Annotated in this window: 54 protein-coding genes (2 of these 54 cut by a window edge); 6 read left to right on the top strand and 48 right to left on the bottom strand. The window is 33.8% G+C overall.

The window, feature by feature from the left end:
* The 26 genes from NLJ00_RS23065 to NLJ00_RS22940 form a co-directional block, all read right to left on the bottom strand.
* Positions 1 to 698: the 5' portion of an MBL fold metallo-hydrolase gene (locus NLJ00_RS23065; protein ID WP_256635568.1), read on the bottom strand. It extends 406 nt beyond the left edge of the window; only the first 698 of its 1,104 coding nucleotides appear in the window; its start codon is at positions 696 to 698; the stop codon falls past the left edge of the window.
* A gap of 2 nt (positions 699 to 700) precedes the next feature.
* Positions 701 to 1,123, bottom strand: a complete 423-nt coding sequence (locus NLJ00_RS23060) for a DUF1801 domain-containing protein (protein ID WP_256635567.1) — start codon at positions 1,121 to 1,123, stop codon at positions 701 to 703.
* 6 nt (positions 1,124 to 1,129) lie between these two features.
* Positions 1,130 to 2,179 carry a serine hydrolase domain-containing protein gene (locus NLJ00_RS23055; protein ID WP_256635566.1) on the bottom strand — a complete coding sequence of 350 codons (1,050 nt, stop codon included), beginning with the start codon at positions 2,177 to 2,179 and terminating at the stop codon, positions 1,130 to 1,132.
* 99 nt (positions 2,180 to 2,278) lie between these two features.
* Complete coding sequence (locus NLJ00_RS23050) at positions 2,279 to 2,647, bottom strand: nuclear transport factor 2 family protein (RefSeq protein ID WP_256635565.1); 369 nt, start codon at positions 2,645 to 2,647, stop codon at positions 2,279 to 2,281.
* 75 nt (positions 2,648 to 2,722) lie between these two features.
* Positions 2,723 to 2,938, bottom strand: coding sequence for an ArsR family transcriptional regulator (locus NLJ00_RS23045; protein WP_256635564.1), 216 nt, complete (start codon positions 2,936 to 2,938; stop codon positions 2,723 to 2,725).
* Positions 2,939 to 2,948: 10 nt separating this feature from the next.
* On the bottom strand, positions 2,949 to 3,377 hold the full coding sequence (locus NLJ00_RS23040; protein ID WP_256635563.1) for a hypothetical protein: 429 nt from the start codon (positions 3,375 to 3,377) through the stop codon (positions 2,949 to 2,951).
* A 59-nt stretch (positions 3,378 to 3,436) separates the two neighbouring features.
* Positions 3,437 to 4,351: a helix-turn-helix domain-containing protein gene (locus tag NLJ00_RS23035; protein ID WP_256635562.1), complete on the bottom strand. Its 915-nt coding sequence runs from the start codon at positions 4,349 to 4,351 to the stop codon at positions 3,437 to 3,439.
* A 12-nt stretch (positions 4,352 to 4,363) separates the two neighbouring features.
* Complete coding sequence (locus tag NLJ00_RS23030) at positions 4,364 to 5,260, bottom strand: NmrA family NAD(P)-binding protein (protein WP_256635561.1); 897 nt, start codon at positions 5,258 to 5,260, stop codon at positions 4,364 to 4,366.
* Positions 5,261 to 5,572: 312 nt separating this feature from the next.
* Complete coding sequence (locus tag NLJ00_RS23025) at positions 5,573 to 6,058, bottom strand: SRPBCC family protein (RefSeq protein WP_053471732.1); 486 nt, start codon at positions 6,056 to 6,058, stop codon at positions 5,573 to 5,575.
* 169 nt (positions 6,059 to 6,227) lie between these two features.
* Positions 6,228 to 6,560, bottom strand: a complete 333-nt coding sequence (locus NLJ00_RS23020) for a nuclear transport factor 2 family protein (protein WP_256635560.1) — start codon at positions 6,558 to 6,560, stop codon at positions 6,228 to 6,230.
* Between the two features lie 36 nt (positions 6,561 to 6,596).
* The gene (locus tag NLJ00_RS23015; protein WP_256635559.1) at positions 6,597 to 7,193 is read right to left on the bottom strand and encodes an NAD(P)H-dependent oxidoreductase; all 597 of its coding nucleotides are present in this window, start codon (positions 7,191 to 7,193) and stop codon (positions 6,597 to 6,599) included.
* 85 nt (positions 7,194 to 7,278) lie between these two features.
* Positions 7,279 to 7,485: a helix-turn-helix domain-containing protein gene (locus tag NLJ00_RS23010; protein WP_053471727.1), complete on the bottom strand. Its 207-nt coding sequence runs from the start codon at positions 7,483 to 7,485 to the stop codon at positions 7,279 to 7,281.
* A 3-nt stretch (positions 7,486 to 7,488) separates the two neighbouring features.
* Entirely contained in the window at positions 7,489 to 8,028 is a 540-nt protein-coding gene (locus NLJ00_RS23005; protein WP_180858355.1) for a hypothetical protein, read from the bottom strand.
* A 142-nt stretch (positions 8,029 to 8,170) separates the two neighbouring features.
* The gene (locus tag NLJ00_RS23000) at positions 8,171 to 8,584 is read right to left on the bottom strand and encodes a hypothetical protein (protein ID WP_180858357.1); all 414 of its coding nucleotides are present in this window, start codon (positions 8,582 to 8,584) and stop codon (positions 8,171 to 8,173) included.
* A gap of 78 nt (positions 8,585 to 8,662) precedes the next feature.
* On the bottom strand, positions 8,663 to 9,052 hold the full coding sequence (locus NLJ00_RS22995; RefSeq protein ID WP_256635558.1) for a DUF1801 domain-containing protein: 390 nt from the start codon (positions 9,050 to 9,052) through the stop codon (positions 8,663 to 8,665).
* Between the two features lie 11 nt (positions 9,053 to 9,063).
* Positions 9,064 to 9,495, bottom strand: a complete 432-nt coding sequence (locus tag NLJ00_RS22990) for a GNAT family N-acetyltransferase (protein ID WP_180858361.1) — start codon at positions 9,493 to 9,495, stop codon at positions 9,064 to 9,066.
* Positions 9,496 to 9,555: 60 nt separating this feature from the next.
* Entirely contained in the window at positions 9,556 to 9,930 is a 375-nt protein-coding gene (locus NLJ00_RS22985; protein WP_256635557.1) for a YdeI/OmpD-associated family protein, read from the bottom strand.
* A gap of 102 nt (positions 9,931 to 10,032) precedes the next feature.
* Positions 10,033 to 10,935 (bottom strand): arginase family protein, encoded by a 903-nt coding sequence (locus tag NLJ00_RS22980; RefSeq protein WP_256635556.1) that lies wholly within the window; start codon positions 10,933 to 10,935, stop codon positions 10,033 to 10,035.
* 111 nt (positions 10,936 to 11,046) lie between these two features.
* The gene (locus NLJ00_RS22975) at positions 11,047 to 11,694 is read right to left on the bottom strand and encodes a suppressor of fused domain protein (RefSeq protein ID WP_256635555.1); all 648 of its coding nucleotides are present in this window, start codon (positions 11,692 to 11,694) and stop codon (positions 11,047 to 11,049) included.
* A 57-nt stretch (positions 11,695 to 11,751) separates the two neighbouring features.
* Positions 11,752 to 12,261 carry a TPM domain-containing protein gene (locus NLJ00_RS22970; RefSeq protein WP_256635554.1) on the bottom strand — a complete coding sequence of 170 codons (510 nt, stop codon included), beginning with the start codon at positions 12,259 to 12,261 and terminating at the stop codon, positions 11,752 to 11,754.
* Between the two features lie 125 nt (positions 12,262 to 12,386).
* Positions 12,387 to 13,133: a DUF2314 domain-containing protein gene (locus NLJ00_RS22965; RefSeq protein ID WP_256635553.1), complete on the bottom strand. Its 747-nt coding sequence runs from the start codon at positions 13,131 to 13,133 to the stop codon at positions 12,387 to 12,389.
* A gap of 104 nt (positions 13,134 to 13,237) precedes the next feature.
* Positions 13,238 to 14,209 carry a DUF6620 family protein gene (locus tag NLJ00_RS22960; protein ID WP_256635552.1) on the bottom strand — a complete coding sequence of 324 codons (972 nt, stop codon included), beginning with the start codon at positions 14,207 to 14,209 and terminating at the stop codon, positions 13,238 to 13,240.
* 27 nt (positions 14,210 to 14,236) lie between these two features.
* Positions 14,237 to 15,190, bottom strand: coding sequence for a hypothetical protein (locus tag NLJ00_RS22955; RefSeq protein WP_256635551.1), 954 nt, complete (start codon positions 15,188 to 15,190; stop codon positions 14,237 to 14,239).
* Positions 15,191 to 15,201: 11 nt separating this feature from the next.
* Complete coding sequence (locus tag NLJ00_RS22950; RefSeq protein ID WP_053471715.1) at positions 15,202 to 15,444, bottom strand: hypothetical protein; 243 nt, start codon at positions 15,442 to 15,444, stop codon at positions 15,202 to 15,204.
* Positions 15,444 to 16,397 carry an SPFH domain-containing protein gene (locus NLJ00_RS22945; protein WP_256635550.1) on the bottom strand — a complete coding sequence of 318 codons (954 nt, stop codon included), beginning with the start codon at positions 16,395 to 16,397 and terminating at the stop codon, positions 15,444 to 15,446. The genes NLJ00_RS22950 and NLJ00_RS22945 overlap by 1 nt, the downstream gene beginning before the upstream one ends.
* A gap of 260 nt (positions 16,398 to 16,657) precedes the next feature.
* On the bottom strand, positions 16,658 to 16,846 hold the full coding sequence (locus NLJ00_RS22940) for a SymE family type I addiction module toxin (RefSeq protein ID WP_256635549.1): 189 nt from the start codon (positions 16,844 to 16,846) through the stop codon (positions 16,658 to 16,660).
* Positions 16,847 to 17,311: 465 nt separating this feature from the next.
* On the opposite strand from NLJ00_RS22940, the gene NLJ00_RS22935 reads away from it, so the two are divergent.
* Positions 17,312 to 18,286, top strand: coding sequence for an IS110 family RNA-guided transposase (locus NLJ00_RS22935; protein ID WP_256635548.1), 975 nt, complete (start codon positions 17,312 to 17,314; stop codon positions 18,284 to 18,286).
* 383 nt (positions 18,287 to 18,669) lie between these two features.
* Here the strand turns inward: NLJ00_RS22935 and lpdA are convergent, their stop codons facing one another.
* From lpdA to truA, 9 genes are all read right to left on the bottom strand, one after another.
* Positions 18,670 to 20,058, bottom strand: a complete 1,389-nt coding sequence (gene lpdA, locus NLJ00_RS22930) for a dihydrolipoyl dehydrogenase (protein WP_053471710.1) — start codon at positions 20,056 to 20,058, stop codon at positions 18,670 to 18,672.
* Positions 20,059 to 20,527: 469 nt separating this feature from the next.
* The gene (locus NLJ00_RS22925) at positions 20,528 to 21,112 is read right to left on the bottom strand and encodes an HNH endonuclease (protein ID WP_053471817.1); all 585 of its coding nucleotides are present in this window, start codon (positions 21,110 to 21,112) and stop codon (positions 20,528 to 20,530) included.
* Between the two features lie 235 nt (positions 21,113 to 21,347).
* Positions 21,348 to 22,112, bottom strand: a complete 765-nt coding sequence (locus tag NLJ00_RS22920; protein ID WP_256635547.1) for a LytR/AlgR family response regulator transcription factor — start codon at positions 22,110 to 22,112, stop codon at positions 21,348 to 21,350.
* Between the two features lie 530 nt (positions 22,113 to 22,642).
* Positions 22,643 to 23,962 carry a RagB/SusD family nutrient uptake outer membrane protein gene (locus NLJ00_RS22915; protein WP_256635546.1) on the bottom strand — a complete coding sequence of 440 codons (1,320 nt, stop codon included), beginning with the start codon at positions 23,960 to 23,962 and terminating at the stop codon, positions 22,643 to 22,645.
* A gap of 11 nt (positions 23,963 to 23,973) precedes the next feature.
* On the bottom strand, positions 23,974 to 27,312 hold the full coding sequence (locus NLJ00_RS22910) for a SusC/RagA family TonB-linked outer membrane protein (protein WP_256635545.1): 3,339 nt from the start codon (positions 27,310 to 27,312) through the stop codon (positions 23,974 to 23,976).
* A 21-nt stretch (positions 27,313 to 27,333) separates the two neighbouring features.
* Positions 27,334 to 29,922, bottom strand: a complete 2,589-nt coding sequence (locus NLJ00_RS22905; RefSeq protein WP_256635544.1) for a zinc-dependent metalloprotease — start codon at positions 29,920 to 29,922, stop codon at positions 27,334 to 27,336.
* Positions 29,923 to 30,007: 85 nt separating this feature from the next.
* A complete protein-coding gene (locus tag NLJ00_RS22900; protein WP_256635543.1) occupies positions 30,008 to 31,486 on the bottom strand; it encodes a sensor histidine kinase in 1,479 nt (492 codons plus the stop codon).
* Positions 31,487 to 31,592: 106 nt separating this feature from the next.
* Positions 31,593 to 33,347, bottom strand: a complete 1,755-nt coding sequence (locus NLJ00_RS22895) for an ABC transporter ATP-binding protein (RefSeq protein ID WP_256635542.1) — start codon at positions 33,345 to 33,347, stop codon at positions 31,593 to 31,595.
* Between the two features lie 89 nt (positions 33,348 to 33,436).
* Positions 33,437 to 34,171: a tRNA pseudouridine(38-40) synthase TruA gene (gene truA, locus NLJ00_RS22890; RefSeq protein WP_256635541.1), complete on the bottom strand. Its 735-nt coding sequence runs from the start codon at positions 34,169 to 34,171 to the stop codon at positions 33,437 to 33,439.
* Between the two features lie 462 nt (positions 34,172 to 34,633).
* Here truA and NLJ00_RS22885 point away from each other — a divergent pair, with 462 nt between their 5' ends.
* Both NLJ00_RS22885 and NLJ00_RS22880 read left to right on the top strand, forming a co-directional pair.
* Entirely contained in the window at positions 34,634 to 36,562 is a 1,929-nt protein-coding gene (locus tag NLJ00_RS22885; protein WP_256635540.1) for an SPFH domain-containing protein, read from the top strand.
* Between the two features lie 198 nt (positions 36,563 to 36,760).
* Entirely contained in the window at positions 36,761 to 37,255 is a 495-nt protein-coding gene (locus NLJ00_RS22880; protein ID WP_053471701.1) for a metallophosphoesterase family protein, read from the top strand.
* A 4-nt stretch (positions 37,256 to 37,259) separates the two neighbouring features.
* On the opposite strand, the gene NLJ00_RS22875 is transcribed toward NLJ00_RS22880, so the two are convergent.
* The 3 genes from NLJ00_RS22875 to NLJ00_RS22865 form a co-directional block, all read right to left on the bottom strand.
* Complete coding sequence (locus tag NLJ00_RS22875; protein WP_256635539.1) at positions 37,260 to 38,144, bottom strand: sensor histidine kinase; 885 nt, start codon at positions 38,142 to 38,144, stop codon at positions 37,260 to 37,262.
* 64 nt (positions 38,145 to 38,208) lie between these two features.
* Positions 38,209 to 38,871, bottom strand: a complete 663-nt coding sequence (locus NLJ00_RS22870) for a response regulator (protein WP_053471699.1) — start codon at positions 38,869 to 38,871, stop codon at positions 38,209 to 38,211.
* Between the two features lie 159 nt (positions 38,872 to 39,030).
* Positions 39,031 to 39,447 (bottom strand): DUF4293 domain-containing protein, encoded by a 417-nt coding sequence (locus NLJ00_RS22865; protein ID WP_053471698.1) that lies wholly within the window; start codon positions 39,445 to 39,447, stop codon positions 39,031 to 39,033.
* A 184-nt stretch (positions 39,448 to 39,631) separates the two neighbouring features.
* Here NLJ00_RS22865 and rho point away from each other — a divergent pair, with 184 nt between their 5' ends.
* Entirely contained in the window at positions 39,632 to 41,422 is a 1,791-nt protein-coding gene (gene rho / locus NLJ00_RS22860) for a transcription termination factor Rho (RefSeq protein WP_256635538.1), read from the top strand.
* Positions 41,423 to 41,597: 175 nt separating this feature from the next.
* On the opposite strand, the gene NLJ00_RS22855 is transcribed toward rho, so the two are convergent.
* From NLJ00_RS22855 to NLJ00_RS22825, 7 genes are all read right to left on the bottom strand, one after another.
* Complete coding sequence (locus NLJ00_RS22855; protein ID WP_256635537.1) at positions 41,598 to 42,620, bottom strand: M28 family peptidase; 1,023 nt, start codon at positions 42,618 to 42,620, stop codon at positions 41,598 to 41,600.
* A 9-nt stretch (positions 42,621 to 42,629) separates the two neighbouring features.
* Positions 42,630 to 43,598, bottom strand: coding sequence for a DUF3667 domain-containing protein (locus NLJ00_RS22850; RefSeq protein ID WP_256635536.1), 969 nt, complete (start codon positions 43,596 to 43,598; stop codon positions 42,630 to 42,632).
* Positions 43,599 to 43,770: 172 nt separating this feature from the next.
* Positions 43,771 to 44,544, bottom strand: coding sequence for a dienelactone hydrolase family protein (locus tag NLJ00_RS22845; RefSeq protein ID WP_256635535.1), 774 nt, complete (start codon positions 44,542 to 44,544; stop codon positions 43,771 to 43,773).
* A gap of 98 nt (positions 44,545 to 44,642) precedes the next feature.
* Complete coding sequence (locus NLJ00_RS22840; protein WP_256635534.1) at positions 44,643 to 46,841, bottom strand: penicillin acylase family protein; 2,199 nt, start codon at positions 46,839 to 46,841, stop codon at positions 44,643 to 44,645.
* A 2-nt stretch (positions 46,842 to 46,843) separates the two neighbouring features.
* Positions 46,844 to 47,695, bottom strand: a complete 852-nt coding sequence (locus tag NLJ00_RS22835) for a cyanophycinase (protein WP_180858412.1) — start codon at positions 47,693 to 47,695, stop codon at positions 46,844 to 46,846.
* A 13-nt stretch (positions 47,696 to 47,708) separates the two neighbouring features.
* Positions 47,709 to 49,196, bottom strand: a complete 1,488-nt coding sequence (locus NLJ00_RS22830) for a M20/M25/M40 family metallo-hydrolase (RefSeq protein WP_256635533.1) — start codon at positions 49,194 to 49,196, stop codon at positions 47,709 to 47,711.
* A 19-nt stretch (positions 49,197 to 49,215) separates the two neighbouring features.
* Positions 49,216 to 49,668 (bottom strand): Lrp/AsnC family transcriptional regulator, encoded by a 453-nt coding sequence (locus NLJ00_RS22825; protein WP_053471690.1) that lies wholly within the window; start codon positions 49,666 to 49,668, stop codon positions 49,216 to 49,218.
* A 736-nt stretch (positions 49,669 to 50,404) separates the two neighbouring features.
* Between NLJ00_RS22825 and rocD the strand changes: the two genes are divergently transcribed.
* Together rocD and NLJ00_RS22815 are read left to right on the top strand one after the other, a co-directional pair.
* On the top strand, positions 50,405 to 51,658 hold the full coding sequence (rocD, locus tag NLJ00_RS22820) for an ornithine--oxo-acid transaminase (protein WP_256635532.1): 1,254 nt from the start codon (positions 50,405 to 50,407) through the stop codon (positions 51,656 to 51,658).
* Positions 51,659 to 51,833: 175 nt separating this feature from the next.
* Entirely contained in the window at positions 51,834 to 52,286 is a 453-nt protein-coding gene (locus NLJ00_RS22815) for a DUF1810 domain-containing protein (RefSeq protein ID WP_053471688.1), read from the top strand.
* A gap of 204 nt (positions 52,287 to 52,490) precedes the next feature.
* Here NLJ00_RS22815 and NLJ00_RS22810 read toward each other — a convergent pair whose 3' ends face one another.
* From NLJ00_RS22810 to NLJ00_RS22800, 3 genes are all read right to left on the bottom strand, one after another.
* Entirely contained in the window at positions 52,491 to 53,885 is a 1,395-nt protein-coding gene (locus NLJ00_RS22810) for a RagB/SusD family nutrient uptake outer membrane protein (RefSeq protein WP_256635531.1), read from the bottom strand.
* A gap of 10 nt (positions 53,886 to 53,895) precedes the next feature.
* A complete protein-coding gene (locus NLJ00_RS22805) occupies positions 53,896 to 56,874 on the bottom strand; it encodes a SusC/RagA family TonB-linked outer membrane protein (protein WP_256635530.1) in 2,979 nt (992 codons plus the stop codon).
* A 343-nt stretch (positions 56,875 to 57,217) separates the two neighbouring features.
* Positions 57,218 to 57,671 carry the end of a family 2A encapsulin nanocompartment cargo protein cysteine desulfurase gene (locus NLJ00_RS22800; RefSeq protein WP_256635529.1) on the bottom strand. It continues 1,478 nt past the right edge of the window, so 454 of the gene's 1,932 nt are visible here — the last part of the coding sequence; the start codon falls outside the window, past its right edge; its stop codon occupies positions 57,218 to 57,220.

Below are 57,671 nucleotides of genomic sequence, written 5' to 3'. Positions count from 1 at the left end.
TTGCAGCGTTTAAAACTTCTGCCAGAAAAATGTCTTGACGGAGTTGTATAAAGCGTTAGATTTTCGTCTAATTCTATTTTTTCATGCCAGTCTTTTTCGATAATATTTTCTTTTGGAAATCCCCAAAACTCAAAATGAGAACCAACGCCAAGTGCTGTGATTACTTTTTTAGTTTTCGGCTTTAGCTGAAGAATGGTTTTATAATCTAAATGATCATAATGATCGTGTGTAAGCAGTAAATAATCAATTTCAGGAATGTCATCAACGGCGTAAATATCTGTTCCTTTAAACGATTTTGTAGTTCCCGCAATAGGAGAGGCGTTACCGCTAAAAACAGGATCGATTAAAAATCGTTTTCCTTCAAGTTGAATATAATAAGACGAATGTCCAAACCAAACTAAAACATCCTGATCGAGAGGAATTTCGTGTAAATTGGTTTTGACTGACGGAATTAAATCGGTTGGGATTTTCCTGTCGAGTTTTTTGAAGAAAAATTCACTTAAAACGCTAAAATAAGTTGCGCCTTCGGCAAGATCTGGTGTGAAATGTTGGTTTTCGAATTTTCCGTTTTTATACTGAGGCGATTTTTCAATTAAAGCTAATCTTTCGCCGGAAGGCTTTTTTCCGAATTTTGGATGTTGTAAAAAATTGTAAACGAGAAGCACTATTATTAATAGTACGATTAAGAATGTGATCATTTTTATTTTTGGGGATATAAATTTTTAACTTCTTCAATCGAAAGCGAAATGATCTTTTTTAAGATTTCGATGTCAATATCAGCTAATTTCTTGATGTAAATGCATGCTTTTGATACTTTATATTTTCCTAAGTTTGAAAAAAGTTCTTCTCTCTTTTCTTCGGGTAAATAAAAATAAACTGTAGTTGCGGCTTTTCTGGGAGAAAATGCGGACAAAGGTGCGTCGCCTTCGTGTCCCGTGGCATATTTATAATGATAAGTTCCAAAGCCAATAATACTTGGTCCCCACATTTTAGGCTCAAAACCTGTAATTGCTTTCATTATTTTTACCAGTTCAAAAGCATCATTTCTTTTTGCTTCGCTGTCTACAGTATTTATAAAATCAATAACACTGCTTTGGGTTTCTGCTGTTTTATTCTTTGCCATTGTCTTTTATTTTTGATGTACTAAATCGCTTTTCAGTAAAATATTTTTGATTTTAAATTCAGAAATATAAAACAAATCGCGGCTTTCGTTCATTTGGTTTTCTAAAACAATTAAGCTGACATCACTTTCAGGGAAATATAAATTTACCGAAGAAAATCCATCGCCTAAACCTGTATGACCCACATATTTTACTGCTTCTTTCTCAATAATTTTAATGCCGTAACCATAGCCTTCATCTGCTTTTCCGAAGAAATTATGCTGTGCCAATATATTATATTTCAGCATTAATTGATACGTTTCTGGTTTTAGGATTTTTCCTTTATGAAGATTATTATTCCAAATCGATAAATCATTTACGGTCGAAACAATTCCGTCTGCGCCTAAACTTTGTGGTGTAATTTGCGTAGTTTTTACAGCTTCAAACTTTCCATTTGAGTTAATATTTCCTGTAACTATATTTTGTGTTTTATCTTTAGCATAACAAAATGTATTGTTCATTTTTAATTTCTTAAAAAGAGCATTCGCCACTTCGGCATAACTTTTTTTGGTGCTTAATTCAACAATTTTTCCAGCAAGACTAAAACTTAGATTTCCGTAGCTAAATTGGGTTCCGGGTTTAAAAGCCAAAGGTTTTTGCAAATCGACAATTCCGTGTGTATGATTTAAAAGTTGATGAACCGTAACCGAATCTGCCCACGGCTGCGTTAATTCAGGAAGATATTTTTTAATTGGTGATTGTAAATCGACTTTGCCTTTTTCAACTTCCAATAAAAGTAAAACCGCAGCAACTTGCTTACTGTTAGACATGATCTCGAATTGAGAATTTACGGTTAAAGGTTTTTTGGTTTCAAAATTGGCGAAACCCTTTGCTTTTGAATACACTGTTTTTCCATTTTTAGAAATCAAAACAACACCATTAAAAATCGGAGAAGTGGTATGTTCAACAATACTGTCAATTTTAGCGATATAATCATCTTTCTTTTGTGCAGAAGAATTGCAGTATGACAAAAGAAAAGCCAAAAGCAGTAAAGCAGGAATTTTGTATTTAAGGTTCATTTTTTAGTCTCGATTTTTTTAGTTTTCAGTCGCAGTCTCGGTTTTCAGTTTTCGACTCAGTTAATAATTAACAATTCACAATTCACCATTCACAATTAATTAAAACATTCCATTTTCATTAATCATATCACCCGGAATTGGCTGTCCCAAATCCCAGAGTTCAATTATTTTATCTGACTCGAATTTAAAAATATGAACTACAACAAATCCTAAATCGCTTGAATTTTGTTTTAAATGTGAATGTACTGCGACCAAATCATGGTCAGCAATGATATGATGAATTTTAAAAATTTTATTTGGATTTTTTCTTGACGATTCTTCCATTGCCAGCATTAAAGTCTGGGCATCTCCTTTAAAATGAATATTATGATGCTTAAAGTTTTCGCCCACATAAAGCCTAAAAGCTTCATGCGGATGTCCGCTTGCAGCAAGTTTTAAGAAGTTTTCTACGATTTCTTTCTTAGTCATAATCAACAGGATTAAACAGCAAACTAAGTTATGAAATTTAGAAGTACTTTTTGAATTAAAAAAACCTGAAAATTTTTATAAATCTTCAGGTTTTATCTGTGTTATATCGATGCCTAATTTTGTGAATTCTTTTTCGCCTAAATCGGTAATATAAAAGTGTTTGTCGGCGGGATTTTTCTTGGCAATCCATCCTTTTTCTGCAAAAGTTACAGCGAGCAATTGACCCAGTTTTCCGCCAATATGTTCGTAGCACATTTTTGCCGGTTTTTGTTTGGATGGTTTCTCGCTCATTTTTTGAATTTTAATAGGCTGCTTTCTGTGTTTTTTTGCAAACTAATCTCAAAGCCAAATAAGCAGTTGGAATATAAGCAAAAACCAAATCTACAAAGGTAAACCACATTGGCGCCGGCAGAGAGCAGACACTTACAATTCCGCCTAGTAAAAAGAAAGCTCCAATTACCAAGGCTAATTTCTTTTTATGATTAATCGCGATTAAAGCGGTTGTAACTGCTCCTGCAAATGTTCCGATTGCGTGAGCCAGAAATGGAAAAATAAAATGTTGTACTTCAAACAAATGCATTGTTTTTTGCAAACCTTCCATGGTTGTGTTGTCGACTCCATCTGGCGGTGGAATAATTGAACCGCTGATTAAAATGATACTCATATTAACAATACTTCCAAAAATAATTCCGGCAATAACAGCCAAAGTATTCCTTAAAACGGGATTCATAATTTTGATTTTATTGTTACGAATATAGGAAAATTATGCGTGTTTTGCCCGGATTTTTTTTAATTGAAAGACTGTCTGAATTCTAAAGGAGAAATGCTTGTTTTTGTTTTGAATAATTTACTGAATGACTGCTGATGTTCAAAGCCTAATTCATAAGCAATTTCGCTTACGGATAAGTTTGTAGTCGAAAGTTTTTCTTTTGCTTTTTCGATCAGTTTGTCGTGAATGTGCTGCTGTGTGCTTTGTCCGGTAAGATGTTTTAGTAATCCGCTTAAATAATTGGGAGAAACGTTTAGATTATCGGCAATAAACTGAACTGTTGGCAAACCTTTTTTAGATAAAGAATCGTTTGTAAAATATTCTTCCAGCAATTTTTCTAAACGGGCCAAAATCTCATGATTGCTTATTTTTCGGGTTATGAATTGTCGGTTATAAAAACGTTCAGAATAGGTTAGGAGCAATTCTATTTGCGCTATAATAACATCCTGACTAAATTTATCGATATTGGATTGATATTCCTGCTGAATATTTTTCATGATATCGATAATCATTTTTTCTTCTTTATCAGAAAGATGGAGCGCTTCGTAAACCGAATATCCAAAATATTCGTATTGTTTGATTTTCTGTGCAAGCGGCGTATTCCATAAAAAATCCGGATGAACGAGTAATGAATATCCAGTGTGCTGCAGTTCTGAGTTTCCTTCAATAGAAAAAACCTGACCGGGCGCAATAAACAATAAAACGCCTTCTTTAAAATCATATTCCTGCTGTCCGTAGCGCATTACAGCATTGGCATTTCTTTTTAATGCAATGGAGTAAAAATCAAGAATAAGGCTTTTGGGTTCTTGTTCGTTGAGATATTTTAAATCTTCAAAATTATAAACGCTTACAAGCGGATGTTCAGGCTTTGGCAAATCCCTAAACTCATGAAATTCGCTGATACTTTTTATTCGATGTGGTTGTTGATTTGCCATAGCCTAAATTACCTATTTTTGATTATATATTGCTGCAAATTCTTTTGCATATTCTGTCAGTTTTGTTTTTCCTAAAACTGCCGGTTTGTTTTTATAATAATCTTCTCCCAATAAACCGCTGTAAAGTGCAGCGTACATTTCGACCAAACCTGCTGCTATTTTTGGCTGCATTCCTACTGAAATTAATCCGTTTAGAACTTCTTCATCGCTTATGAAATTCCATTTTAAATCTGGTTTTCCAATTGCTGTTCCTAAGATTTTAGCAGTTTCGTGTCCGTTTAATTCTTCACTTGCAACATAACGAACTTTTTTTCCGTCAAGCGGAGTTGTAAGCTCTTCGGCAATTGCTTCTGCAATATCATTTGGAGAAACCCACGGAACTAATTCATCGGCACCATAATTTGCCGAAATAAAACCTTGATTTTTTATTGCAGGAATGTAAGCCAGCAAATTGTAATAAAAAGATGTTGGACGCATAAATGTAATTGAAACATCTGAAAGCTGATTTAAAACGGCTTCGATTTCATTGTAACGCTGAATAATTCCTGATTTTTCTTTTAAATGTGCGCCAATGCTGCTTAAAAATACAACACGCTTTACACCAGATTGTTTAATGGCTTGAGCATAAGCGTTTCCGATTTTGCGTGTAAAAGCATCTAAATCCAAATTAGGATCAAAATAATTGGCACGCGGAATCATACAGTAAACGGCATCTGCACCTGTAAATGTTTTAGCCAAAAAATCTACATCTTCTACAGAACCAATGGCTGCTTTTGCGCCTAAGATTTCGATTTCTTGTTTTCTTTCGTTACTGCTGGCAATTACGGTAACGGAATGTCCTTTTTCAATTAATTCTTTTGCCAAAGGCTTGCTGATGTTCCCTAGAGAACCTGTAATTATAATTTTCATAAGTTATAAATTTTGATGTTACAAAGTTGCGTAACATCAAAAAGATGGATGTAGCCAAATCTACTATTGTTGTAGCTGAAAAAAAGATTCTAAGTTACTGAGATGCTGAGATTCTAAGGTTTTGCTTTTTTGCCCACGGGTTTTGCGGATTAAACGGGTTTTCACCGCTTAATTTAGAGTTTGCCACAGATTAAAAGGATTAGCTCAGATTTTTTTAATCATTTTAATCCTTTTAATCTGTGGCAAAAAAACTTAAAAAGTAACCAGTGAAAACCCGTTTAATCCGCAAAACCTGTGGGCTAAGTCAATCGCTTAATTTTGAGATAATTTCTTTTCGTTTTCGGTTTGGGGTTTTCCGGTTGCGTTTGGTTCGCCTTTTCCGGTTTCTATTAGTTTTTTAAGACTGTTTTGAATATAGTTTGTCCAGGCATCACGGCAAATTTCGAAGCATTCGTATTCTTGATTTAAACCAAAATGCGTAAAACGAAGTTCTGTTTTTCCGTCTTTTTCTGTGATTTCAAAAGTGGGTTTTGTTCCAGTCCATTCGGTTTTGTCTTCGGTAAATTTGAAATAGTTTTCTTCAACCAGCCAGACAATTTTTTGATTCGGAATTACTTCTGTCAATTTAATTTTGCAACGGTGAATATCTTCATAATGATAATTAAATTCATCATTTTGTTTCGCTGTATTTCCTTCAATTTCTTCAGACCACCAGCCGCGCACGTTTGTAACGGCATTAAAAACTTCCTCAGGAGATTGATTGACTAATATTGCTGTAGTAAAATCTGATGCACTCATTTTTATGGTTTTTAAGTTGTATATCAAATTTATTCTTTAAAAATCAATAAGTTAGGTTTTAATTAGACAATTATGAGGTGTATTTCGGACAGATGTTTTGATTTTAGATTTTACTTTGAGTTAATTATATAATTGTCTCATTTTCTAATTTTCTAATTTTCAAATTATCTCATGATATCCATCTGCTTATTTTTTGATTTGTTATCTCAAAAATAACAACTTGTTCTTTTTTAGTTTCATCGCCATTTCGGCCAGAAACATATTCGTGAAGTATTACTTTGTTATCAAAAAAGATGGATTTTATTATTTCGGCATTCAAATTTGGGGATTGTTTAAAAAGGTTGATAAACATTTCTTCGCATTCTTTTTTGCCGTTTATTGCTAATGTAAGATCTTGAAAATTATAAACTTTAATATCATCACTGTACAAAGGCATCATTTGTTGTATGGATCTATTGTTAAATGCTGACATTTGAATGTCCATTATTTCTTCTATTGTCATTATTTGGGATTGTTTTATAATATGAGTTTCTATTTTTTAGGCAATATAACTTTTAATATTTTCAACGGCTTTTTGAATTTGTAAAAAATGATTTTCCATCACATTTTCCAAATCTAAAGTTCCGCCCAGAATCAGCATTTCTTTATTTTCAAAGCGTTTTCCTAAACGATCTTCGAGCATTATGGTTTCCATGCTTTGCGCCATTTTAATTTCGGTTAAAAAAGCATTTGGATGTCCGGCGGTGCAGATTACAAGTCCAAACGGAATTATTTTCATTTTCGGAAAATCGTCGGTTTGTCCGTAAGCATATCCAACTGAAAAAACACGGTCGAACCAGCCTTTTAGTTTTGCGGGACAATCGCTCCACCAAACGGGATATAGAAAAATAATGCAATCGGCTTTTTCAATTTTTTGCTGTTCTGCTAAAACGTCTTTAGAAATGGGAAGATTAAGTTTTGCAAAACCTTCTCTATCATATTCTTCTTCAGACATATCGCTTTGAAAATTAGAAGCGTATAAGTCTGAAACTTCAAGATTCCAGTTTTGTTTTGCAATTGCAGATTTTAATTGTTCTAAAACCTGAAATGTATAAGACTTTTTACTCGGATGACTATATACGATTAAGATATTCATTTTGACGGTTTTAAAAAGTTATTAAACAAAAAAAGAGAACCTAAAGTTCTCTTTAATACGAAATTACGAATAAAATTCTAATACGTTATTCTTCGACAAACTCTAAAATATCTCCCGGCTGGCATTCGAGAACTTTACAGATTGCTTCGAGCGTGCTAAAACGAACGGCTTTTGCTTTGCCTGTTTTTAATATGGAAAGATTAGATAAAGTCAAATCAACTTTTTCTGAAAGTTCATTTAATGACATTTTTCGTTTCGCCATCATTACATCTAAATTTACTATAATTGGCATAACTTATATGGTTAATTCGCTTTCTTTTTGAAGTTCGATTCCTTTTGCAAAAAGCTGTGAGATAAAATATAAAATTCCGGCAAAAAATAAGAACGCATCTCCAAGTCCAATATGTTCGGTAAGATTGGGAAGCTGAATTCCCATTGCAGTAAATTTTTGAGAATAATTAACGGTTATGTTGCTAAAAATGCCAACAAGTAAGGAGAATCCACTCATTTTCTGGATCAGTTTTCCAATTGTTTCATGAAACGGGCTGACAAAATTAATCTTCAGGAAAATTTGAATGACAGAATAAAACACCAAAGCTTCTAAAATTGTAATTACCGTAATAGAGAAAACCATAATAGAGTAATCGACAACGTCGTACGCTTTTAACGAAGATAAATCTAAACCTAACTGCAGGTTTTTTGCTCCAACTTCGCTGATAAACATACTAACTCCGTAAGAGGCTAAAAGTGTTCCTGCTTTTATACAAAGCCCAATAAAAGCAATCCATGACACTACGTATAGGAGCTTTAAAATGTAAGTTGATCTTGTTGACATAATATTTTGATTTAAAATAAGTATGCAACAAATATAGTAATTTATTGTTTATCGATAAAAATTTATTAAATATTAATTGTTAATTATTGATTATTAACTTAATTGAGTTTTGAATTAACAATTCATAATTAACAAATTACAATTATTTGACGCGTTCATATTCTGATGTAGAGCAATCAATACATTCTTGTATTAAATACAGTTTATTGCCATGAAACTCAAATGACCTGTCAAAATAATATTCTTGTGTAATGAAGTCGCCTTTATCAATAACAATCATTTTTCTGTCTCCGCCAAAAACAGATTTTTTTGTTATGATAAAAAATTTCTGCTGTTGGGACAGATTTCCGTTTATATAGGTTTTAATTGTAGAATTTGAGATCTCAATTACAACTTTTTGATCTGATGTTTCTGAACTGGTTGGTCCTCCAAATCCGCCAGAAGTGCGAATCCAGCTCCATTTGCCTTCTAAACGATTTTCGTCAGAATGGTTATCATCATTATCGTTGCAGGAAGAGAATGCAATTAAAACAAGAAGAAGTAAATATTTTTTCATCGGTTTAAATTTTGGTAGTTTATTTATAGATGAAAAAAAAGTTAAATGGTTGCTTTAAAGTGTTTTAAAAAGTTTAAATTATTTCAACCGAATCAAAAGGCCTTTACGTTTCACGATATTTTTATAATCCCATTGAATGTTTCGGGCTTTATCGAGCCATCTTTTTAAATCGTCAATATTGATTTGATCTGCACTTGTATAACGCGCTTCGGCGGCTTTAAAGCTTCCTTCATTTTGAAGTCCGCTTTCCTCAAAAGACTGTCCGCTCCAAAAAAGTAGTCTCACCGAATCTTTAAGTTTACTATATCCTGCAACAGGATTTCCGTCTAAAAACCAAACCGGATGCCGATGCCAGATTTTGCTTTCGGCTTCTTGCAGGAAATCGTTAATTTCAACACTTAAAATATCACATATTTTTTTGTCTTCAGCGTTTTGTAAGTCGTTGTATGCCTGGATTTCCTGATTCATGGTTTTGAATTTTAATTAATATCTTTTGAAAGCTCAAATAAAATGTAGGTTCCATTTTCAGAGCGTCCTTTTTCTTTTTCTATAAATCCTGTTTTGTTATAAAACTCAACGGCTTTGATATTGTTTTCTAAACATTTTAAAGTGAGTGGAAATTGAGTTTTTTGAATGGCTGCTTTTAATAATTCAGTTCCAATTTTCTGGCCTTGGTATTCCTGATCAACATATAAATGGTGAATGAAACTATTTGGCATCCAAATCGAAATAAAACCAACCGGAATTTCATTAATATGTGCCACTAATATATATTCTCCCTGCGTATGTTTTTCAAAATCATCTAATTTAAATTCTGATGTATCAAGCCATGAAAATGTTCTTCGTCTTTCTTTTAAAAACAGGATTTTTAAAGGTTCAAAATCACTTTTTGTAATTTCTGTTATTTTCATCAAATTGGGTTGTTGTATTTTGTTTTAAAAATGATCTATAGGTACACCCAAATTATTCTATTAATCCGTAATCCACTTTCCTTGTTCTTTGGCAATGTCGATTAGTTTTTGTCCGTGTTCGGTCATTAAGTTTTCTTTAATCATTCGTTCGGCTCTTTCTATGTTGGGTTTGCTCCATTTGCTGGTTTTTGGGTTGCGATGCGAAAAAGTAAGATAATAACTTTCGCCGTCGCGTTTTTTGCACAAACTGTCGATCCAGCCAAAACAAAGTGCTTCTTCTGTGGCTTCAATTAAATTTACGCTTTTAGTCTGGCTTTTTTTATGAAACAAAATCAGCCAGACTGATTTTTCGTTTACACTGTTTTCTGTCAGCCATTTGCGCCAGTCTGCTCTGGTTTCGGCATAAACTGCTAATTTTCCGTCTTTCATTTCCATAAATCTTATTTTTTAGTAAAGGTAAAATGGGATTGTGACAACGGTTTGTCAGTAGTAAAAATAATATTAAAATATTGATTATTTGATGTTTATGTTTTTAAATCAAGTATTGAAATGTTTGTTGAAAGTATTCGTGATATTGTTTACGAAATCTTTGGTATATTTTCCGGTTTCGTCTAAATCAGGATCGAGAATCGTAATTTCAAGTCCGCTTAGTTTTTTACTTTCAAATAAATAGGAAGTAAGTTCATTAAATTCATTATAGGTCAAACCGTCTGGTGTTCTGCTGTCTACGCACGGCATAACATCGTCGTTAAGAACATCGACATCGATATGAAGCCAGAAACCATCTAAGTTTTTGTTTTCAACTTCTGAAAGAAATGTTTTTACAGCTTTTGCAATGCCTTGTTTTCGCAGTTCCTGAAGACTTAGATATGTTGCCGAAGATTTTCTGATTTCGTTTTCGTATTCATCATCGTATTCGCGATTGCCAACGCACCAAAGGTTTTCTTCTTTTATATAAGGAGATAAATTAAGAATATTGGTTAATTTTTGATGTCCGTTTCCGGTTACGATTGAAGCCGCCATGCCGCCAACGCCGCCGGTTTCAGACAGCGAAACATCCATAAAATCAGTATGACCGTCGAGATAAAATAAGCCATAATTGCCTTTTTGTTTTAAAGCCATTGCAGGGCCTAAAAGAATACTGCAATCGCCGCCCAAAATAAACGAGAATTTATTGGCACTCAGTAAATTGTTTATTAAATAGGCTTGTTCTCTGGCGTAGGTAACTAATGAATCTGCGTTGAGAATATTGGTTTCGGGATCTTTTATATTCGAATATTTTGGCGGGTCAACCCTTATGATGTTTTTTGGATTAATTGCTTTATGCAGATTATGTTTCCATAACCAATCCGGCAAACGATTTACGCCTGGTTCTTTTCCTGGTTTTGGTTCTTTTAGACCTAAATTAGAAGTGAATTCAACAATGCATATTTCTTTCATAGCGAAATTATTTACGGATAAAGTTATTAAAATTAATGCTGGGGTAAATTATTTTTAACAGACGGAAATCAAAAAATCCGATTTGTTTTCACCAATCGGATTTTTGATATTTTATGATTTTCTAGTTAAATCTGTAATTAACAGCGGATTGTTTTCTTTTAGCTTATTAACTAATTCTTCGACAATTCCAGGATTTTCTTTTATGGCTTCGTATTCTGCAGAAGTTATTCCCACTATTTGTAAAAAAGAAAGTTCACCATGCGGAGTTTGTTTCTTTTCGATTTCAGGATCTGCAACGATTACTAAAGCTGTAATATCCGTATCGGTATCGAGTCTTATAGGGCCGTTTGCTGGCATATAATGAAATTCTTCAAACCAGTTGCCGCTGTCAAAAACATATTTGGCAATGTTTTGTAAAAGGGCAATTACCCAGCTTGGGTTTCCGTTATCTTCGGCAAAAGGTTTTAGCCTAAAAGTGAGTTCAAATCCCCATTTGCTAAATTCATCTTCGATTTTGTTTTCATCATAATATAACTCAGAAAATCCGTAGGTTACAAAGTGAAAATGATCTGTTTGTTTTTTGCTTTCGTAAATGCTTACGCCGTCCAGCGGATGTTCTCCGCCAAGCATATAACTTATGGCCGGAGCAAAATGTTTGGGCTCTTGGTTTGGATAAAGACGTTCAAATTCTTTATCGATTTCAAGCCATCCTACAGCATCATCTTCTGAAAATTGTTTTTTGTATTCTTCTAATGTCATAATTTCTTTTTATGATTAAAACGAATACAATATAAGATTTTTCGTTAAAAGAATAAATTAATATGTTTTTAATTTATTCATAATTTGATCAACGGCAAGTTCTAAGCCTTTGCCATAATCTCCTTTTTTAAATTCGGGAACGGCATAGGTTGTAATGATATTTTGGGTATCGTTATCGCTAAGTTTATAACGAATAAGATCAATACTTTGAACCTGAATTTGTCTTAATTCTTTGCTTACTACGATTAGAATTGTTGGATCTAGTTTTGGATCTTTTGCCAGATATTTGTCTAATTCTAAAGAATAATCTGGGAAAGAGGTATAAGGCTGTATTGTTGAAGTTGTTACAACTGTAATTTTGTATAGAAATTGTTTTTCAAATGCCTTTAAAGTATTTGTGAGGTTTGTAATTTGATCTGGATTTAAGATTTTTTCGAAATCATTTACATAGTCATAAGTTCTTGAAAAAACATTTTGAGCGTCAGTAACTGTGTTTTCTTTTTTTGTTTGAGAAAATAATATACTTGCTGGAAACAAGATTATTATAAGGAAAAATATTTTTTTCATCGCAGGCGAAGATTAGATTTGGTGCTGCAAAAATACCACATTATTGGTTTAGGATGAAAAGATAAATTGATATTTATGTAAAGAAAAAATCCGATTTGTTTACAAATCGGATTTACATGAAAATATTATAATAGAGGAATTAAATGTTCCCAATTTAATTGTTTTGCAAAATCAAGTGCTGTTTTTCCGCTGGCAGTTTTTACCTTTTTATCTGCTCCGGATTCTAATAATACTGCTACAGAAGTAAGGTTTCCTGCAACGGCTTCTCTATGTAAAAAAGTATAACCTAATTCATCTTGTGCGCTCACTTCTTCGGGATTATTCTTTACAAAGTCAATAAGACTGTCTTTCGTGTTTTTGCTCATAGGATGTTCTATAAGATTCTCCGGTTTTTCTTTTTGTTCGTTAACGACTAAAATATCGTTGAAATCTCCAAAATCTAATCCCCAGGCTTCATCATGACCTTCTCTTTCGTCGTCGCTCATTTCGGAACGCATTGCCTGAATGGTAAATGCTCCATATGTTTTTCCTCCAATTGCAAATAACCAGTCACTGATTTGGTTGATTGGAATTTGTACTTCGTCTCCATTATTGACATTGGTTAATTCACTTGGCTGATTCACCAAAATACCATAGATAGTTTCGCCGTCAAAATTCACATCATTAATCCACATGTGTTCCACTACAGTTTCTCCGTCTATTTCCTGAGTAAAAGCGAGTTTCACACAAGCAACATCCAGTCCGGGAATTATTCTGCGGTATTCCCAGGATAATTCTCTCCAGAAATATTTAAAGGTTTCCTGCGCTTTTTTGAAAGCTTTGATCATTTTTGGATTTTCTCCATCGGCGAAAAAAATGGGTGTGTTTTCCATCGTATATATTTTTAAAGTGACTTTTGAAATTCGATTAAATTTAAACGAATAAAAAACCGATTTGTTTTGGCAAATCGGTTTTTTTATCATGAAAAGAAATCAATTTAGAAATTTACATCGTCTGCGATATTTCCGCCTTGTTCTGCAGCAAATTTTGCAGCATATTCTTTTTGTTTTGCTTGTTGATAATCATGAAATTCTGTGATATCTGCTGAATTCCAGTTTTGGTTTTGCTCTGTCATCCATTGCATTGCTACCGATTGGAAATCGGCAAGGTTGATTCCAAAGTTTTCCAAAATCCATTGTGCACCGTCGATTCCGTATTCGTAAGCAGCTTGTCTTGCTCCTGCCAATTCTTCGTAGAAATAACGGTCAGTTTTGATTCTTTCTAAGTTTGCTGCTCCTTCTTCTGAAATTTCAGCTTTTAGGTTTTCTAATTGCGGAACAGTTACGTTTTCAGCATAATATTGTCCGAATAAAGTCGTAACGGTAAACGAAGTATCTTCGCCCATACGCTGCGGCCAGATTGTGTTTAATTCTTCCCAAACTACAGATTCGAAGCCCATTGCTTTGCAAACTTCAAGGTAATCTACTCCGGCACTTATTTTAAGGCACATTGCTGTATAGGTTCTTAAATCTACACCGTGAACTGGTTCAAGAAACGGATTGTTTTCGTCTACTTTTACAAATCCTGAAGTTTGAACTCCACTGTATTTTAAAGAATTTGCGTGCTCAAAACGAATCATTTGGTCAGAGTCGCAGTTGTTCCATTCTGTATAAACCGTTCTTCTGTAATTGAAATATATGTTTTGAATGTCTTTTTCGTCAAGGTTTTCTCCGCTTGCGCGTTCGTCTGCAATCCATGCTTCGGCTCTTTCTGCAACTTCGGCATCAAAATCTTCAACATCGTAATGTGTTCCGTGTAAAGTTTCCGGATCGTATTCTACTTCCTGATATTCATTTTCGTAGTTATTATAATTATCTTCATGACTTTCATTTGATGTTTGTGTCTGCTCGTAATTTTGATTTTCTTGTTTGTTGTCTCCAGTTAGAGCTCCAAAAAGTTTTTTAAACATTTGTTGATTTTTAAGGATTAATAATTATTAATTGGGTACTTGATTTTGATACATTTTTTCGTTGTGCTCTTTTAGATCGGGCGTAATTTTATTCCACTCGTCATACATGGCGCGCAGATAAACCTGATAAAGTTTTGGAGCATTTTTAATTACAAACTGTCTTTGTTCTTCAAGATCGTCCATTTTTGCCTGAATTTCACTCAATACTTTTTTGTCAGATTCGTGTATTTTACTCAAACTTAATTCGTGACGTTGGTGATACAATTCACGCTCTTTTTTATCTTCGGTTTCAAAAGCTTCGTATAAATGAGCGGTTCTTTGTTCAGCAAGACCTCGTGCAATGTTTTGTAAATTTCGGCCTTGTGTACTTGGCGCAAACGTATTTTGCGTTTGACAATATGGACATGAAATATAAGTTTCGATTAAAAAGATTTTTTCGATTTCAATATTTCCACCGCATTGTGTACAGCTGAATTTGTTTTTAATGGCTTCGTATTCGTCTAATATTTTTTTGTATTCGATTTCAAGATCGCGTTCTTGTGTTTTTTCGATTTGTTTTCTCCAATAATCAAATTTGTCGTCAAAATCATTGTATCGATCTGAACAAGCGCTTCTAAAATCTGAAAGTAAATCATGATTTTTATCTAAAACAGAAATCTGTGAATCGAGATCATAATAAATACGGCTTATTTTTTCTTCGTATGTATCTCTAGCTTTGTCTCTAATATTGTTTAACTGACCATTTATACCGGAAAGTACTCTGTGAAAAGTTCTTTTATATAGGTCTTCATCTTCTTGTAAAAGTTGTTTCAACTCTGGAATAGAAGCTGTTGTGAGTTCTTCCATTTTTGCTTCGAGTTTTTCTAAAAAGGCAAACCATCTTTGTTGCGATTCCTGAAGTTCTGGGTACCATTCTGGAAATGATTCTTTACTTCCTTCGTTTTTTTCTGGGTCTTTTGATTTATTAAATAGTCCAAACACGTGATATGATTTTAAATTGAATTATCTTCTTTTTTAATATAAACTCCGTCTGTAAGTTTTACGGTTATAAACTCAAATCCGCAATAAGCGCAATGGGTTACGCCGTCTTGTTTTGCTCTTCCGGCGCCGCAGTTTGGACAGTCTTTTGCATTCATTTTGGCATCGTTGATTTCCATTTCACCGCCATAATTAGTTTGGTTTTGAGCTTTTTGTTTTAGTCTGTCTAAAAACGAATTGACTTTTTTCTCTTCCATTATAATTGGCTTAATAATTCGGATTTCTTTGTTTTGAATTCGTCTTCGTCGATTAAACCGGCATCAAATAAAGATTTCAGCTTTTGAAGTTTAGATGTTAAATCGTCTTTTACTTCTTCTTTTGGCGTTTCTTTAGTTTGCTGTAATTGATTTAGCAGAATTCCCATGCTCAATGCGTTTTGGGTTGCATCGTGAAGCGCGGTTCCTTTATCGCCAATTGCGGTTGCGGTATTGAATTTGGTAAATTTATCCATATCGGTTACCATATTCATATTGGTGATTTTGTCGTAATGTGCCGTAACTTCTTCAGGTAATGTTACGCTTGTGATTACAAACTGCGTTAATTCAATCCCAAACTGAAGAAAATAAGGTTTTAGATACGGTTCGATTTTTTTGCCTAATTGGGTAATATTTCCCGCAATGTCGGTTACGGTTATGTTTTCGTTTGCGAGAACTTCTCCAAATTTTGGAGCAACGAAATCTCGTAACTGGTTTTGCAATTCAAAAATGGTAAGCTGCTGATAAGTTCCGGCATATTGACGGAAGAATTTGGCAATGTCGACAATTTGAATATCGAAACTTCCGAAAGCGCGAATTCTGATTTGCCCGAATTGTGGATCGTTTAGCAGAATAGGAGCGGGAGTTCCCCATTTATTATTGATGAATTGATGGGTGTTGAAAAAATAAACATCGACTTTAAACGGACTTTCAAAGCCGTATTTCCAGCCTTTCAGCTTGCTTAAAATTGGAATGTTTTCTGTTGATAAAGTGTGAAGTCCCGGTGAATATACATCAGCAAGCTGACCTTCGTTTAAAAGCATTACGTGCTGACTTTCGCGAACGGTTAGTTTTGCTCCGTTTTTTATTTCTTTATCTTCATCATAAAATTTCCACATTAGTAAATTAGGATCACTAGTCGTGGCTTCAATTATTTCTATAAAAGGTAATGTCATAAAATCTTATTTATAAAGAATAAAAATAAGAATTATAAGACGATAGTGAAATTTTTTAATGTGAAGTTTTTAACAAATTTTTCTTTATAAATTTTAAAGTTTATAATATTTGCTAAAGTATTGTCATTTCGACCGAAGGGAGAAATCGCACAAGAAACTCTGCAAAGATTGGTGAGTTATTTTGTGGAATTTCTTTGTGGAATTTCTTTGTGGATATACGAGTGCGATTCCTCGTTCCTCGGAATGACAAAACAGTGATTTTAATTTTTCTTATTTCCATTAGTAATTATTAGTTTATTTTCTTCTTGCTCGACAATTACAATTTCACCTTTTTTAAATCCAAGTTTTTCAAGCCATTTGCCTTCCAGTTTAATTGATGGAATTGTAATGTGTTTGTATGTTCTTTTTTGGAATTTGGTGTGAATTTTTAGTTTTCTCTCGTTGTTCATTGTTGTTATTTTGTTAAGGCGAAGTTTTGTAATGATCAAATGTCTAACGAATAGTTGAGAATGTTGTCAACTTAAAAGTTGACAAGTGAGAATTTTATTAACAATTTTTAATGTGTAGATTTTTTTATATACTAGGATTTTAAGATAAAGTATTGTCATTTCGAGGAACGAGAAATCTTCGCGAGAAACTCGACAAAGATTGAGGACATTTTATACGGAGTTTCTTGTGAAGATTTCTCGTTCCTCCTTTAGATTTGTTTTTTAAAATTTAAGTAGATTTATGATTGAGAAAGGAAGCAAAAGTAAACTATTCGTTCCTCTGAGTTTGTGGCTCATATCTTGATTAAGACTTTGGCTTCCCTTTCATCAAAGACTCAGATAGAAATTTGGGCTAGTGACCCGTTATTAAGGAGTTGAGCTTATGATGAATTTCTCAAATCATTGTTGAATCGTAAAAGCAAAGTTATGAAAAACATTATTATTGGCATTGATATCAGCAGCAAGACTTTAGATATTTGTGTAAAAGAAGAATCATTAAATTACTTTTCTATTGAGAATAACGTTCCGGCTATAAAGCGCTTTTTTAAAAAATATTCAGATGAGAATGTAATTTTAGCAATGGAAAATACAGGCAGATACAATTGGAATCTTTTTGAAGTATTGGAAAAATTCAACTTTAAAGTTTATGTAATATCGGCTCTGCATATCAAGAAAAGTATAGGTCTTGTCAGAGGTAAAAATGATAAAATTGATGCCCTGCGAATTTGTAGTTTTATTGAGAAAAATTATCAAGAAAATAGAGAATGGAAACCAAGTTCGTGCTCCATTAAAAAAATAAAAATACTATTGACCGAAAGAGCTTTAAGAATAAAAATCAAAAAGCAGCTTATGGTTCAGCAGCATGATTACAAATTAATGAAAGGCATTGGATTGGACAAAGAGCTAAAAAGTCTAAATGTAAAACTCATTAAAAATATTGAGGGACAAATTAAGGTTATTGAAAATGATATTGAAGAAGTAATCCATAATGATGAAAACCTAAGCTATCAGCAGAAACTGATAAAATCTGTTCCTGGAGTAGGTCAGGTTTTATCATGGACATTAATATCAAAAACAGAAGGTTTTACAGTGATAACTGATCCTAGAAAAATGGCATGTTACAGCGGAGTTGTACCTTTCGATTTTCAATCTGGAACCTCATTAAAAAGAAGACCTGGAGTGTCAATGCTTGCCGATAAAAACCTGAAAACTATTCTGCATCTGGCCGCAATGAGCGCTGTTCGATTAGACAATGATTTAAGAAAATACTACATCAGAAAAGTTGATGAAGGAAAGAATAAAATGAGCGTTTTAAACGCTGTGAGAAACAAAATAATACATCGGGTTTTTGCGGTAATAAAAAACCAAACCTTTTATGAAAAAGATTTGGTTTTATCATAGAAATCGAAATGACAAGATTGGGGATTTACTTTGTGGATATACGAGTGCGATTCCTCGTCCCTCGGAATGACAAAGATTGGGGATTTGCTTTGCGGAGCTTCTTTACGGATATACGAGTGCGATTTCTCGTTCCTCGAAATGACAAAACTGGCGATTTACTTTTATGGAACTTGTTTGTCGAGCTACTTGTGGAGATTTCTCGTCCCTCGAAATGACAAGATTGACTTTGGGGAATTTCTAATACTTTATATGTTATTTGAAAAAGGGCTTCGACTTCGCTCAGCCTGACAATTGGATACAAGACCAAACAAAAAAATCCGATCTGTTTTCACAAATCGGATTTTTAAATTGAAAATTATATATGACCGTAAAACGGTATATTTTTACAAGTGAATTACTTCGCCGTAAGCATCTGCTACAGCTTCCATAACTGCCTCGCTCATTGTTGGGTGAGGGTGGATTGATTTAAGGATTTCATGACCTGTAGTTTCTAGTTTACGAGCTACAACTGCCTCAGCAATCATATCTGTAACACCAGCACCAATCATGTGGCATCCTAACCATTCTCCGTATTTAGCATCGAAAATTACTTTTACGAATCCGTCTGGAGTTCCTGCAGCTTTTGCTTTTCCTGAAGCTGAGAATGGGAATTTACCAATTTTTAATTCGTAACCTTTTTCTTTTGCTTGTTTTTCAGTTAAACCTACAGAAGCGATTTCTGGAGTTGCATAAGTACAACCCGGAACGTTTCCGTAATCGATTGGCTGTACGTGAAGTCCTTTAATTTTTTCTACACAGTTAATTCCTTCTGCAGAAGCTACGTGAGCTAAAGCCTGACCTGGAGTAACGTCTCCAATTGCGTAGTATCCGGGAATGTTAGTTTCGTTGTAAGCGTTTACTAAGATTTTATCTTTGTCAACAGCGATTCCAACTTCTTCTAAACCAATGTTTTCAATGTTTGTTTTGATTCCAACTGCCGAAAGTACGATGTCAGCTTCAAGAACTTCTTCTCCTTTTGCAGTTTTAACAAATGCTTTTACTCCTGCACCAGTTGTGTCAATACGCTCAACAGATGAGCTTGTCATTACTTTAATTCCGGCTTTTTTCAAAGAACGCTCAAATTGTTTTGAGATATCTTCGTCTTCTACAGGAACTACGTTTGGCATGAATTCTACAATAGTAACATCTGTTCCCATTGAGTTATAGAAGTGAGCAAATTCAACTCCAATTGCTCCAGAACCTACAATAATCATAGATTTTGGCTGTGTTGGTAATGTCATTGCCTGACGGTAACCAATTACTTTTACACCATCTTGTGGTAAGTTTGGTAACTCACGAGAGCGAGCTCCAGTTGCGATGATAATGTGATCAGCGCTGTATTCAGTAACTTTATTATCTTTATCTGTAACGTCAAGTTTTTTTCCTGGTTTTAGTTTTCCAAAACCTTCGATAACGTCAATTTTGTTTTTTTTCATCAAGAATTGAACACCTTTGCTCATTCCTTCTGCAACACCACGGCTGCGTTGTACAACAGCAGGAAAATCTTTATCGAATTCAGAAACTTTTAATCCGTAGTCAGAAGCGTGTTTTAAATAATCAAAAACCTGAGCTGATTTTAATAATGCTTTTGTTGGGATACATCCCCAGTTTAAACATACACCACCAAGGTTTTCTTTTTCAACTACAGCTACTTTAAAGCCTAATTGTGAAGCTCTAATCGCTGTTACATATCCTCCAGGACCACTTCCTAAAACAATAACGTCGTATTTCATTTTTTGTGTTTTTAGTATTAACTATCGAAAATGAGGTTTATAGATTCCGAAACTCACTTGTCGATTTTCTTTTGTTATTTGTGCTTGCGAATTTAATGATTTATTTTAAAAAGAGTATCATGTAAAAAAGTAAAAAGGTAAAATGTGGAAAATTTGAAATATTGATTCATTTGTCAGGCTGAGCGAAGTCAAAGCCCTGCTACTTGTAAAAAAGCTCTTCGACTTCGCTCAGAGTGACAGAAATTATTAAAAATATAAAGCCACAGATTATCAGGATTAAAAAGATTTTTAAAATCCGTTTAATCTGTGTAATCTGTGGCTATATATTTTGTTGTTATGAAACTATGTGGATGTGCTTTGCGCGGGGCTTCGACTTCGCTCAGCCTGACAAAATAATTGTAAATTATAAATGGTGAATTATTAATTAAGCATTATTAGCCATTAACAATTCACCATTTACAATTAATAATTAAACTTTTACGTGTCCCCAGTTTTCGCCGCTGGCAATTCTGCGGATCTGCATTTCGCTTACGCCGAATTGTTTAGCGATCATTTTAAGACGTGTTTTTTGTTCTGGTCTTGCTAATATTTTTTTGATTAACATGACTTTTGTGGTTGTTAATTTTCGTCCGTCGGCTTTTAAGTTGTGTTCGATCAGGTTTTTCTTCGCTTGAATCACTCGCGGACTTTTGCGGCTGTGCGCCATCATTTCTTGTTTTGTTGCCCAGCGTAAATTGCTGATATCGTCATTGCTTCGGTTGTAATCGAGATGCAGAACATAGGTTTGATCTTCTGATTGTTTTGGAAGAAAGTATTGGGCAACTAATTTGTAGAGAAATAAATATTTGTTAATGATTTTGTCATCTTTTTTAACCTTAAATCTAAAAGTAGGATATCCATCGCTTAAACCGCCTTTAAGGATTCGGCCATTTTCAATTTCGTCTGTAAAGCTTATTAATCTTCCTCTGTTTGAAATTGCGTATTTAAGTTGTAATGATGCGTTTATTTCTATTTCTTTGAATTCTTCGTTAGGATAAAATCTGTTGTGTGGCATTTTCTTTTTCATTTAAATTTTGTCTCTCAAAGATAAAGAATTATGAAATGAAGAAAGTTATACTCTAAGTTACATAATATCAACTTTATGATTCTTATAACGCTATTTTAACTTTTTAGAATGATTTTGACACTTATTTGGTCAGTTTAAAACTTCAAATTGTGAATTATGCAGTTTTCAATCTTCCGCGAAAGCGTAAATTTTAGCATTTTTAGTATTTAAGAAATAATGATTTTTACTGATCGAGCCAGTTTTTGAAATTATTAATTTCTTTTTTACTGATGATTATTGGATCATTTTCGATAGGAGGAACGGTAAGAATGAGTTCGATTTTTTGATGCGAATGTTTTACGACTTCTTTTATAATATTTCGATGTACGATATATTTTCTGTTTATTTTGAAAAAGATAAACGGATCGAGACTGTTTATAATATCAGTAATCGTGCTGTTGTACAAATAACTGTTTCCTGATTTTACATAGACAAATAAATGCTTTCCCGATGCAGCAAAATAGGTTATTTCAGATTCGTTTACTGAAATTAGTTTATAACCGTGATTTACTAAAAAATGACGTTGTATTTTGTTTGTTTCAGGATTTTCGATGGCCACTAAAGATTGCAGCGTTGCATCGGCATTGAAACTGTCTTTTATTTTTTTGAATTTGGTTAGGGCTTCTAATAGTTCTTGTTCTTCAAAAGGTTTTAAAAGATAATCAATTGTAAAGTGTTTGAAAACCGAAATGGCATAAGAATCATAAGCGGTAACAAAAATGACAGGGCAGGAGATTGTGGCTTTTTCAAATATTTCAAGACTTTTTCCGTCGCCCAAATGAATGTCCATAAAGGCTAAGTCGACATTGTTTTGTTTAAAAAAATCGACTGCTTCTTTTACAGATTTTAAAACTGCAATTTCGGCAATCTGTAAAATGTCCTGCTGTTCTAAAATTGATTTTAGGTAAGTGGATGCAAGATATTCGTCTTCGACAATGGCAATTTTCATTTTCCTTTTGAGATAAAGTTAAAAAGTTTCATTTTGAAGTGATAAGCTCTTAAATGATTTTGCAAATATAATTGTCTATAGTTTTTTTACAACAAGTTTTTATAGGAGTTTGCAGTTTTGTTGTTATTTAATCTTTTTTGTTATGTTTCACATATTACTTGTGGTTTCAACTATGGGTTATCGATTGTGATTATATTGTGTTCCCGTGGTTGAAACCACGGGCTATGTTTATTAAATTGTTAATGAAAATTCAATGTTTCTATTTCAAATATAGCCTGTGGTTTTAACTATGGGTTATGGATTGTGATTATATCGTGTTCCCGTGGTTGAAACCACGGGCTATGTTTATTTAAGCTTTAATCAAAATTTAATTTTATTTCAAATATAGCCTGTGGTTTCAACCACAGGAAACGAACCGTGATTTATTGTGTTCTAACGTTTGAAATCGTTCACAATGTTCTTGATGTAAATAAATGCAAAAGAGGCCCAGCTTTGCAACTGGACCTCTTTTAAAAAAAAACAATAGGTATTTATAGATTGGGATTGTTTAATCTCGCGTCTGCCGGGTAAATAATGGTATATCGCGGATCGTTTTGTATCAATGTATAATTATCACCGTCAAAAGTGTGAACGATTTGTTTTTGAGATGTTCTTCTCAAATCAAACCAACGCTGTCCTTCAACAGCAAACTCACGGTGTCTTTCTTCGTAAATGAAATTTGTTAAATCTGCAGCATTCATTGCGTTAACTTCAATTTCAAGTTGTACATAAGCAGCTGCTGTGTATCTGTTTTTGATAAAACTCAAAACAGTTGTTTTAGCATCAGCAATATTGTTTAGTTTTAATGAAGTTTCTGCTTTTGTTAAATATAACTCAGAAGTTCTGAAAGAACATTTTTGATCAATATTTCCACCTTTTTGAATTCTGTAACGGCTTCCGCTTGCTAAGAAATAAAGAGGAAAACGTAAATCAGTCGTTTTGCTGTAAGCAGCAATTAAATCTGGCGAAGCATAAACGGCACCTTTTAAGTTGTTTATTAAACCATCTTCAAGAGCTAAAATAGATTCTTTTGAATCATATTTTGTTGCAAATACAGGTGTAGCCTTTAAATCAACTAAAGCGTTGTTAATTGCTAACGCTTTGTTTGCAGCGTCAAGCGATTTTTGCCATTGTTGTACATATAAATAAATACGGCTTTCTAAACTGTATAAAGCAACTTTAGAGAAACGGTAGTTTAAACCTTTTGTTTGAGAATCTTTGTTGATGAATTTTTCAGCTTCCTGAGTATCAGAAATAATTTGATTGTAAATTACTTCTACTGTCTGAGGTACGAAAGCCTGCTCTAAATCAATCTCTAACGCTAATGGAACTCCTTTGTCTGAACCTGCAGTTGCTGCATTGTAAGGTTTTCCGAAAAGGTTAATTAAATCAAAGTAAGCCATTGCTCTTAAAGCGTACGCTTCTCCAACTAACTGGTTTCTTTCTGGAGTTACATCTAATTTTTTAGACGCTTCGTTAATGATTACGTTTGTATAAAAGATAGTTTTGTATAAATCTGCATATTGAAAAGTAGTTGTAATACGATCCGGATTTGCATCTTTCCAAATATAAATATCTCTGTAGTATGTTACGTCATCACTAAATTCATTCATCGTTAATTCGTCTGTACGAACTGCCGTTAATGATTTGTGTTCAGGATATACGTCGTATCCTTTTGTTAAAACTGCGCGGTACTGCTCTAATGTTTCCGGGATAACACGACCAACTGGTTGGATGTCCAGATAGTCATCACAGCTTGTTACTGCAAGTGCTGCAGCAAAAAGTAGTATATATTTTGAGAATTTTTTCATCTTTATTTTTATTAGAAAGTTACATTACATCCTAAAGTGAATGACTTAGGAACTGGTTGTGCATAAATGTTTCCGAAAGTTTCAGGGTCAAAGTAACCTTTGTAATCAGAACTAATTACGAATAAGTTTCTAGCTTCAACATTAAGTCTGATGCTTGAAATGTTAATTTGATCTGTAAATGCTTTAGGGAATGTATAACCTAAACGCAAACTGCTTAATCTCATATAACTCATTTCGCTAACCCATGTGTCTAAATAATTGTAGGTTGGAATTTGATTTTGCCCAGAATACCATAGGTATGCCATATAAGAATCTCCTGTTCCTGAATCTTTACTAGTGATTCCTGGTAAATTAGAAGATGTATTAGTTGGTGACCATGCATCTAAAATATCTCTACTGTAGTTTTGTCCTCTGTCTACGATTGTTCCATTGTATGGAGGAGTTTTTGTAACAGTTTGTTTAATATTAAATGAAGCAGCAATTGTTAAGTCAAAATTACTTACTTTAAATGTGTTGGTAATACCTCCTGTAAATTTAGGGTCTCTGTCTCCTAAGTAAGTAAACAAATCTCTAAATTCAGCAGCTGATAAGTTTGACTGTGCCAATTCTCCCGGGAAAATATCTGCAAATGGGTCATATAAACCAAAGAATGTTTGAGAGTTTACAGTTTCTCCTTTTTTGTTGATAAATAAAGGATATCCATTTTCGTCGATTCCGTTTGTTTTAAACCCAAATACAGCATTTACAGGACGTCCTTCTCTGTTTGGTAAATAATCAGTATCACGTACTTCGATACGGTCTATGTTACTTTTGTTATGAGAAAAGTTAATACTTGTATTCCATTGAAAGTTTGGACGGTCAATGTTTTTTGTAGACAAAGTAATTTCGTAACCTTTATTGCTTACTTGTGCCCAGTTCATATTTGTATACTCAAAACCATTTTCTAATGGAAGTGCTCTTAAACCAATTAAGTCAGAACTTTTTCTTCCGTATAAATCAGTTACAAGGCTAATACGATTGTTGAATAAACCTATATCAGCACCAACGTTTGTGTTAGTAGTTTTTTCCCAACGTAATTTTTCGTTTGGCGGGCTGTCAACTGTAATAATTGGCTCAGTTTGTCCTGGCAAAATAATAGTTGTTCCGTTAGTACCCATTACGTAAGGAGAAGTATTTTTATCAATGTTTCCTTGTAAACCGTAAGAAGCACGAAGTCTTAAGTTTGAAAGTGTTAAGTTGTCTTTTAAGAAATCTTCTTCAGACACTGCCCAAGATGCAGATGTTGACCAAAGTGGTAAATATTTGTATTTAGGATCTACACCAAATAAATCTGAACCATCGTATCTCACACTTCCAAATACACTATATTTTCTGTTGTAAGTATACGAAGCTGTAGCGAAGAAAGAAGCAAAAGCATTTTCATTCTCACTTTTAGCATATTGTTTATAATCAGATTCTTTAGCGAAACCAGCGTTAGGGAAAAGAATTGGCTGTGTAGTTAAATTTTTCTCATCAAAACCAAATCCTTTAGTTGAAACAGATGTTGTGTAGTTTCTTCTTAACTCATTACCAACCATTGCTTCGATTTCATGTTTCTCAGCAATTTCAGTTTTGTAACTTATCATTGTTTTTAAGTTATACTGAAAAAAGTCTGTATTTGAGTTTTGAATAATTCCACCTTCCGGAAGGAAATAATTGTAAGCTCCGTTAGTAAAATAACGTGATTTTTCTTTTTGTTTTCTTGTGTAATAAGTTTCTTTTCCGGCAAATTTTTCGCTGGCAGTATTGTCTAATTGTAAACCTAATTGAGACGTTACTTTTAAGTCTTTAGTAACTTTATATTCAGCATCTAATAAAGCTTTAATAGCTCTTGTTTTTAAATCGTAAGAAGTATTTGCTCTTTCTTCCAAGATATTAAAAGGAACATAACGACCTGAATAACCAGCGATATCCGGGTCATATTTATAACTTCCATCTTCGTTGTATGGAGTTAAATATGGATTTACGTTTCTTGAGTAATTTGATGGGTTTGTAAACGCATCTGTATCTGTAAGGTAAGATGTAGTTTTGTTTTCAGAACCAAAAATACCAACACCAACTTTAAACTTATCTGTTATTTGGTAGTTGTTTTTTAATGTTAAGTTGTAACGTTTGAAACCAGTTCCAATAGTCGCTCCTTTTTCATCATAGTATCCTAAAGAGAAATAGTAATCTGATTTTTCTCCACCACCAGATAAACTTAAACCATGCTGCGTGTTGATAGCTGTTTGGTATAATAAGTTACCCCAGTTTGTGTTGTTTCCTCTTAAAGAATTGATAGATTGTTGTGATGCAGGGCTTAAAGCAGAAAATCCTCCAGCTCTGTAAGCGTCTAATTCACCAGCTCCGTTTAGGATACGAGAAATATCTCCGCCAGTGTCTCTGTAAGTCAAATCTGCACGGCTTGCCATGTTAAGTTCTAAATCAATTTTCTCGTTTGAGTTCATCAAGTTTAATTTAGAAAACTCAGGTCTTTGCGTGATAAATGTATTCGTATTGAAACTTACTACCATTTTACCAGCTCTACCTTTTTTAGTAGTTACCACGATTACACCATTTGCAGCACGCGCACCGTAAATAGCAGTTGCAGCAGCATCTTTTAAAATCGTGATATCTTTAATATCGTCTGGATTTAAACCAGCAATAGAGTAGTTGCCTAATACGTCGATATTGTCTTTGTCAAAGTTTTTAGGAACTTCATTTCCTTCTAATGGTAAGCCATCAAGTACCCATAAAGGATCTTGTGTACCGTTAAGAGAAGCTGTACCCCTGATTCTGATTTTTGCAGGTGCTCCAGGTGCTCCAGAAGGTGTGCTTACCGCAACTCCGGCAATTTGTCCAACTAATAATTGGTCAATACTAGAAACCCCTGTTTGCTGGATTGCAGACATGTCGATTTTAGAAACCGCAGCAGTAAGTTTTCTTTTCTCAATTTTTTGGTAACCTGTTACAACAACCTCCTGAAGTTTTGCAGTTTCAGACGTTAAGTTGATTGTATAATTTTTTTGAGCAGAAAGTTCAAGAGTATACGATTTGTATCCCATGAAAGTAACTCTCAAAGAAGTAATGTTTTTTGAAATTTTCAAAGAGAATTTACCGTCGAAATCAGTAGTAGTTCCGATTCCTTCACTTTGAATAATACCTGCCATGGCAGTTTTGTTTGAGATCGAATTATTCTCAACAAAGATCGATGCACCAGGAATTGGCGACAAGTCAGCTTCATCTTGAATGATCCCCGTAATAGTTCGGGTTTCCTGCGCATATCCTGCGATGGCCAGGAACAGCAGTAGGGCATGTAGAATTTTTTTCATGTTTTGGGTTTGGGTTATGTATTAAAAGGTTGTATTGTTCAAAGCTTTGTCGATTCGTTGTATTAAATCGCGGTAATGATTTTGGGTCGATTCATCTCCGGTACTTCTTTTTGTTCTTAATAATTGAAGTACTTTTGTTAATTCCCCTTTTTTATCTGATGTTACTTCTGTAACTCTTTTTAAGAAAGAATTATTAATGTTTCTCGCCATATGTGCATCATCTAAAGAACATAAATGAGGCATTTGTAATGTTTCTTGTATTTGGATTGTTTTTTTAACATCCGTTTTTTCAAATAATTTATTTGTCGAAATAATTAAAACATCTACATAATTCTTTTGTGTCATACGCTCCAGAATAGTAAGTGATTTGTTCTGGATAGTTCCTGCAAATACATTCTGATGCATTTTTTTAAACAATTCATTTACGGTAAAAACCTTCTCGGTGGTTTTATTTCGCTGGTATAATTCATTTTCTGTCATTCGAAGTAAACGGTCATCGCTGAATAAACTATATATAACATCGTACTGTAATGCTCTTGACATTGTATATGGTGTGTACTCATAAGGTCCAAAAGGAGAATCTTTCAGCGGATTTGTTTTGTCTAAAACGTCATTAAAAAACAACCATTGCGGAATTGTAATTACATTTTTTACTAAATAATCTACTGCTCTTTTTTGCATTGCTGCAGGAACCGGAACATAACTTTGTTTGTTATCGCCGTGAACTGTTGGGTTTAAGTAAACACCGCCAATATTGGTTAATACATGACCATTGTAGGTTTGCCATTGTCCGATAGCTCCAATATACAGTTTACCAGTTTCGTAATAAGACTTATCTTTATCGTAGGACCAGTTTAAGATATTATCTACAACACGTTTTAAGTTTTTCAATCCGTACTCGCTTGCTTTTACAGCATCGTTTCCTAAATCTTCAGACTGCGAACGAGGATCGATTTGGGAGCCTTGCTCACCGTAAAAATAAATTGGGTCGTTTTGATGTTTTGTAATAGCTTCGTTTAGTCTTGCCGTTTCATTTTCGTTTGGACCGTACCATCTGTACCCCCATTCAATAGCATATTTGTCGTACTCACCAATTTTTGGAGTAATTGCAGTTACGTTATCTTCCGGTTGTGCTACATAATTGTAACGGGCATAATCCATGATAGAAGGAGCAGTGCCGCCCATTTTTTCCGTGAATTCTTTAGAACGTAAAGATTCAACATCATAAGCGAAAGAAGCGCCCATATTATGTTTTAATCCAAATGTGTGTCCAACTTCGTGAGACGATACAAAACGAATTGCTTCGCCCATATGTTCCTCACTAAATACATTTCCTCTTGCTTTCGGGTCGATAGCTCCGGTTTGAATACGCATCCAGCTTTGAAGCGAAGTCATAACATTGTGCCACCAAATAATGTCGGCTTCAATAATTTCTCCGCTTCTTGGGTCAACAACCGAAGGGCCCATAGCATTGGATTGTGGTGATGCCGCATAGGTAATAACCGAATAACGTACATCATCAATGTCAAAGTCTAAATCTTTTTCAGTAGGTTCTTTAGCAATAATTGCATTTTTAAATCCCGCTCTTTCAAAAGCAACCTGCCAATCGTGTACGCCTTCAATGATATATTTTCTCCACTGTTTTGGGGTCGATGGATCAATATAATACACGATTGGTTTTTTAGGTTCTACTAATTCACCTTTCAAATATCGTTCTTCATCTTCTTTCTTTGGTTCTAAACGCCAGCGGGTAATCAATTCTTTTTCAAGCATTGCCTGCTGTGCATCGGCAAAATACCAATGCTTTTCAGAGAAGTAACCAATTCTGTTATCAGAAAAACGAGGTTTCATTGGAGTTTTATCCAATAAAATAATATTACTTGTCACACCAAGGGTAATTGGTAATGACGATGTGCCTTCGACGAAAGAAGTTGAAAGCTGCGATTTTACTACAATATTTTTTGGGAAAGCTTTTAAACCTTCTATATACGATAAATCAGATTTTACAGAACCTCCAATACCAGTGTTACTCAAAACATCATTGAAGCTTTTTTGTTTTCCGTCAAAAATCTTATTTACTTTAATAACTACAGCGCTCGAATCGTTGTTTTTAGTTTCAATATCAAAAACTTCAATAATAGATTCAGAGAAATTGTCAATTACAGATGCGGTAATGGCATCTTCTTTTGGTGAAGAAACTTTAGGAACATATGTTTTTACCCAAACTTTCTTTGCAATTGTATCTTTATAAAAGGAAATGATTTTGTTTTCATAATTCATTCCCTTATTTAAACCAGCTTCGTTAATTTGGAAAGGAACTTGTGATAATTTGTTTACAATCAGAAATTCTCTTTTAAATAAACTATCCTGAATTTCAAAATAAACATCAGTCTTAACCTGAATGATATTGAACAGTCCTTTTTTAAGTTTGCCCTTTTTTATAAGGTCACTATATTTTTTTCCTTTTTTGGAATCAGTAGAATCTTTTACAACTTCAGTCTCTGTTTCTTTTTTCTTTTTCTTTTGCGAAAGAACTGTAACAGGAATGAATAATAATAAAATTAATAAGCAAAGTAATTTTACATTATGTAGGAATGCCTTTTCCCTCATTTTGGTGTTAAGTTTAAGTTAATTTTCATCGAAACTATTCGAATTTAGTTCAGAAAAAAAACAAAACGGAGTGAATGGCTTTTTTTTAGGAGTGAATGGATATTAAAGGTAAAATACAAACGAAATTGCCGTCTTTTTCTGAGGTTTTTAAATTGGTCCTGGAGTAGAAAGTATAGATGCTCGACAGGTATTTTAGACCAAAATTAGTGCTGGGTTCACTGTGAGCCTTTTTTTGAAGATTATTACTAATAATTACCTGATCTTTCTGTATTAAAATTTCTGTTGTCAACGGATTTTCGACCGTTGCCATATTATGCTTAATAGCATTTTCGACCACTACCTGAAATGCCAGATATGGAATAAATTTTTCTAAAGCTTCTTCGTCTTCGATTTTTATCGAAAAGAACAATTCTTCCTTAAAACGGGTTTGCTGTAAAAAGATATATTTCTCAATAAATAATAATTCATCTTTTAGTGAAACGACATTTTTTTCTGGCGGATCAATTAAATAACGGTAAATGCGAGAAAGATTCAGCGTAAATTTCTGCGCCGTTTTTACATCGCTTCCCACTAACATATATAAGGAGTTAAGCGAATTGAATAAAAAATGCGGATTTATCTGTTCTTTTAAATGCTGAAGCTGAATAAGCGCTTTTTCTTTTATAATTTTTTCGTTCTCTACCAGAAGTCGGTTTTTTTCTTTAATTGCAATTCCTTTTTCTCGGTACGCACGTCTATTGGCATACGAGAATAAATAGAAAATCAGCAAAAGCATAACCGTTGTAATCGAATAAATCCAGGTCGAATATTTATTAATCAACGCTACATTTTCGTCACTAACATTTTTTGGGAAATTAACACATATAAACCAATGTGTATTTCTAAGGTCTAATTTTTTTGTAAATCGAATAACATCCAGCCCTAAATATTCAGACATAGCAACTCTTTTTACATAATCCTGTTTTTTAGTAAATATGGTATCAATTGCGCGGGTAGAGGAAATCTCATAAATATTTTTTCCTATAAAATTCAATTCGGGATGATAAATACATCTTCCTGATTTATCAAAAATAAAAGCATAATTGTTAGTCGATTTGACATCTATACTGGAAAAATAATCAACAAGTTTTTTTAAGTTAATATCGTAACCATAACGAACAACTGTGTTTTTTGAAGTAAGTCTGAAATAAATTCTCCAAACCCATTCTTGTCCCTGCGGAATAATAACATTGATATGATCCTGATCTTTATTTTTTTGGATAAAATCTTCTGCATCTTTTTTTAGGTCATCCGAAATAGAATCGGTTCCAAACTGAATTTTATTATCATTTATCTGAAACCAATTATCAGCTACTAATACATTGGTGTTTTGAACTGAAGATAAAACATGTAAGTTAGACGCGAGTTCTTCCGGTCGGCTTATTTTTAAAACATGCTTTATTCTGTTTTCCTGTTCCAGAAGTTTTGAGAATTCCTGCGACAAAAATTCCTGCTTTTTAATAAAGTTACGCTGTGCTGACTCTTCATTTGCTTTTTCGGTAAGATCAGTAATTAAATTACTCAATATATATACAGAAGAAACAGTAATAAGAATAGAGACGGCTACATAAATTAAAAATGCACGTCGGGATGTTATTTTTTTTAATCTAAATCTCAAATTATTTTATAAATTAATTCGCAACCGAAAATTGAGAATCGTATAAGTTTTTATAATAACCATCAGTTTTCGATAACAATTCCTGATGCGTTCCTTGTTCCACAATTAAACCTTTATCCATAACTACGATTTTATCAGCATTTACAATTGTTGCCAGTCTATGCGCAATAATAATCGAAGTTCTTCCTTTTGTAATCGTTTCTGTTGCACGCTGAATCAATTCTTCAGAATACGTATCTATTGACGAAGTCGCTTCATCCAAAATTAAAATACTCGGATTGCTTACATACGAACGTAAAAATGCAATTAACTGTCTTTGTCCAGACGAAAGCATAACGCCGCGTTCCTTAACATCAAAATCATAATTATCGGGCAGACTCATAATAAAGTCATGAACACCAATTTTCTTTGCAGCATCTAAAACCTGTTCGCGGGTAATTTCAGGATTATGAAGTGTAATATTATTGTAAATCGTATCGGCAAACAAAAAGACATCTTGTAGAACAACCGCAATTTGTTTTCGTAAAGAAGCCAAAGTATAATCTTCAATATTTTGTCCGTCAATGTAAATTGTTCCGCTGTTGATTTCATAAAAACGGTTCAGCAAATTGATAATTGTAGATTTCCCGGCTCCGGTAGAACCTACAATTGCAATGGTTTGTCCGGAATTTACAGATAAATCAATCCCTTTTATTACTTCTTCCTCCGGAATATAGCTAAAACGAACTTGTTTAAACTCGATGCTTCCGTTAAAAACCGGAGCTTCAATTTTTCCTGTATCCTGAATATGATCTTCGGTATCGATAATATCAAAAACACGGTTGGCAGCAATCATTCCCAACTGCATCTCGTTAAATTTATCTGCAATTTGACGCAGCGGATTAAAAAGCATCCCGATAAACATGGTATAAGAAAACAAATCTCCAAACGTGGTAAAGTTATCGCCGTTTAAAATTTTGAATCCGCCAAAAACAACTACTAAACCTAAAGTGATAGATGAAATAATATCGGCAATAGGGAAGAAGATTGAGTTGTACAAAATGGTTTTAATCCACGCAACTCTGTGCTTGTCATTGATAACCCTGAAATTTTCGGCTTCGATTTTTTCACGATTAAAAAGCTGAACGATTTTCATTCCCGTTACACGTTCCTGAACAAAGGAATTCATATTAGCAATCTGGGTTCTTACTTCCTCAAAAGCAACCTGCATTTTACGTTGAAAAATTCGGGTAATGTAAACCAGAATTGGCATTGCAACAACAACAATCCAAGTCAGTTTCCAGTTCATGTAAAACATAAATATCAAAACCACGAGCATTTTCATCAAATCACTTATAATCATAAACAATCCCTGACTGAAAATACGCGCAATCGATTCAATATCTGAAACGGATCTGGTAACCAATTGTCCAACCGGAACCAAATCAAAATATTTCATTCTAAAGCTTAAAATATGTTTAAAAAGTTTGTTCCTAATATCTTTTACAATATCCTGCCCAAGCCAGTTTGCCCAATAAACAAAATAGAACTGAGAGAAAACTTCCATCAGCAAAACGCCTCCCATTAAAATAATGTATAACAGCAAACCTTCCTTATCGTGTGTCTTGATATAGCCGTCGACCGTTTGCTTTAATAAGTAAGGTCTCAGTGCTGCAAATATGGAAAGCGAAACCGCAAAAAGAATAACGCCGTAATAACGCCACTTATAAGGTTTCGTATATTTTAAAATTCGTTTAAATAAACCAGTATCAAATGCTTTTGCTTTCATTTTTTTTTGATGCTTTAAGCTTTAGGCTTTAGGCAATAGGCTTTTAATAAAGTGCTTGAAGCTTACTGCTTAAAGCCTATAGCCTACAGCTATAAATAATCGTAATAAATTTTGGTTAAATATAAACCATGCGCCGGAACCGAAAATCCGGCTTTTTCCCTGTTTTTGCTGGCAATAATATTTTCAAAATCAGCCAACGTAATTTTATGCAATCCTATATTAATCAAAGTTCCCACAATTGCCCGAACCATGTTTCGTAAAAAACGGTTTGCCGAAATTGTAAAAACCAGTTTGTTGTTTTCATTTTTCCAATACGCCTCAAAAATCGTGCAGTCAAAAGTATTAACATCTGTATTCACTTTCGAAAAACACTGAAAATCGGTATGGTTTAATAAAATCTTCGCTGCCTCGTTCATTAAATCAATATCTAACTTTTGATTTACATACCAGCTCAATTCCTCTAAAAACGGATTTTTTACCGTATTGATATGATATTCGTACGTTCGTTTTGTAGCGTCAAATCGGCAATGCGCATCATCGTGAACGGGAATTATATTATAAACCGCAATATCTTTTGGTAAATACGAATTCAGCTTGTGCACCAAAACCGGAATATCAATTGATTTTTCTAAATCAAAATGCCCGTACATTTCCTCGGCATGAACTCCGGTATCTGTTCTTCCGGCACCCATCACATTTATATCCGAATTCAATAAAACTGAAAGTGCTTTATTTAAAGTTTCCTGAACTGATGAAGCGTTAGGCTGAAACTGCCAGCCATGATAATGAGTTCCGTTATAAGCAAAATGAATAAAATATCTCATTGTGAGGTACAGAGGTTTTGAGGTGCAAAGGTACAAAGGTTTTTTTTAAAAGTTGCTAAGGTCCTAAGTTGCTAAGGTTCTAAGTTTTTTATACGTTATGATTTGTAGAGACGCACAGCAGTGCGTCTAACGCCAGATTGGAAATGCATCTATATATTATAGGTATAATATTTTCGATAATTTTAAAATCGATAAATATCCATTTCAATAAAAATCTAAAAACAAAACTTAGAACCTTAGCAACTTAGAATCTCAGAATCTTTGTTAAAATCCCTTAAAACCCAAAATACAAATCATAGTTTGCCCAGCTAAAAATCGTGTCAGAAATTGACAATTCCAACGATATAATTAAAATCATTTTTTAACATTTTTAGGCAGAAATTTCCAAATGTTAATTTTTAAAATTTTTCATTTTAACATTTCATATTTCTCCTATGTTTGTACCATTAAACATCTAAAACTATGAATGAAATTACCTCTTATTGGTGGATACTTTTAATTGTATTTGCCATTCTTTTTTACAAATTTATTTTACGTGTTTTCTTCGGAATGGTAATAGTTCCAGAAGATAAAATTGGTTTAGTAACCAAAAAATTCGTTTTGTTTGGCACGGATAAATCATTACCAGACGGCCGAATTATCGCTACAAAAGGTGAAGCAGGTTATCAGGCAAAAACACTTGCTCCGGGTTTATACTGGGGAATGTGGATTTGGCAGTATTCAATAGATATGACTGGTTTTACATTAATTCCGGAAGGAAAAATTGGACTGGTTTTAAGTAAAGACGGAAAAGAAATTCCAACCGGAAGAATCTTAGCCAGAAAAGTAGAAAGTGATAATTTTCAGGATGCAACTGCCTTTTTAGACAATGGAGGTCAAAAAGGACGTCAGACAGCTTTTATCACAACGGGTTCTTACCGTATTAATACATTTTTGTTTGAGATTGTAATTGCAGATCAAATTAAAATTTTTGAAAACATGATTGGTATTGTAACCGCTCTGGACGGTGAACCAATTCCGCAGGGACAAATTGCGGGTAAATTTGTTAACGATCATAATAACTTTCAGGATTTTGATAAATTTTTGGAACATGGCGGGAATCGTGGTTTGCAGCCTCAGGTTATGTTAGCCGGTTCTTACTATATCAATACTTGGGGAGTTTTAATTGAACAAAACCCAATGACAGATGTGCCAATTGGTTATGTTGGAGTTGTGATTTCTTATATTGGAGAAGACGGACAAGACGTAACCGGAGATACTTTTAAACACGGTAATATTGTTTCAAAAGGACAGCGTGGTGTTTGGATGGAACCTTTTGGACCTGGAAAATATGCGTTGAATAAATACACCACAAAATTAGAAGCGGTTCCAACAACGAACTTAGTTTTAAACTGGGCAAACGCACGCAGCGAATCACACGATTTAGATAAAAATCTTTCTACAATTACGGTTCGTTCAAAAGACGGTTTCCCATTCAATCTTGACGTTGCGCAGATTATTCACGTACCGGCAGCAGAAGCTCCAAAAGTAATTGCTCGTTTCGGAAGCATGAACAACTTGGTTTCTCAGGTTTTAGAGCCTACGATTGGTAACTATTTCAGAAACTCGGCTCAGGACAGCGATGTGATTTCGTTCCTGACAACGAGAAAAGAGCGTCAGGAATCGGCTAAAAATCATATCAAATTAGTACTTGATGAATATAACGTAAATGCAGTTGATACCTTGATTGGAGATATTGTTCCGCCAGATTCATTAATGAAAACTTTAACCGATAGAAAACTGGCTGAAGAAGAGCAAAAAACATATCAAACCCAAAGAATGGCGCAAGAACAGCGTCAGGGAATGGAGAAAGAAACGGCAATTGCAGATATGCAGAAAGAAATTGTACGTGCTTCACAAAGTGTTGAAATTGCTCAGCGTACTGCAGATGCTACTGTTAAGAAAGCAGAAGGAGACGCAACAAGTTTAAAACTGAATGTAAACGCAGAAGCAGAAGCTACAAAAATGCGTGCCAATGCTGAAGCCGAAGCAACAAAAGCAAGAGCAGGAGCACAGGCAGAAGCAACTAAATTGAATGCTAGTGCCGAAGCCGAAAGAATTTCAAAAACCGGTCTTGCAGAAGCTGAAAAGATTATGGCAATTGGTAAATCGACTGCTGAAGCATACCAGCTTCAGGTTAGCGCAATGGGAGGCGATAACTTTACAAGATATAAAGTAACCGAGGAAATTGGTAAAGGAAATATCAAAGTAATTCCAGATGTTTTAATTTCTGGAAATGGCGGTTCTGATGGTTCGATCAGTGGTTTGTTAGGATTAAAACTAATGGAAATGATGGATACCAAAGAAACTAAGGATTTGAAGGAAGTTAAAAATCAAAATCCGAAGAAATAATAACAGTGCTGCAGACCTGACAGGTTTTAAAAACCTGTCAGGTCTAAAACAAACATAAATAAAAATCCGATCTAACAGATCGGATTTTTTGTATTTATAAAGAAATGAAAACCTGACGAAAGACGCACTGCTGTGCGCCTCTACAGAAAAAACCTTTGTATCTTTGTTTCTTTGAACCTTTGTCCCTTTAAAAAAAGAATGAAAAAAATCCTCCTGCTTTCCGATACCCACTCTCATATTGATGATGTTATTTTAAAATATGTCAATCAGGCTGATGAAGTCTGGCATGCTGGAGATATTGGCGATTTACATGTTACAGATACTATAAAAAAGCTAAAACCGCTTCGTTGTGTTTACGGAAATATTGATGATGCGCAGGCAAGATTAGAATTTCCGCTTCATAACAGATTTTTATGCGAAAATGTTTCAGTCTGGATTACGCACATTGGAGGTTATCCGGGAAAATACAATCCAAGTATTAGGGAAGAAATGGCTTCAAATCCGCCAAAGTTATTTATTTGCGGACATTCACATATTTTAAAAGTAATGTTCGATAAAAAGAACAACCTATTACACATGAATCCGGGTGCAGCGGGAAAAAGCGGTTTTCATCAAATGCGAACCATGCTTCGTTTTGTTATTGACGATGATAAAATAAAGGATTTGGAAATTATCGAGATTGGTAAAAAATAAGGCTTTATGAAATCGGAACTTTTATTTTAATAGAAGTTCCCGTATTTTCATCTGCTCTCGAAATAATAGAAAAACTTCCTTTTAATTTTTTAATTCTCACCCGAATTCGGTTTAAACCAAAACCTTCAATTTCATTTAATTTTTCGGCACTAAAACCTATTCCGTTATCATGAATAATAATGATTAACTGGTTGTTGTTTTCATGTATTGAAATTTGGGCTTTTTGTGCTTCGCTGTGTTTTATAATATTGTTGAATAATTCAGAAACAATGAAATACAATTTGGTTTCAAATTTTTCAGAATATCGCGTATCTGTTGCAACAGAACTTGTAAACTCAAATTGAATGCTCGAATTGGAGTTTCTTTCGCATAAATCTTCTAAAGCATAAATCAATCCAAAACGAACTAAAAGTGTAGGTACAAGATCGTGTGAAATATCGCGTAAAAGATCGTGAACTTCTGATAAAATAGTTTTTGCCTTTTGAATTTCTTCAGATTGTATATTGTTTTTGGTTGTAAAAACATTCAAATGTAATCCTGCAGAAGAAAGAAGCGAATTGATATTGTCATGTAAAAATGCTGCGATCTTTTTTTGTTCAGTTTCCTGACTGTCAATCCCTGCATTTATTACATCTAAAAGGATTTTTTGTTTGGTGTCTTTTCGCTTAATTTTTTGCTTTAGTTTATTGTTTTGATAAACGAGATAAAAAAGAAAAAATAAAATAACGACTAGAACAACAAATAGACTTACAATTTTTTTGTTTCGTAATTGTTCTCTTTTTGATTGCTCTGAAAACTCTTTTTTTGCTGGTTTTACAATAGAAATATTAGATTCTTTTGGTGTAGCATTTTGCTGGCTGAAAACCTTATCTCCAGTAGAGATAAGCATAATAAGTGATATTAAAATTCTAATAAAAAACATATTTCGGGATATTATTCTCTTGATTTTTAATTTATGGGTTTATTAGGTTGTTTTTTAAAGCATATTTTACAAGCCCAATGGTGTTTTTTATATTGAGTTTTTTCATAATATTTTTGCGATGCGTTTCGACTGTATTTATACTGATAAAAAGCTGCTCGCTTATTTCTTTTCCACTGTATTCTAAGCAAATGAGTGTTATGATTTCCATTTCCCTCGGACTTAAAATTGGATTTTCAGTATAAACATTCTTGCTTAATTTGGGATTATTTTGAGAAAACATGCTAAAGATTTTTTCCCGTACAGCATCAGAATAATATTCCTGATCCTGATATACAGCATCGATAGCTTCAATGATGTTTTCACCGGCACATTTTTTAGTCAAATAGCCTTTGGCACCCAATTTCATTACTTCTTTAATGATTTTTAAATCATCATAACTGGATAAAATAATTACTTTACAAGGAAATCCTTTTTGACTGAATTCTTTTAAAACCTCAATTCCGTCTTTTTGCGGCATACTGATATCCAAAACTAAAATATCAGCCTTATTACGGACTACATCATCATATATAGTGAGACCATTCAAAGAACTGCCGGCAATTTCAAAATTTGGAACTGTCTGCAGTAAATTGGTCAGTCCATCAATAAGAACCTGATGATCATCGGCAAGGTGTATCTTTATTTTATCTGCCATAAGTAGTTTAGAACAAAAAGCAAATTTATGAATAAATTATCTTACAAAATTGTTTTTTGAAAATCATTTCAGATTTTACCTTTTGTTTTAAAAATTAGGCAAAAAAAACCCGAATATAAATTCGGGTTCTCTTCGCACAAAAAAATTAAGTTTATAGGTTTATCTCAAACGATCTACAGATTTTACAAGATCTTCGTCCTTCTTGATGGCCTTATTAGCAAGAACTAATAACACGATAGCAACAATAGGAAGAAACATCCCAATACCTTTCTCTGACACAATTGTTGTTGTGTCTCCAGATAAATTTAGAGAGCGGTAAACAAATAATCCTAATAAAATTAAATTTAATATTATGTTCAGTCGGTTCATCACAAACTGATTTTGTCTCTTTTTGTATGAAATAATACTAACAATCGTAAGCATTGTGCTTAAGCCTAGTAAAATTGTGTAAAACTGGTCTTGCATAAAATAGAAAGCTTTCCCAGTATTTAATGTCCAAAGCGGCATAAAAAACATTAAAACCCCTGTAACAACAAAGGTAAGAATTAGATATACGGTTTGAATTCTTTGTATCATGATCTAAAATTGTTTTACAAAAATATATTTTCTTTTTTTAAAATACTATTGTATGATTAAATTTTATTCGTATTATTGCATCATAATACCGTAAGCACTTCATACTGCGGGCAATTGAAAAAAAATATCTACCTATTCTTTTTACAGTATTTCCTTTAAAATAATTAAACTCATAGAACAATTCATGTTTGATATTTCTGCATTAAAAGAAATGAAGCTTTCTGAGCTTCAAGAAATAGCTAAATTAGCTAAAACAATAAAGATTAATGGCGTTAAAAAAGATACTCTGATTACTCAGATATTAGCGCACCAGGAGGCGGCATCAGCACCGCCTGCAGAAACTATTGCAGAAAAGGAAGCAAATAATGACAAGCCAAAAAGAGCCCGAATTGCTCCGGTTAAAAAAACAGTCAGTAAAAATGCCCCTGTTCTTGAATTTGATAGTGTAGAGGAAGCTCCAAAGGAAATTGAAATTCCGGCGGCTGTAGAAGAAAAGCAGACAGCACAAGCTGAAGAAGCTGTCGAAACTAAAACTCCGGAGAAAAAAGGGCCTAAAATTGTAAAATTCAATAAGTCAGCTTATGAAAAAAAGGTCGCTCTGCAAAAGGAAAAAGAAACTGTAAAAGAAGTAGTTGCTGCTGAAGAAGTTACAGAAAATGATACAACAGCACCAGTTGCTGAAAAAACTGAAAATACTGCCCCGGTTAAAAAGATTAATCCTAATCAGAATAAAAACCAAAATCCGAATCAAAACCAAAACCCAAACCAAAATGGGAACGGAAACGGAAATAATGGGAATCATCAAAACCAAAACAATAAAAATAAAAAGAACAATAATTTCAGGGATTCAGATTTTGAATTCGACGGAATTATCGAAAGTGAAGGTGTTCTTGAAATGATGCCTGATGGTTACGGATTTTTACGTTCTTCTGATTATAATTATTTAGCTTCACCGGATGATATTTATTTATCAACTTCACAAATCAGATTATTTGGTTTAAAAACCGGAGATACTGTAAAAGGTGTGGTTCGTCCTCCAAAAGAAGGCGAGAAATTTTTCCCTCTTGTTCGTGTATTAAAAATCAACGGACATGATCCGCAGGTGGTTCGTGACAGAGTTTCTTTTGAACACCTGACGCCAGTTTTTCCTTCTGAAAAATTCAAATTAGCCGAAAAAGGCAGTTCTATATCAACCCGTATTATTGATTTGTTTTCTCCTATTGGAAAAGGGCAGCGTGGAATGATCGTTGCACAGCCAAAAACGGGTAAAACAATGCTTTTAAAAGACATTGCCAACGCAATTGCTGCTAATCACCCGGAAGTTTATTTGATCGTTCTTTTGATCGATGAGCGTCCAGAGGAGGTTACAGATATGCAGAGAAGTGTTCGTGGTGAAGTTATCGCGTCAACTTTTGACAGAGAACCGCAAGAACACGTGAAAATTGCCAATATCGTTCTTGAAAAAGCAAAACGTTTAGTTGAATGCGGACACGATGTTGTTATTCTTTTAGATTCAATTACACGTTTAGCAAGAGCTTACAATACAGTACAGCCAGCATCTGGAAAAGTGTTAAGTGGTGGTGTTGATGCAAATGCATTGCAAAAACCAAAACGTTTCTTTGGAGCAGCCAGAAATGTAGAAAACGGAGGTTCGTTAAGTATCATCGCAACTGCATTGACAGAAACAGGTTCTAAAATGGATGAGGTTATCTTTGAAGAGTTTAAAGGAACAGGTAATATGGAACTTCAGTTGGATCGTAAAATTGCGAACAAACGTATTTTCCCTGCAATCGACCTTACTTCATCAAGTACACGTCGTGACGACTTATTACTTGACGAGAAAACTTTACAAAGAATGTGGATCATGCGTAAATATCTATCTGATATGAACCCGGTAGAATCTATGGATTTTGTAAACGATCGTTTCAAGAAAACGAAGAATAATGAAGAGTTTTTGATTTCTATGAATGACTAAAAAGAGGTGCAAAGGTTCAGAGATTCAAAGTAGCAAAGGTTTTATTTTTGGACTCTAAATTAAAATATATACTTAATAAAAAAAGGATAAGCTAAGCTTATCCTTTTTTTATAATTTAAAGTTTCAAAAACCTTTGAACCTTTGCCACTTTGAGCCTTTGAACCTAAAAGAAAACTTACTTAATCGGTTTATCAACCACCGGTCTATTCTCTCTATTCGCTAATTCCCAAGCTAGTACGAAAGCCAGTTTTGTTCTTTTTGTTAAAGCGTCGTATTCGATTTTTTGAGGTTCGTCGCCTTTGCCGTGGTAATCTTCGTGAACTCCGTTGAAGAAGAAAATTGCTGGAATACCGTGTTTTGCGAAGTTATAGTGATCAGAACGCTCGTAAAAGTGATTTGGATCTGCTGGGTCATTAAATTTAAAATCTAAGTCCATTTTGATGTATTTTTCATTTTGAGCCACAACCGCATTGTGTAAGTCAGATGATAATCTGTCTGCACCAATTACATACACATAATTGTTTGTGTTAGCGTGCTCAACATCACGACGTCCGATCATATCAATGTTGATGTCTGAAATCGTATTGGCAATAGGAAACAAAGGATTTTCAGAATAAAAACGAGATCCGTGTAAACCATGCTCTTCACCAGTTACGTGTAAAAACAAAATAGAACGTTTTGGTCCGTGGCCTTGTTTTTTAGCTTTCGCGAATGCCTTTGCCATTTCGATAACCGCTACAGTTCCAGAACCATCATCATCGGCTCCGTTATACACTTCACCATCTTTAATACCAACGTGATCGTAGTGAGCTGAAATTACCAAAACTTCATCCGGTTTTTCAGAACCTTCGATATAAGCCCAGATATTCTCAGAATCAGGTAAATTTTGATTACGTCTTGCATTTAAATACGATGCAGGAATATGCTGGTAATAATCAGATGCGCCTTTAGGAAATGATACGCCGCTTTTTTTGTATTGCTCAATCATATAAAGACCTGCTTTTTTCTGCCCTGCAGAACCCGTTTCACGACCTTGCATTTCATCAGAAGCAACCGTATAAAGCATTTTTTTAAGGTCTTTTTCAGAGATAAGTTTCACGTATTTCGTTGGATCTGAATTATCCTTCGAAGCAACAGACTGCGCATTTTTACATGAAAAAGCCGAAGCAATTAATAATAGAATTACAATTTTTTTCATTATAGTATATTAGTGTAAATTGATAAATGTGTATAAAACATAAAATGTTAGTAAAAATAGAATAAAAAAGAAATTAATAAAGAATAATATTACGCTTTTAACAAACGATACTATTCGGCTTTCTCCGTAAAAACGATGGTGTGCGGGATAAAAATAGTAACACATCCAAATTGTGCCTACAACATTAACGATACTCGCAATAAAGCTAATGGGGTTGTCTTCTCCAAATAATCCAACCACTCTTTCTACAATAAACATAATGAGGAAAATGAGCAGTAAAAACGAGAAATAATGCAGCGTAAAAATTCCGTGATCAAAATAATACCATTTCTTTTTGTTATGGAAAATCCATAGAAAGAAAGCAAAAAATGGCATGATTATGAACAGGATTTTAGGAATATTATGGAAAAACGATTCAATGAATTTTTCTACAATTTCTCTTTTAGAATTATTCTCTGTAACATGAACTGATTTTTCATAAAGCCAGTATTCAAGCTCGGAGAGTTTTTCATCTTCCTTACCATACTTTTGAATTGAATCGATTTCTTTCATCGTTTTTAATTCAAAATGTGTTTTGTAGGCACCTTTAGTTCCTTTTTTATCCTGATTAATGAGTTTTGTAGAAATTTCTTTTTCACCCTTACTAATTTGATCGCCTACTTTACTCGGAAATATGGCAATTAAAAGAAAAGTAATAAAACTGATAAAAATATAAAGACGAACCGGTGCCAGATAAGATAATCTTTTTCCTGAAAGGTATTCTTTTGTCAGCGTTGCCGGTTTAAAAAGAAGGTTTCGTATTGTTTTCCAAAAAGCATTTTCATAATGCGTTAAATCTTCAAAGAAGTGAATAAACAAATGATGAAAAGTTTTTCTGGAATCTGAATTTTCCTGTCCGCAGTTTGGACAAAATTTTTGCTCAACAACATGCCTGCAGTTTAAACAGGTTTTGTCTTCTCTAATTTTGTTATGTGACATTGGTTATTTTTGGTTGGTTTGATTTTGGTTATTGGTTTGGCCCACGGATTATACTGATTGAACGGGTTTGCACTGGTTTTTTGCCACAAATTACACGAATTTGCACGAATTAATTTTATTATAATCAGCGTAAATCTGTTTAATCAGTGTCATCCGTGCGCCATAAAAAGTGTTATTTTTTAAGAACTTCGTTTAAAAAAAGCTGTAAATGTTCAAATGATCTTTTTGCAGCAACGGGATTGTAAGCGGCACCTTTTGAATTGTCATTTCCGGCTTCAGGATTTGTAAACGAGTGTACAGAATTTGCATAATAAATCATTTGCCAATCAGCTTTTGCATCACGCATTTCTTGTTGAAATGATGCAATTTCCTCTTTTGGAACAAACGGATCATCAGCTCCGTGACAAATTAAAACTTTAACTGAAGTTGGTTCTGTTTTTCTTGCAGCATCTTTACCTAAACCGCCGTGAAATGAAGCAATTCCTTTTACATTAAGATGTCCGCGAACCGCTTCAAGAACTCCGGTTCCTCCAAAACAATAACCAATAGCAACAATATTATCTGCATTTGCTCCGGATTTTACTAATTCCTGCAAAGCTGCATTAATTCGTTTTTGATAAGCTTCGGGATTACTTTTGTAAAATCCGGCTTGTTTTCCCGCTTCAGAAGTATTTGTTGGATAATTTCCTTCACCATAGATATCAGCGATGAAAACATGGTAACCTAATTTTGATAACTCTCCAGCAATTCCTTTTGAAGCATTATCGATTCCTAACCAAGCTGATAAAAGCAAGATTCCAGGATTATTAGTGCTTTTTTTAGCAGATTTTATAAATAAGCCATTCAATGCCTGGCTTCCTTCAGAGTATTTTACGGGTTTTAATTGTGCATTCATAGTAGTTGAAAACAATATTGCAGCAAAAATAAGGGTGGCTAAATTTTTCATTTTTTTACAATTTTTAACAAATATCAGAAATATTATGTTACAAAAAAACCTCGGAAGCTATTTCGCGAGGTTTATTTAACACATTTTATCAAACAAAATTATTTTCCGGGATGATAAGTTCGTTCGGCATTTTTAATAACGTCCTCTTTATAAAACAAAACATCTTTAAATTGTCCGTTTCGATACATTTCTGCCTGATCTGTAAAATGCTTTGAATTGATATCGCCGCTGTTTCCGCCTGCCAATAATGATTTTGCTTTTATTTTTGAACCAAATTCAACCGCACAAACAAAACTGTTTCCGTTATAACCGTATCGTTTTTTAGAATTATTTTGATAATTCGCTTTAAAAGAAGGCAAACTTCCCCACGAACCGGGACCAAAACCAATTGGTAAACTCGGTTGGTTATCATCATATTTTAAATCAATGTCGCCACTTGAACGCTGAAAACGATTGACTTCACCCCAAGCGGTTTTCCAGGTTCCCCATTTTGAGCTCAATTCTTTTATAACCGTTTGCAGCTGCGGAATCATTTGTGCTGCAGTCGCATTTTTCGCAAAGTTTTTAGTGTTTTCAACCTGATCTAATTCTCCTTCATCTATATAAGCTTTCTGAATAATTGGGTCTAATTTATATGCCCATTCAACAGCTAAAGTTGTGGCAACAGAATTTTCTTTGGCATAATAATCCCAGTTTTTTAGAATTGAAATAGGTTCAGCTAATTCTGAATATTCAACAGATTCCGGTTTTATATTTTTTTCGAAAACTTCAACCAAACTCGGAATCAATATTTCAAAAATGGACAATTTTGTGTCATAACCATTGGAAATAACTTTGTCTAAAGTATATTTTTCGTTGTTATTGAAAATTCTAACGGCATTTACACCTCTAAAATTTTCTCCATCCGGAGCCATATAAGGAATATAATTTTCTTTTTTCGGACTATTATTTCCTGCGACAGAAAATGGAGTAGAGTTACAATTTTGAAGCCAGCCATTTGTTGGATTGTACAAATGAACGGTTTCATTAACATCATGCAATCCTTTCCATTGTGTTGAAGAAATTGAGCCATCAACGACTTTTGCCCAATTTAAAGATTTATCACGAATTGGAATAAAATTGCCATGCCAATACGCGATATTTCCTTTACTGTCGGCATAAACCGTATTGTTAGAAGTATTGGCTTTTAAATCCATTGCTTTTTTGTAATCATCAAAATTGGTCGATTTTGTTCGAATCCAGCTCTGAATCAAACTTGTCATCGAGCGGTTATTTGATTTTAAACTAATCCATTTCCCATCACGTTTGGCCATAATTGGACCGTTATTCGTAGCGTAACTTTTAAATTTCTTCGGAATTAGTTTTCCTTTTTCCAGATATTTTATCGTGATTTCTTTTTCGATAACAGGTAAAAGTTTAGAATCGAATTCGTAGAAAAGTTTTCCGTTTTTATTGGTAATTTTTTCGGCATACATATCAGCAACATCAACGTTTGAAGAAGTATGCATCCAGCCGCAATTTTCATTAAAACCCTGATAAATAAAAAACTGACCCCAGGTTACGGCGCCATAAACATTTAAACCTTCTTCACTCGAAATTTGAACTTCTGGCCTGAAATAAAATGTTGTATGCGGATTAATATATAAAATCGAATTCCCGCTTTCGGTTTTTGATGGTGCAAAAGCAAAACCATTTGATCCTGTTTGAATATATTTTTCTCTTTCTACATACGCCACTTTATCAGTATTTCCAGAATAAAAAGCTTTTAATTCTCCGGTAGAAAGATCTGCGGTGCTAATAGCGCCAATACTTCCGTCTGTCCAAAGCAGCGGAAACCACGGTTCAAAATGCGTTAAAAGTGCAGGTTTTACTTCGGGATGTTTATAGAGATAAAAGTTGATGGCATCGGCATAACTGTTTAGAAGTTTTTTAAGCCAGTCTGATGCTTTTTTATAATCAGCTTTGGCTTCATCAACATCAATTAAAAGTTTAATTTCTAAATCATTATATAAAACCGATTCGCCTTTAATTTCAGAAAGACGACCAAGTTTTTCTATATAATTCATTTCGATTCTTTTAAAATCATCTTCACATTGTGCATACAATAAACCAAAAACAGCATCGGCATCGGTTTTTCCATAAACGTGCGGAATTCCCCAATTATCGCGAATAATAGTAACTTTTTCTGCCAGTTTTTCTAATCGGCTACTTTCTTTCGTACTGATTTTTTGTGCCGAAAGTTGAAAACAACAAAAGATTACAAAGGTTATTTTTAAGATTTTAGAATACTGAAACATGTTTATTTGATATTAAATTTTTGTCCGGCAGTATAAATGCTCATTTCTAATTTTTCAATTGAAATAAGATTGTCTTTTTTAGCTTTTACAATACCTTTTGGGTTCTTGAAAACAATTACTTCACTTTCTCCGGCAACTTCCACTTTATTATTTCTAACAATAATGGCAGTTGCTTCGTCAATACCAATTCCCGTTAAATCAGGAAATTCAATTAAAGCAGAAAGTAAACGGTTGTAACGGTTTCTTTTTAAAAAATGCTGATCGATAACGACCGTTTTTAATAAACCCAAACCTTTATCAGTTTCGAGATTATCGTATTTAATAACAGAAAAAGTTCCTGTATATTCTTTTTGTAATTTCTGGTTTCCGGTAATCATTTTTTCAGACATTACGGCTGCTCCGGCGCTTGTTCCGGAAATTGTACTTCCGTTTTCGTAGGCTTTTAAAATTGCGGTTTTTATGGGAGTATTATGAACGACTTTCATAAAACGGGTTTGATCGCCGCCGCTTATAAAAATCAATTTAGCATTTTGAACAGAATCTGTAAGGGCTTTATTTTGAGCTGTTTCTTTATTGAAATTCAGCATCACAATTGGATTTGAAGTTAGTTTTACCATTTGTGTTTTAAAAAAGATAAACGAACTGTCCGGTTCTTCGCTTGACATCGGTAAAACCACGATATAATCTTTTTTGCCTAATTCTGCTACATCTAAAACCTGTTTCATTAAATCATCAGAACGATCGCCGCCGCCAATAATAAATAATTTTCCCTTCGGGTTCTGCGCCTGAACAAAACAGCTCGTTAATAGCAAAGAAATAATTGTAAACGATTTGAGAAGTAGCTTATTTTTCATGGTCTATCTTGGTTTAGTTTGGCTGATTTTCTATAAATTTTAAAAGAGAATTGTTGACAATAAATAATACATCCTGTATTTTATCTAAATCTACTTTTGAATCAATATCGCGCGGTGTATGATAATCTTCGTGAAAACCGCTGAAAAAAGTCATTATCGGGATTCCTTTTGCGGTAAACGACGCATAATCACTTCCGGAATGTCCGTTAGTTTCCCATAAATCTAAATTAAACGGATTTTGAAGTTTAGCGTTGCTTTCTCTGGCGATTTTCTTTAAGTATTCGGTTTCTTTTTGAGTTCCGATGCTTAAAATTCTACGCGCTTTATCTTCGGGAGCACTTCTCGAAATCATATCCATATTGATGCAGAGCAGGATTTTTTGATTTTTTAAATTCTGAGCAAAATATTCACTTCCCAAAAGTCCCATTTCTTCGGCAGTCCACGCTGCAAAAAGGATGTTATATTTTGGCTGTATTTTAGATTCTGACCAGTTTTTTGCCAAAGCCAGCATTCCTGATGTTCCCGATGCATTATCGTCTGCGCCATAATAAATAGAGTCATTTTTAATTCCTAAATGATCGTAATGTGCACCAACAATAATAGTTTTTGTGGTGTCTTTTCCGGGAAGCATTCCTAAAACATTTCGAACAGAAAAAGTTCTAGTCTGCAAATCAATAGAGAAATTAATAATTGTGTTTTTTAATAGAGCAGAAGCCGTTTGAAGGTTTTGTGCTTTTTTTTCGAATATTTCTAATGAAATTTTATTGCCTGATAAAAGTTTTTCAGCTGTTGATTTGCTCAATCTGAAAACCGGTATCGAAACACTGGATTCAATTTTTAAAGAATGAAAAACATCATTTTGATTTGAATTTTTTAGTCTAAAGTTTTGATTAGAATCGATAATAAGTAAAGCAGCAGCGCCTTTATTTATTGCATTTTTCAGTTTCATTTCTTCTAAATTATTTTCTTCCGGAAACAGTTTTTTGAATTTCTGATATACGGCCGAAGTTGTGTCTTTATGATTTGGAAAACCTCTCAAAACAACAACTATTTTGCCTTTTACATTTTGATTTTTATAGTCGTCGTAATTTTCCTCAGGAACGCTCAATCCGTAACCAGCAAAAACGACTTGAGTATTTTTTTGTAAAGATTGTGAGATTGGTGTTAATTCAAAATCATTCTCTGAAAGTGCAATAGTTTTGTTTCCTTTTTTGATTTCAAAAGACGCTTTTTTTACGGTATGTTCTAAAACTTTAAAATTTTGAAAATACCTGTCAGGACTATAAGGTTTCAGCTGATATAAACCCATCATCGACGCAATATATTCTGAGGCCATATAACCGCCTTTTTGAGTTGCACCACGTCCTTTCAGCCAGTCAGAAGCTAAAATAGAAAGTGTTCTTGTAAAATCACTTTTAGATGGATTTGAAACTGCAGTCTGCGAAAACAGCAAAGATTTACAGCAAAAAAAGGTAAATAAAAGCAATATACGTAGATACATATTTCACCAGATAAATTAATTATAAAATGATATTTCTTTTAAAAGCGCAGCCTAATTCAATAATAGAATCCGTTTTTGCAATTCCCGGAATATTGTCGATTTTCTCGTAAAGTATTCTTCGCATGTGTTCGTGGTTTTTTGCCACAATTTTGATGTAAAGCGTAAACGAACCTGTTACATAATAACATTCTGTAATTTCGGGAATATTTTTTAGTTCTTCGATAATTCTATCCGAATCAGAATCTTTGTTTAAAGTAATTCCGGTAAATGATGCCCAGTCAAATCCTATTTTTTTCTCCTGAATAATAGGTTTTATACCGCCAATTATTCCTTGTTCCATTAATCGGTTAATGCGCTGATGCACCATTGTATTTGATATTTTTAAATTGGCCGCAATGGCAGAAAAAGCCATTCTTCCGTCTTTTTCTAATTCCTTAATTATGTTGATATCAAATTCGTCTAAACTATCCATTTTGTGATGTTAATTTTATTTTTTCAAATATTGTTTAAAAATAAATACGTTTTTTTCAGATGTCCCGATGGGACATTTTACGGTAATTAAATCATTTTTTTCTACCGATCCGCAACTCCTAACGGAGTTAAACCCCTATACGTTTTGTTTTTAGAATATTATGAATTCGTGTTTTATTATATAGTCCCGATGGGACATTTTACGGTAATTAAATCATTTTTTTCTACCGATCTGTAACTCCTAACGGAGTTAAGTTGCTAAACGTTTTATTTTTTAAATATTTTGTTTGAAATAAATTCGTGTTTTACTGTATAGTCCCTACGGGACATTTTACCGTTATCTTATTCTTTTTTCTACCGATATTTAACTCCTAACGGAGTTACGTTGCTATTGATTTAATTTCTAATAATCATATCATGGATTATTGATGATATTACCGTTTCATGATATTTATCCATTATTTCAAAAATATCTCGTAGAGATAAAATATCGGTAGCATTAAATATAGCGCCCCCAACAAATTGTCCCGTAGGGACAACACTATATAACCATAAAAGTAGCCATTTTTTTTAATAAAAGATTATAAAGTCAAAATTTCTAAAAATTAAATTTGATTCTGTATTGTTTTAAAAACTGCTGTTTTGACTTTTTAATTGCTGTTGTGAAGTCAAAATATACTTTTTAAGCTTGTAGATTTGAAAAATTTATTACTTTTGCTTTTTTAAAGTTAAATATCATGACACATACAGAAAACACCCTTTCGTCAAAATCAGAAATTTTGATTGAAAAAGAGAATAAATACGGAGCTCATAATTATCATCCGCTTCCTGTGGTTTTAGAAAGGGGAGAAGGAGTTTATGTATGGGATGTTGACGGAAAAAAATATTATGATTTTTTATCAGCTTATTCTGCAGTAAACCAAGGACACTGCCATCCTAAAATTGTAAAAGCAATGGTTGATCAGGCGCAGACCTTAACGCTTACTTCTCGTGCTTTTTACAATGATAAATTAGGAAATTACGAAGAATACATAACAAAGTATTTTGGTTTTGATAAAGTCTTGCCAATGAATACGGGTGCCGAAGCTGTTGAAACAGCTTTGAAAGTATGCAGAAAATGGGCGTATGAAGTAAAAGGAATTCCAGAAAACCAAGCGCAGGTAATTGTTTGCGAGAACAATTTTCACGGAAGAACCACTACAATCATTTCATTTTCAAATGACGAAACGGCTCGTAAAAACTTTGGGCCATTTACTGATGGATTCATAAAAATTGAATATGATAATCTTGAAGCTCTTGAAAAAGCTTTAGAATCATCAAAAAATATAGCGGGATTTTTAGTGGAACCAATTCAGGGTGAAGCTGGAGTTTATGTTCCGTCAGAAGGATATTTGGCGAAAGCAAAAGCATTGTGCGAAAAACATAATGTTTTATTTATTGCCGATGAAGTTCAAACCGGAATTGCGCGTACAGGAAAATTATTAGCGGTTCATCACGAAAATGTACAGCCGGATATTTTGATTTTAGGTAAAGCAATTTCTGGCGGTGTTTATCCGGTTTCGGCAGTTTTGTGTAATAACGAAATCATGAATGTTATTAAACCGGGTCAGCACGGATCTACTTTTGGTGGAAATCCTGTTGCAGCAGCGGTTGCGATTGCTGCTCTTGAAGTGGTTAAAGATGAAAAGCTGGCTGAAAACGCAGAACGTTTAGGTGTTATTTTAAGAAAAGGCTTAAACGAAATTGCTGAGAGAAATAACTTAATTACGCTTGTTCGTGGTAAAGGTCTTTTGAATGCAATTGTGATTAACAGCGGTGAAGATTCTGATTTAGCCTGGGAAATCTGCTTAAAATTTAGAGACAACGGATTATTGGCAAAACCAACTCACGGAAATAAAATTAGATTTGCTCCGCCATTAGTTATGACAGAAGATCAAATTAAAGAATGTCTTGAAATTATTGAGAAATCTTTAAATGAATTTAAATTATAAAAGGTTACAATTTGTTATTAATGAAAGCTGCATTTATGATGCAGCTTTTTTATGAGGTATAAATTATATAACAACAGACGAAAATTATGTAATTTAAAAATTAACTTCCTGAGTAGTTTTGACTGTAGAATTTAAGACGGCAAATATTTGTTGAACCTTTATAAATTTATTACAGATGGCTTACGCAAATAATGATTTAACGCGCTTTTTGGATGCACAAAATAAACTTTACCTAACTGCTTATTCTGAATTGAAAAAAGGTAAAAAAGAAACACACTGGATGTGGTTCATTTTTCCGCAGATAAAAGGATTAGGAAAAAGTGATATTGCTAAATATTACGCCATTGCTGATCTTGAAGAAGCACAAGCTTATTTGAATCATCCAATTTTAGCTAAACATTTGGTTGAGATTGCACAGCTTCTTTTAAACTTTAAGACCAAATCTATTGAAACTATTTTAGGAGATTTGGATGCACGTAAATTGCGTTCGTCTTTGAGTTTGTTTTCGCAAGTAGAAAATGCAAACCCAATATTTCAGGAACTTTTAGATACTTTTTATTCGGGGCATTTAGATCCGGTTACCTTGACAATTGCTCAGGAATTAATGAAAGTACCAGCTGAAGCATAATTGGGATGATTATTGATTAAAAATTACCTTTTATATATTACTTAGAATCTGTTATTAAATGAAAAAGCCATTCTGTGGGGAGAATGGCTTTTTTGGTTTATTACATAAGTGTTTGTACTAAAATTATATCTAAAATGAGAAATGTTCTTAAATAAAAAAACCATTCGTGAAAACGAATGGTTTTTTTATTTAAGAAAGCTTCAATTAAATTCTATACCCGGGATTTTGAGTGATTTTTTTGTTAGCATCTGTTTCTTTTAACGGAATTGGAAATACTAATTTATCAGCATCATAAGTTAATAATAACGGATCTCCATCTGGGGTTTCAGTTAAAATGGAACGTTTAGTTCTTTTAATATCGTGAATTAAAAATCCTTCCATTCCAAGTTCTAATTCTCTTTCTAATAAAATATCATCGATTGTAACTGTTGCCAAATCATCAGCATGAGCTCTTTCTCTGATAATATTGATATCATCAACGGGAGTGTTTCCTATTGCAGTTCCTTCTTCAAAATTTCCTTCGGCTCTAATTAAATACATTTCTGCCAGACGAATAATTCCAACATTGGCAAACTGATCAGTAAATTTAGAAGTTAAAATTCTGCCATTATCTTCATTTTCGTAGATAAACTCTGCTCTGTCATCAGGATCACTGAATTTTTCCAAATAAGCATCACGAATAGAAAAATCTCCACCGCGTCCTCCGTTACCTTCAGAGGCATAAAAAGTTACAGCATCGTTTACACCCGTTTGTTTCGTGATTTGAATTGAGAAAACATCTTCAGCCTGATCTGTATCATGATTAAAAGCAGCTGCATAATTTTGTGACAATGCATGTCCGCTGTTTTCAATAACATCATTTGCTGCATCTCTGGCTAAATCGTATCGGCCTTGCTGTAAATACACTCTTGCTAATAAAGCTTGTGCAGCATATTTATCGGCATAAAAACCATTATCTTCCGGTAAGTTTGTATAAGCAAGATTTAAACCGTCTATAATAACTTTATAAACTTCTTCAACCGTGCTTCTTTCTTTTGATAAATCTACGCTAAAGTCGTAAATAGCATTTGGTCTTATTACAACTCCTAGCTGATTATTTGTCTGACCCGTTTCATAAGGTTTTGCGAAAAAACGAACCAAATCAAAATAAGCCAATGATCTTAAAAAATTAGCTTCGCCAATCATAACAGCTTGTCTGTCCGAATCTTTTACTTTGTCGATATTTTCGATAACCGTATTTGATGCGTTTATAATTTCATATAATCTCGCATAAGTTCCTTCGATAATTACGTTATCAGACAACATGTTTTTACTATACATTTGTCTTAATTCGCCAAAAGTACCGCGCCATCTTAAATCTGTTGTGCTTAAAACTCCCGTTACACCAAGTAAGTCTGCGTAAAGTAAAACCCTTCCGCCGTAAGCATTTCCATTTGCTGCCAGAGCGTAAGTTCCGGTTAGTACATTTGTTACTCCGGTTTCGGTACTTAATGTTGTATTAGCGTCTTCTCTCTGTTTAGGTTCTATGTCTAATTCATTTTCGCAGCTTGTAAAAAACGCAGCGAAAAATATAAATAGGATTAGTTTATTTGATTTCATCTTTTTCTTTTTAAAAATTAAAGTTTACACCAATTGCTGTTGTTCTTGCGGGCGGTGCTGAATAAAAATCTTCTCCAATTCCGCTGTCATCTCTTCTTGCTTCAGGATCATTTCCTTCGTAGTTTGTAAAGGTTAATAAGTTAACAGCCGTAAAATAAACTCTTAAACTGCTCATTCCTAAATCTTTCAAAACATCTTTAGGAAGCGTATAACCCAAAGTTAAATTTCTTAAACGAACAAAATCGGCTTTATCAAGGTAACGAGAAGAATCTTGTGTACCGTTTGAACCTCCAAATCTGGCTTGAGGCACATCTGTAATATCACCAGGATTTTGCCATCTGTTTAACTGATCAGCTGTTTGGTTGTCAAAATAATCAGCCGCAGTTGATTGATAAATCCCTGCTGAATTATAAATACTCGCGCCCCATTCTCCCTGAAACGTAAAGGTAAAATCAAAACCTTTATAAAGAATTGTGTTTGTTAAACCAGACATTAAAGTAGGGAAAGGGTTTCCTGCAATAATACGTTCTGCTTCACTATAATTTCTTGTTGTAGTACGGTCGCGTGTACCATCGGTTTTTTTAGTGTTTTTGTAAAATAAAGCATCTCCATTATCAGGGTCAACTCCTGCATATTCAACTAAATAGAAAGAGGAAATGTTTTCTCCAACTCTGTTTATATTGTATCCAACTATAATGTCTCGGTTATCGTTTGGAAGCGATTTAACCTTTGATTCATTTGTTGTCAAATTGAAACTGGTATTCCATTTAAAGTTTTCAGTATCAATATTTTTAGTGTTGATAGTAAGCTCAAAACCATTACTTCTTATTTTTCCAATATTTTTATTGATAGAAGCCGCTCCGGAACTTATTGGTAACGGAACTTCAAATAATAATCCGTCAGTATCTTTTTGGTAATAATCTGCTTCGATTGAAAATCGGTCTATAAAACCAATTTCAACACCAAAATCTGTTTGAGCTGATTTTTCCCAAGTCAAATCATCATTTCCAGGCTGATCAAAAGTAAGCCCTGATTTTAAATTATAAGGATTTGGTCTGTAAAGCTGACGAGAAGCAAAATTCCCGATTTCGGCATTTCCTAATTTACCCCAGCTTCCTTTTATTTTTAAGTTGGAAATAGCTTTACTATCCTTTAAAAACTCTTCTTGCGAAATAACCCATCCGGCAGAGAAGGCTGGGAAAACTCCAAATCGTTCATTTTTTCCAAAACGAGATGAACCATCACGACGAATACTCGCTTTTAAAAGATATTTATTCTGGAAAGAATAATTCAATCTTCCAAATTGAGAAACAAAAGCATAATCCGTTTCACTTCCGTGACCTTCATTTACTTCAGCACCACCGTCAACAGTTTGAAAATCATCACTTGAGAAATAAATACTGTTTACATCCTGATATCTTCTGTTGTATTTGTTGAATTCCATACCAGCTACAACGTTAAAAGTATGTTTTTCTGCAAATGTTTTATCAAATGTAAAATAGTTACTCGAAACATAATTTTCTGTATTTACAGAAGTCGCAAATACAGCTCCGTCTGTGGCCATAAAAGGAGCGTTTTTACCTTGCCAGTAATCTTCTGTTTGTGATAAAAGATCGTATGAGAAATCAGAATTAAATTTTAATGAATTAAGGATTCTAAATTCAGCAAAAAGTTTACCTGTAAGTCTGCGCATAATCGTTTTCCAGAACGTATTATCTTTTGCTAAAAGGTAGTTAGAATATTCTGTATTTGGGTTTGCACTTCCATCTTCTAATCTTGCAGGCGAAATAGGCGCCTGAGCAACTGATTGAAGTGGAGAAGAGAATGAGTTATCATCCTGAACCCTGTGAATTAAAGATCTCGAAAAACCCAGGTTCATTCCTAATGTTAAACGATCTGTAACTTTATGCGATACGTTTGTTCTCGCTGTAAATCTTTCTAAAGTATTACTGTCAACAATACCCGTTGTGTTATTGTATGCACCAGAAAAGAAATACTTTGTTTTTTCATCTCCTCCAGAAGCAGAAAAATCTGCATCTGTAGTATAACCTGTTCTTAAAGCAATATCCTGCCAGTTTGTATCGACTTCACCATTTCTCCAGTCCGTTCCCTGAGATAGATATTCTAACTCATCTTCAACAGATTCTAAATCGTTAACGTTTCTTCCGGCTTCCTGTAATAATTCAACGTATTGTTTTGCATTAAGCCATTTTCTTTTGTGTGTAGCTTCACTAACTCCTTGCGAAAGGTTTACCGTAAAAGTTCCTTTTCCTTCACGCCCTTTTTTAGTAGTAATTAAAACAACTCCGTTAGCTCCACGCGCACCATAAATTGCTGCAGAAGACGCATCTTTTAATACATCTATCGATTCAATTTCATTGGTACTTAAAGTCAATAACGGGTTGGTTGGTGCACCGTTGCTTGATTCATCATCATTAATTAACGGGATTCCGTCAAGAACATATAAAGGCTGTGTTCCCGCACTAATACTCGCCGCACCACGCACACGAATATTAATACCTCCGTCGACCTTACCGTTTGTCTGCGTAATCTGAACTCCGGCCAGTTTACCTACCAAAGCATTTTGTACGTTTGAAACCGGAATCTGCTGAATATCTTTTGCAGTTACACGCGCGATATTATCCGTTAGATTTCTTTTCGATTGTGTTCCGTAACCTACAACCACTACAGTTTCAAGTTCATTTTGAACTTCATCGAGTTGGATTGTAATATTATTTGAGGCAGGAACTTCTACGGTTTTATAACTTACATAAGTTACAACCAATATTTCGCCTTTTTTAGCGGCGATTTTAAATAGACCGTCAAAATCAGTTTGAGCACTGATATTTTTTCCCTGTACTACAATATTTGCTCCGGGAATTGGCAGGCCTTTTTTATCTGTTACTTTTCCGGAAATAGATTCTTGTGCTGCAGCTATTTGTACAAATAGTAAAAACAACCACAAGTAATGTTTTAATTTAATTTTCATATTCATTTCGTTTAAATTAGTCTCTCAAATATCCTAATTTAATGTTAATTTTTAGTGATAATTTAACACTAAAAATAACAATTATAACCAGTTTTGTGATATTGATAACTTTTATATACGTGTTTGTTGGTTTTTGATGAAAATTGTTTGATTTTTTGATAAAAATGTAAGGCAGAATAATTTCGTTAAAAAAAGTGCTGTTTTTTTAGCGCCAAAAAACGTAGTTTTAATAAAAAAAGCGACTGTTATAAAACAATCGCTTTCAGGGTATAATTACTTAAAATATCAAAAAAAGCAATTATCTTTTTTGAGAGAATGTATTTAATACATTCTCTCTATTTTTTTAGAATCTAACTTTTTTAAGCTCCCAAACGGTTTTAATAAAAGTATCGACATCTTCTGTCGTATTATAAAAAGCTAACGAAGGACGAACTGTTGTTTCGACTCCCATTCGGCGTAAAATAGGCTGTGCACAATGATGTCCGGTTCGCACCGCAACACCTTCTTTATTCAAAGCCTGTCCAACCTGATCGTTTGAATAGCCTTGTAAATTAAAAGATAATACGCTGGCTTTATCTTTTGCAGTTCCAATTAATCGTACACCCGGAATTTCTTTTAAAAGTCTTGTAGCATATTCTAATAAATAATGCTCGTATTGACCAATAGCTTCAATTCCTAATTTGGTTACATAATCGATTGCTGCGCCAAGACCAATAGCATCGGCGATATTTCCCGTTCCGGCTTCAAAACGATTCGGAGCTTTGTGGTATTTTATTTCCTCAAAAGTTACGTCCTGA

The sequence above is a fragment of the Flavobacterium panici genome, assembly GCF_024499525.1.
Lineage (GTDB): Bacteria > Bacteroidota > Bacteroidia > Flavobacteriales > Flavobacteriaceae > Flavobacterium > Flavobacterium panici.
Note: the sequence above shows the minus strand (reverse complement) of the source record. Positions and strands in the feature narration are given on the sequence as shown.

Bases quoted from the DNA above. Each gene is read 5' to 3' on its own strand.
- NLJ00_RS23060 (WP_256635567.1), bottom strand. From the start codon at position 1,123: ATGGCAAAGAATAAAACAGCAGAAACCCAAAGCAGTGTTATTGATTTT.
- NLJ00_RS23055 (WP_256635566.1), bottom strand. From the start codon at position 2,179: ATGAACCTTAAATACAAAATTCCTGCTTTACTGCTTTTGGCTTTTCTT.
- NLJ00_RS23050 (WP_256635565.1), bottom strand. From the start codon at position 2,647: ATGACTAAGAAAGAAATCGTAGAAAACTTCTTAAAACTTGCTGCAAGC.
- NLJ00_RS23045 (WP_256635564.1), bottom strand. From the start codon at position 2,938: ATGAGCGAGAAACCATCCAAACAAAAACCGGCAAAAATGTGCTACGAA.
- NLJ00_RS23040 (WP_256635563.1), bottom strand. From the start codon at position 3,377: ATGAATCCCGTTTTAAGGAATACTTTGGCTGTTATTGCCGGAATTATT.
- NLJ00_RS23035 (WP_256635562.1), bottom strand. From the start codon at position 4,351: ATGGCAAATCAACAACCACATCGAATAAAAAGTATCAGCGAATTTCAT.
- NLJ00_RS23030 (WP_256635561.1), bottom strand. From the start codon at position 5,260: ATGAAAATTATAATTACAGGTTCTCTAGGGAACATCAGCAAGCCTTTG.
- NLJ00_RS23025 (WP_053471732.1), bottom strand. From the start codon at position 6,058: ATGAGTGCATCAGATTTTACTACAGCAATATTAGTCAATCAATCTCCT.
- NLJ00_RS23020 (WP_256635560.1), bottom strand. From the start codon at position 6,560: ATGACAATAGAAGAAATAATGGACATTCAAATGTCAGCATTTAACAAT.
- NLJ00_RS23015 (WP_256635559.1), bottom strand. From the start codon at position 7,193: ATGAATATCTTAATCGTATATAGTCATCCGAGTAAAAAGTCTTATACA.
- NLJ00_RS23010 (WP_053471727.1), bottom strand. From the start codon at position 7,485: ATGCCAATTATAGTAAATTTAGATGTAATGATGGCGAAACGAAAAATG.
- NLJ00_RS23005 (WP_180858355.1), bottom strand. From the start codon at position 8,028: ATGTCAACAAGATCAACTTACATTTTAAAGCTCCTATACGTAGTGTCA.
- NLJ00_RS23000 (WP_180858357.1), bottom strand. From the start codon at position 8,584: ATGAAAAAATATTTACTTCTTCTTGTTTTAATTGCATTCTCTTCCTGC.
- NLJ00_RS22995 (WP_256635558.1), bottom strand. From the start codon at position 9,052: ATGAATCAGGAAATCCAGGCATACAACGACTTACAAAACGCTGAAGAC.
- NLJ00_RS22990 (WP_180858361.1), bottom strand. From the start codon at position 9,495: ATGAAAATAACAGAAATTACAAAAAGTGATTTTGAACCTTTAAAAATC.
- NLJ00_RS22985 (WP_256635557.1), bottom strand. From the start codon at position 9,930: ATGGAAATGAAAGACGGAAAATTAGCAGTTTATGCCGAAACCAGAGCA.
- NLJ00_RS22980 (WP_256635556.1), bottom strand. From the start codon at position 10,935: ATGAAAGAAATATGCATTGTTGAATTCACTTCTAATTTAGGTCTAAAA.
- NLJ00_RS22975 (WP_256635555.1), bottom strand. From the start codon at position 11,694: ATGACATTAGAAGAATACAAAAAACAATTTTCAGAAGATGATGCTGTA.
- NLJ00_RS22970 (WP_256635554.1), bottom strand. From the start codon at position 12,261: ATGAAAAAAATATTTTTCCTTATAATAATCTTGTTTCCAGCAAGTATA.
- NLJ00_RS22965 (WP_256635553.1), bottom strand. From the start codon at position 13,133: ATGGAAAACACACCCATTTTTTTCGCCGATGGAGAAAATCCAAAAATG.
- NLJ00_RS22960 (WP_256635552.1), bottom strand. From the start codon at position 14,209: ATGTTTAAAAAACTTTTTGGAGCTCTAACTGGAGACAACAAACAAGAA.
- NLJ00_RS22950 (WP_053471715.1), bottom strand. From the start codon at position 15,444: ATGGAAGAGAAAAAAGTCAATTCGTTTTTAGACAGACTAAAACAAAAA.
- NLJ00_RS22945 (WP_256635550.1), bottom strand. From the start codon at position 16,397: ATGACATTACCTTTTATAGAAATAATTGAAGCCACGACTAGTGATCCT.
- NLJ00_RS22940 (WP_256635549.1), bottom strand. From the start codon at position 16,846: ATGAACAACGAGAGAAAACTAAAAATTCACACCAAATTCCAAAAAAGA.
- NLJ00_RS22935 (WP_256635548.1), top strand. From the start codon at position 17,312: ATGAAAAACATTATTATTGGCATTGATATCAGCAGCAAGACTTTAGAT.
- lpdA (WP_053471710.1), bottom strand. From the start codon at position 20,058: ATGAAATACGACGTTATTGTTTTAGGAAGTGGTCCTGGAGGATATGTA.
- NLJ00_RS22925 (WP_053471817.1), bottom strand. From the start codon at position 21,112: ATGCCACACAACAGATTTTATCCTAACGAAGAATTCAAAGAAATAGAA.
- NLJ00_RS22920 (WP_256635547.1), bottom strand. From the start codon at position 22,112: ATGAAAATTGCCATTGTCGAAGACGAATATCTTGCATCCACTTACCTA.
- NLJ00_RS22915 (WP_256635546.1), bottom strand. From the start codon at position 23,962: ATGAAAAAATTCTCAAAATATATACTACTTTTTGCTGCAGCACTTGCA.
- NLJ00_RS22910 (WP_256635545.1), bottom strand. From the start codon at position 27,312: ATGAAAAAAATTCTACATGCCCTACTGCTGTTCCTGGCCATCGCAGGA.
- NLJ00_RS22905 (WP_256635544.1), bottom strand. From the start codon at position 29,922: ATGAGGGAAAAGGCATTCCTACATAATGTAAAATTACTTTGCTTATTA.
- NLJ00_RS22895 (WP_256635542.1), bottom strand. From the start codon at position 33,347: ATGAAAGCAAAAGCATTTGATACTGGTTTATTTAAACGAATTTTAAAA.
- truA (WP_256635541.1), bottom strand. From the start codon at position 34,171: ATGAGATATTTTATTCATTTTGCTTATAACGGAACTCATTATCATGGC.
- NLJ00_RS22885 (WP_256635540.1), top strand. From the start codon at position 34,634: ATGAATGAAATTACCTCTTATTGGTGGATACTTTTAATTGTATTTGCC.
- NLJ00_RS22880 (WP_053471701.1), top strand. From the start codon at position 36,761: ATGAAAAAAATCCTCCTGCTTTCCGATACCCACTCTCATATTGATGAT.
- NLJ00_RS22875 (WP_256635539.1), bottom strand. From the start codon at position 38,144: ATGCTTATCTCTACTGGAGATAAGGTTTTCAGCCAGCAAAATGCTACA.
- NLJ00_RS22870 (WP_053471699.1), bottom strand. From the start codon at position 38,871: ATGGCAGATAAAATAAAGATACACCTTGCCGATGATCATCAGGTTCTT.
- NLJ00_RS22865 (WP_053471698.1), bottom strand. From the start codon at position 39,447: ATGATACAAAGAATTCAAACCGTATATCTAATTCTTACCTTTGTTGTT.
- rho (WP_256635538.1), top strand. From the start codon at position 39,632: ATGTTTGATATTTCTGCATTAAAAGAAATGAAGCTTTCTGAGCTTCAA.
- NLJ00_RS22855 (WP_256635537.1), bottom strand. From the start codon at position 42,620: ATGAAAAAAATTGTAATTCTATTATTAATTGCTTCGGCTTTTTCATGT.
- NLJ00_RS22850 (WP_256635536.1), bottom strand. From the start codon at position 43,598: ATGTCACATAACAAAATTAGAGAAGACAAAACCTGTTTAAACTGCAGG.
- NLJ00_RS22845 (WP_256635535.1), bottom strand. From the start codon at position 44,544: ATGAAAAATTTAGCCACCCTTATTTTTGCTGCAATATTGTTTTCAACT.
- NLJ00_RS22840 (WP_256635534.1), bottom strand. From the start codon at position 46,841: ATGTTTCAGTATTCTAAAATCTTAAAAATAACCTTTGTAATCTTTTGT.
- NLJ00_RS22835 (WP_180858412.1), bottom strand. From the start codon at position 47,695: ATGAAAAATAAGCTACTTCTCAAATCGTTTACAATTATTTCTTTGCTA.
- NLJ00_RS22830 (WP_256635533.1), bottom strand. From the start codon at position 49,196: ATGTATCTACGTATATTGCTTTTATTTACCTTTTTTTGCTGTAAATCT.
- NLJ00_RS22825 (WP_053471690.1), bottom strand. From the start codon at position 49,668: ATGGATAGTTTAGACGAATTTGATATCAACATAATTAAGGAATTAGAA.
- rocD (WP_256635532.1), top strand. From the start codon at position 50,405: ATGACACATACAGAAAACACCCTTTCGTCAAAATCAGAAATTTTGATT.
- NLJ00_RS22815 (WP_053471688.1), top strand. From the start codon at position 51,834: ATGGCTTACGCAAATAATGATTTAACGCGCTTTTTGGATGCACAAAAT.
- NLJ00_RS22810 (WP_256635531.1), bottom strand. From the start codon at position 53,885: ATGAAATCAAATAAACTAATCCTATTTATATTTTTCGCTGCGTTTTTT.
- NLJ00_RS22805 (WP_256635530.1), bottom strand. From the start codon at position 56,874: ATGAAAATTAAATTAAAACATTACTTGTGGTTGTTTTTACTATTTGTA.